The organism is Mycobacterium aquaticum (genome assembly GCF_002086485.1).
GTDB classification, from domain to species: Bacteria; Actinomycetota; Actinomycetes; order Mycobacteriales; family Mycobacteriaceae; genus Mycobacterium; species Mycobacterium aquaticum.
Genome location: NZ_MVHF01000035.1, coordinates 1 through 57671 on the forward strand (window position 1 = coordinate 1; position 57671 = coordinate 57671).

Sequence of the window (57671 nt, forward strand, 5' to 3'; positions counted from 1 at the left end):
CCTCCCCAGGCCCCGCCGCCCGGATACCCGGCGGCCCCGCCCCCGGCGGCGTCGACATCGCCCGACGCGCCGAAACCGCCGTCGTCGGCGGCATCGAAGATCAAGAACCTGCTGTCGGACCCGCTCTCGATCGTGCTGGTCGTGGTCATCGTGCTGGCCCTGGTCGCCGCCGGATTGCTGGGCGGCGAACTGTACGCCCGCAAGCGTGCCGACAGCGTCGTCGCCGGTGTCGTGGCATGTGTCGTGCAGGACGACGCCAAGGCATCGTTCGACCCGCTGCCGCCGTTCCTGTGGCAGCACGCCACCGGGCACTACACGAACATCAACATCGAGACGGCAGGCAATCAGATCCGCGAGGCCAAGGGCATGAAGGTGGTGCTCGGCATCAAGGATGTGCGCATCCACGACACCGCCGATTCCAGCGGCACGGTCGGATCATTGACGGCCGACATCACGTGGTCGCTGGACGGCCTGAGGCAGACGGCCGCCAACATGGTCCAGCTGCCGTTCATCGGCTCGGCCATCACCGATGTGTCGACGAATGCCTCCGCGGGCACCATCCAGCTCAAGAGCATGCTCGGCACCATCACCGCCAAGCCGGTGGTGGCCAACAAGGGCATCGCCCTGCAGATCACCGAGTTGAACGCGATCGGGCTGTCGTGGCCGCGCGAGATGATCCAGCCGATCCTGGACAGCTTCACCAGCCAGCTGACCGACAACTACCCGATGGGTATCCACGCCGACAGCGTGCAGGTCACCGACAACGGGGTGAAGGCGCAGTACTCGACGCAGAACGCATCGATGCCCAAGGCTTCCGAGGACCCGTGCTTCGCGAAGCTCTGAGCAGCTAGGTCAGGGCGTCGAGCACGGCGCGGGTGCCGGACAGGCCCAGCCTGGTGGCGCCGGCGTCGAGCATCGCGACGGCCTGCTGCGCGGTGCGGATACCGCCGCTGGCCTTGACCCCGAGGCGCCCGCCGACCGCGCCTGCCATCAGTTCGACCGCCCGCACCGAGGCCCCGCCGCTGGGGTGAAACCCGGTGGAGGTCTTGACGAAATCGGCTCCGGAGTCCTCGCTGACGCGGCACACGTCGAGCAGCAGCCCCTCGCCGGAGCATTCGAGCAACGCCGCGGACTCGACGATCACCTTCAGCGTCGCCGCAGGGATGGCGGAGCGGACGGCCGCGACGTCGGCGGCGACCGCGTCGAGCTCACCTGCCAGCGCCGCCCCGACGTCGATCACCATGTCGACCTCGGCGGCGCCCGCCTCGGCCGCCAGGGCCGCCTCGTCAGCCTTGACCACCGAGAGGTGTTTGCCCGACGGGAACCCGGCCACGGTGGCCACGGCCAGGCCGTGCGGGCAGGCGGCCCGGGCAACCGGCACGAAGGTCGGCGAGACGCACACCGCGAACACCCCCAGCTCGGCAGCGTCGGCCACCAGCGCCGCCACATCAGCTGCGGTGGCCTCGGGTTTGAGCAGGGTGTGATCGACTAGCGCGGCCACCTGGGCGCGGGTGTAGTCGGACATCAGAACGGTTCCTCCGTACCGCCGGGATTACACCGGGTCGCCACCATCTGGTCAGGCGAGACCTGCGGACGCCACGGCTCCAGGTTCCAGCTGGTCTTACCGGGCTCGACGAGCTCGGCGAACGTCCAGTGACACAGGAATTGTTCGCGCATACCGGGCAGGTCGGCGTCCGGCGACAGGGTCAGCACCTCGGCCCATGCCTCGTCGGCCTGCGCGGTGGTGCCGGGTTGCGCGGCCAGCCGGCGCGCGACGTCGGTGGGATAGACCCGAAGGCTCGACAGGTCACCCCATTTGGCCCATTCCACGTGGTCGACGTACGGGTGCGGCGGGCCGGGGTCAGGCTCGGCGCCGGCCACCGGCGCGATGGCCAGCAGCCCGGACAGGGCCAGGCCGGCCGCACCGAGTGCGGCCTTCGGTGAGCGCATCGACCTACCGGGACTTTCCTTGGATCTCAAGCAGTTTGGGGCGCACATCGACCAGGTACACGCCGGTGGCGCAGGCCGAGATGGCGGCCCCGAAGGCGTCGCGCATCAACAGTTCGAGGAGTAGTCCCACTCCGAGGATGGCCAGCCAGACGGGCTTGGTGAGCTTGCCCGTGGCTGTGTAGGCGTCGGGCCGCTGGATGGCCGCGTGCACGAAGGCGTAGACACCGACGACGAACACCGCGACGACGATGACAGCAACAATGACGCCCGCAAGGTTGGCAAGTATCACCTCACCACCCTATGCGGGCGTCATCGTCAGTGCGAACGACCCGGCCCCGAATCATGCGGTTGCCGCGTCGGAACCGAATTACTTCTGGGTGACCTTCTTGGCCGGGGTGGCGGTCTTCTTGGCGGCCGGGGTGGCCGGAGCAGCCTTCTTGGCGGCCGGGGTGGCCGGGGCAGCCTTCTTGGCCGGGGCGGCCTTCTTGGCGGGGGCGGCCTTCTCGGCCTTCTTCGGCAGTTCGACGCCGACGAGCTTGGCGGCACGCTCACCGACGGCGCGGGTCTGCGACGCCACGGTGCCCAGCGCTTCCTGGGTCAGCTCGGTGACCTGGTCGGTGTATCCCTCGACACGGCTGGCGGCCTCTTCGATGGCCGGCTGGTTGCGCAGGCGCTCCAGGGCGGCCTCGCCACGCTCGACGAGCTTGTTGTAGGTCGCGGTGGCCTGATCGGCGTAGCCTTCGGCAGCCTTGCGCAGTTCCTCGGAGGTGAACTTCTCGCGGAGCTCGCCGAACTGGCCCGGCAGGTCTTCCTGCAGCTTGTTCAGGCGGGCACGGCTCTCCTCGACCCGGGTGTTGGCGTCGGTGCGGGCCTCTTCGGCACGCTCACGCAGGCTCGCGATGATCTCGTTCACGGTGGCCAGGGCCAGATCGGCGGCGCCGACGGCGGCGAACAGGGGGGCCTTGAGATCCTCGACGTTGGGCTGGTTCTTCTCGGTCATGTCGAATTTCCTTTCAGATGCTTGCAGTTGATGACGGGGGTGTTTGCGGTGTTTCGGGAGGCGTTTCCGGCACTGATTCCTGCGATGCCGGAGCCGGCGCAGCCTCTGCCGTGTCTTCGCTGCCCTCGTTCTGCTGACAGAAAGACGTGTATATGTCGAGCAGCACCTGCTTCTGCCGCTCGGTGATCGCGGTGTCGCCGACGATTGCGTCGCGGACCCGGTTGCCCTCGGTGGGTTCGAGGATCCCGGCCCGCAGGTAGAGCACCTCGGCAGAAACCCGCAATGCCTTGGCGATCTCCTTGAGCACATCCGCTGAAGGTTTGCGCAGTCCCCGCTCGATCTGGCTGAGGTAGGGATTGCTGACGCCGGCCTTCTCGGCGAGTTGCCGCACGGACACCTGAGCCGCTTCACGCTGGCTGCGAATGAAGCTGCCGATGTCCGAAGCCGCGTTGCTCACCACGGCTGCAAGATTCTCGTCCTGCGACATGTTGAGCCTCGTTCCGTTGGGCTTGCGCTGACAAAACCCACGGTACGACCTAGTGCTAACAATTGCAAGCACCTGCTAGCGCAGGTCAGAACAGTAGTTGACCGATCGTGTAGATGATCAGGCCTGCCAGCGCACCTACCACGGTGCCATTGATCCGGATGAATTGCAGGTCACGGCCCACATGGAGCTCGATCCTGCGGCTCGCCTCGTCGGCATCCCAGCGCTCCACGGTCTCCGTGATGATCGCTGTGATCTCCGTCCCATACTCGGTGACCAGGTGTTTTGCGGCCCGCACGATCCAGTTGTCGACCTTGTCGCGCAGTTCGGCGTCGTCGCGCAGCGACTCCCCGATGCGCATCACCGAATCCGCGATCCGGGTCCGCAGCACCGACGACGGATCGTCGACCGACTCGCCGATGATGCGTTTGGCCGCACTCCACGCGGTCTCGGCGGCGCGCGCCACCTCGTCGCGGGCCATGATCTGCTCTTTGACGTTCTCGGCGCGCTGGATCGTGGCGTCGTCGTTCTGCAGATCGTCGGCGAACTCGAACATGAAGCGGGTGGCCGACCGGCGCAGCTCATGGTCGGGATTGCGGCGCACCTTGTCGGTGAAATCCATCAGCTCCCGATGGATCCGGTCGCCGACCAGGTGGTCGACCCACCTCGGCGACCAGGTCGGAGAGTCACGTTCGATCACCCGCTCGATGACTTCACCTGCGTTGAGCGACCACTGGAAGGCCCGGTCACACAGCAGCTGGATCAGCGCCTCTTGCCGGCCCTCGGCCAGCAGCGTGGCCAGCACCCGCCCGATCGGCGGGCCCCACTTGGGCTCGGCGATGCGCTTGACGATCATCCGGTCCAGCACGTGCTGCACGTCTTCGTCGCGCAGCAACTCCACCCCGACCCGCAGCACGGTCGCACTCTCCGAGGCAACCCGCTCGGCATGGGAGCGGTCGCTGAGCCATTTGCCGATCCGGCCTGCCACCTGCGCGTCGCGCACCTTGGTCTCGATGACCTGCGGCGACATGAAGTTCTCCCGCACAAACGTGCCGAGCCCTTCACCGAGCTGGTCCTTCTTGCGCTTGATGATCGCGGTGTGCGGGATCGGGATGCCCAGCGGATGCCGGAACAGGGCCGTGACGGCAAACCAGTCGGCCAGCGCGCCCACCATGCCCGCCTCGGCCGCCGCGCGCACATAGCCGACCCAGGGTGGCGCCGCGACGCCGTGCGACTCTGCCCAGGTGCACACCAGATAGACCGCGGTGGCGCCCAGCAGGAAACCGAGCGCGACAGCCTTCATCCGCCGCAAACCCCGGCGGCGCTCGGCATCGGCCGTCGGATCGGCACCGGCCAGTGTCTCGGCGAAACTCGCTCGCGGAGCAGGAAGCGCACGCAAACCTGCTTCGGATCTATGTGCCACGCCTCCATCATCCACAAAGGCATGCCCGAGGGCTCGGTCCCACGGGCCGCCGGGGGTTGTTTCGCCGTACTATCAAGTGGAACTAGGGAATGGGATTACCGCGACAGTGGCACAGCAGACTCCGCCGGCGACGGTGAAGACCGATGGGCGAAAGCGGCGCTGGCACCAACACAAGGTGGAGCGACGCAATGAGCTGGTAGACGGCACCCTCGAGGCCATCCGCCGGCTCGGCAGCAACGTCAGCATGGACGAGATCGCGGCGGAAATCGGTGTCTCGAAGACCGTGCTCTACCGCTATTTCGTCGACAAGAACGACCTGACCACCGCGGTGATGATGCGGTTCGCGCAGACCACGCTGATCCCCAACATGGCCGCGGCCCTGACGTCCAACCTCGACGGCTTCGACCTCACCCGCGAGATCATCAAGGTCTACGTCGAGACGGTGGCCGCCGAACCCGAGCCCTACCAGTTCGTCATGACGAGCAACTCGGCGAGCAAGAGCAAGGCGGTCGCCGATTCCGAGCAGATCATCGCGCGCATGCTCGCGGTGATGCTGCGCCGACGCATGGCCGACGTGGGGATGGACACCGGTGGCGCCGAGGCGTGGGCATTCCACACCGTCGGCGGCGTCCAGCTGGCCACCCACTCGTGGATGTCGAACCCGCGGATGACCTCCGACGAGCTCATCGATTACCTGACGATGCTGTCGTGGAACGCGCTGTGCGGCATCGTCGAGGTCGGCGGTTCGCTGGAGAAATTCAACTCGCAGCCGCATCCTTCCCCGGTATTGCCGCCGTAGCTGCTTGACTAGGCCGCGTGAGCACCAGCGACAAGACCGATGACGATCTGCCGGCGCAGTGGAGCCACGAGCCGCACCACCACCTGGAGTTCCGTGCCGGCGACAAGGTCGTCGACATCGACCCCGACGCCACACCGGGATTCACGGGTTCCAAGCGCGACGCCCCCGAGCTTCAGGCCGAACGCAACACCCGGTTCGCGGGCCTGCAGGAGATGCTGTACGCGGGCAGCCGGGCCGGCGACACCCGATCCCTGCTTCTGGTGTTGCAGGGCATGGACACCGCGGGCAAGGGTGGAATCGTCAAACATGTTGTGGGAGCCGGTAATCCGCAGGGCATCAGGTATGCCAGCTTCGGCAAGCCGACCGAGGAGGAGCTGGCGCACCACTATCTGTGGCGGATCCGTAAGGCGCTGCCGCCGGCCGGGCACATCGGCGTCTTCGACCGATCGCACTACGAAGACGTGCTGATCGTCCGCGTGCACAACCTGGTGCCTCCGGACGTCTGGGAAGCCCGCTACGACGAGATCAACGCGTTCGAGAAAGAGCTGGTCGACTCCGGCACCAAGATCGTCAAAGTCGCGATGTTCGTCTCACTCGACGAGCAGAAGCGGCGGCTGGCCGAACGCTTGGACCGCCCCGACAAATTCTGGAAGTACAACCCGGGCGACATCGACGAACGCCTGCTGTGGCCGCAGTACCAAGAGGCCTACCAGGCAATGCTGGATCGGACCTCGACCGACTACGCGCCATGGCACATCGTGCCCTGCAACCGCAAGTGGTACAGCCGCTTGGCCATCCTCGAGCTGCTCATCGAGGCTCTCAAGGAGTTCGACTTATCCTGGCCGCCAGCCGATTTCGATGTCGAAGCGGAGAAGCGCAGGCTCGCTTCGGCCTAGCCAAATGCGCCGACACTACGGTTTTTGGCGCGAAATCCGTGAAATCGCGCCAAAAACCGTAGTGTCGCCGAAGTGGAACCGGGTGTCCGCCCGCTGCGTCGAATATCGGTGTGGGGGACATCATCATGGCGACCGAGGCACTCGCCGTCGGGGCCGTCAGCAGGTATGCGCTTCAGACCAGGTACCGCAAGCTTCACCAAAACGTCTATGTACCTGTGGATTTCACGCTCGATGCGCCGTCAAGGGCCGTTGCCGCATGGTTGTGGTCTGGCCGCAGCGCAACCCTGGCCGGATATTCCGCGGCAGCAGTCCTCGGCAGCAAGTGGCTCCCCGACGACGCACCCGCCGAGCTTGCTCGCATCCGGCACCCGTCGCCACCGGGCATCCTGATCCACACCGGTGCAATCGCTGACGACGAGGTCGATGTCGTCGACGGCATGACCTGCACCAGCGTCGCCCGCACGTGCTACGACATCGGGCGCCGCCGACCACTCGACACCGCGATCATCCAGATCGATGCACTGCTCAACGTGACCAACGTGGGGGTGGTGCGCGTCAGGAGCGTCGCCGAGCGCTATCCGGGCGCCCGTGGCATCCGACGGTTGCGCAGCGCACTCGATCTGGCCGACCCCGGCGCCGAATCCCCGCAAGAAACCCGGCTGCGTCTATTGCTGGTCCGCGGCGGAGTCCCGCGTCCCGTCACTCAGATCCCCGTGGCAGACGAGCGGGGACGGGTGCGCCGGCGGATCGATATGGGCTGGCCGCAGTGGAAGGTCGGCGTCGAGTACGACGGAGAACAGCACTGGACGAACCCCGAGGACCATGAGAACGACATCGTCCGGTTGGAATTTCTGGCCTCCCGCCGCTGGACGATCGTCCGGGTGAGCGCCCGGCAACTCCGATACCGAGGACCCGAGATCATCGCCCGCACCTGGGCTGCGCTGTATCGCGCGGGGTACCCCCGCTAAACGCACCGAGGATACGGTTTATGGCGCGAAATCCGAGAAATCGCGCCAAGAACCGTAGCCTCGGCGAAGAAGAGAACTACTTGACGAGCGTGAACTGCCCGATGTTGGTGATGCCACGACGGAAGAAGTCGGCGCAACCGGTCAGGTACTTCATGTACCGGTCGTAGACCTCCTGGCCCTGCATGGCGATGGCCTCGTCCTTGGCTGCTTCCAGGTTCGCCGCCCACATGTCCAGCGTGCGCGCGTAGTGCGGCCGCAGCAGGTGGGTGCGCTCCAGCTTGAAGCCCGAGTCGTCGGCAAGCTTCTCGATGTCCTCGACCGCAGGCAGCTGCCCACCGGGGAAGATCTCCTCGCCGATGAACTTCATGAACTTCAGGTCGCTGATCGTGAGCTTGATGCCGTTCTCACGGAAGAACTGCTGGGTGTGCGCCAGGATCGTGTGCAGCAGCATCCGGCCGCCGTTCTCCGGCAGGATGCTGTAGGCGCGCTCGAAGAAGATCGGGTAACGCTCGGCCTTGAAGGCCTCGAACGCGCCGATCGAGACGATGCGGTCGACGGGCTCGTCGAACTCTTCCCAACCCTGCAGCCGGATGTCGACGGTGCGGTTGGTGTCGATCTTGGCCAGCCGCTCGCGGGCCCACTCCGACTGCGCCTTGCTCAACGTGATACCAATTACGTTGACGTCAAATTTGGTGACGGCGCGCTCCAGCGCACCGCCCCAGCCGCAGCCGATATCGAGGAGGGTCATGCCCGGCTTCAGATCGAGCTTGCCGAGTGCGAGGTCGAACTTGGCGTTCTGCGACTCATCGAGTGTCATGTCCTCGCGCTCGTAATAACCGCAGGTGTAACCCATGGTCGGCCCGAGCCAGAGGGCGAAGAACTCGTTGGAGATGTCGTAGATCGACTGCGACTCCTCGTAGTACGGAGCGAGATCGGAATCGGCTTGTGACATGCGACGGTAACCCTTTACGTTTCTCTGCTGACAAGTAACCGGCCCAGCCGGCGCGTGGCGCCGCGCGGACTCAAAACCGAGCCAGCAGGCCCTACTGAAGGTAGGGTAGCTAAGCGCGGCCTTGAGTGCCAGCGCGGGTCCGTTCAGTAGGAATAGAAACCTTTGCCGGACTTCTTGCCGAGCTGCCCGGCCTCGACCATCCGTAGCAACAGCGGCGGAGCGGCATACAGCGGCTCTTTGAACTCCTCAAACATCTTGTCCGCGATCAGCTTTAATGTGTCGAGGCCGACCAGGTCAGAGAGCCGCAGCGGTCCCATCGGATGCGACAGCCCGGCAACGACAGCCTTGTCGACGTCCTCGATCGTGGCGAACCCGCCCTCGACCATCCGGACCGCTGCGAGCAGGTACGGAACCAGCAACGCGTTGACCACGAAACCGGACCGGTCGGCGCACCGCACGACCTGCTTCCCGAGCACCGAACTCGCGAATTCCTCGGCTCGCGAAGCGGCATCGTCGCTGGTGGTGAGCGTGGGGACCAGCTCGACCAGGGGCAGCACCGGCACCGGGTTGAAGAAGTGCAAGCCCAGGACCCTTCCGGGATTCTGGGTAACCGCTGCGAGTTTCATGATCGGAATGCTCGACGTGTTCGACGCCAGCACGGCGTCAGGGTCGGTGATCACCCGGTCGAGCTCGGCGAAGATCTTGCCCTTGACGTTCTCATCCTCGATCACCGCCTCGATCACGAGTTGCCGGTCGGCGAGATCGGCCATGCTGGTGGTGAATTTGAGGTTTGCCAGAGCGTCGTCTTTCTCCCGCTCCGTCACCTTGCCCGCGCTGACGCCGCGCTCCAATGACTTGGTGATGCGGTTGCGTCCGGCGGTCACGAGGTCGTCATTGGTCTCGAAGACCAGGACATCGACGCCGGCTCGGGCCGATACCTCGGCGATGCCCGCGCCCATCTGCCCGGCGCCGATAACACCCACACGTTCTATTTGATTGCTCACTACTTCACTTTCGTCTCAGGATCCGGACACGCGACAGGCCCCGCCCAAGAATTCTGAGCGGGGCCTGCTGCTGTCAACTTTTAGCGGCCGAAGATCAGTGGCTCCAGCTTGTCGGTTCCACTTCGCAAGCTCAGTGGCTCCAGCTTGTCGGTTCCACTTCGCAAGCTCAGTGGCTCCAGCTTGTCGGTTCCACTTCGCAAGCTCAGTGGCTCCAGCTTGTCGGTTCCACTTCGCAAGCTCAGTGGCTCCAGCTTGTCGGTTCCACTTCGCAAGCTCAGTGGCTCCAGCTTGTCGGTTCCACTTCGCAAGCTCAGTGGAACTGACCCTCTTCGGTCGAGCCCGCGAGCGCGGTGGTCGAGCTGGTCGGGTCAACGGTGGTGGCGATCCGGTCGAAGTAACCGGCGCCGACCTCGCGCTGGTGCTTGGTGGCGGTGTAGCCACGCTCCTCGGCGGCGAACTCGCGCTCCTGCAGCTCGACGTAGGCGGTCATCTGGTTGCGGGCGTAGCCGTGGGCCAGATCGAACATCGAGTAGTTCAGGGCGTGGAAGCCGGCCAGGGTGATGAACTGGAACTTGAAGCCCATCGCGCCGAGCTCCTTCTGGAACTTCGCGATGGTCGCGTCGTCCAGATGCTTGCGCCAGTTGAACGACGGCGAGCAGTTGTAGGCCAGCATCTGGTCGGGGAATTCGCTCTTGACGCCCTCGGCGAACTTCTTGGCCAGCTCCAGGTCCGGGGTGCCGGTCTCCATCCAGATCAGGTCGGAGTACGGCGCGTAGGCCTTGGCGCGGGCGATGCAGGGCTCCAGGCCGTTCTTGACCCGGTAGAAGCCCTCGGCGGTGCGCTCACCGGTGATGAAGGGGCGGTCGCGCTCGTCGACGTCGCTGGTGATCAGGGTGGCGGCCTCGGCGTCGGTACGGGCGATGACGACGGTCGGCACGTCGGCGACGTCGGCGGCCAGGCGAGCCGAGGTCAGGGTACGGATGTGCTGCTGGGTGGGGATCAGCACCTTGCCACCGAGGTGGCCACACTTCTTCTCCGAGGCCAGCTGGTCTTCCCAGTGCGAACCGGCGACACCGGCGGCGATCATGGCCTTCTGCAGCTCGTAGACGTTGAGCGCACCGCCGAAGCCGGCCTCACCGTCGGCGACGATCGGGGCGAGCCAGTTCTCGACGGAGGTGTCGCCCTCGACCTTGGCGATCTCGTCGGCGCGCAGCAGCGCGTTGTTGATGCGGCGGACGACCTGCGGCACCGAGTTGGCCGGGTAGAGGCTCTGGTCGGGGTAGGTGTGGCCGGAGAGGTTGGCGTCACCGGCGACCTGCCAACCCGAGAGGTAGATGGCCTTGAGGCCGGCGCGCACCTGCTGCACGGCCATGTTGCCGGTCAGCGCGCCGAGCGCGTTGACGAAGTCCATGTTGTGGAGCTGGTCCCAGAGCACCTCGGCGCCACGGCGGGCCAGGGTGGCCTCCTCGACGACGTGGCCCTGCAGCGCGACGACGTCTTCGGGGGTGTAGGTGCGGGTGATGCCCTTCCAGCGGGGGTTGTGATCCCAGTCGTGCTGGATCTGTTCCGGTGACTTGGGGGTGCCCACGGTCGACATAGGACTGCTCCTTCGGATTTGAGACGCTGCGGCGCGGGCCGATCTTGTTAACGCTGCAGCAGCTTCACTGATGTGCTAATCCGACGATGGCACAGCCCATATCCGCAGGTCCACCTGTTTCAGTTGCCAATTTTCGCGAAATGGCAGCGTTAACTTGCAAAGTTTGCGAAGAAATATGATGGCTGTACCGGTTCAGAAGCTACCCAGCGGTAACCGATTTGCGCAGGTCAGTACGCCCGTACTGTTAAACCGCGGGTGATCAGAGGGAGAACAGTGCGGCGATGGCTTTGGCCTCGTCGCCGACCACATATGTGAGCGTTATAACAGTCCGATCGGACAGCTCCGGACCGAACTTGTCCGTCGACCCCGCCGGGTACACGTGCGAGAGGATCTCCAGCTTCTCGCCGAGAGCCACCGCCGCGTCGTGCTCGATGGCCACCCGCAGTGGTCCGGCGAGCAGCTCCGGGTGGGAGTACAGGTAGTCCTCGATGACGGTCCAGTAGACCGAGTTGTTCATGTGGTCGAAGAGGTCGATGTCCGACACCCGGACCGGGTACTCCTTGACCTCGATGGCGTCGTCGCGGCTACCCGGCTTCAGGTAGGGCTTCCAGCGCAGCCGGGACTCGTCGGTGGTCCGTCGCAGACCTTCGAGGAAGTCGTCGGAGATGCGGGCCGGCCCCTGGGTCTCGCGGTTGATGTTGATCCAGAACGCCTCGGATTCCATGAGGCCGCCCTTGCGGCCGTCGATACGCACCCGCATCTCACACCACCGGTTCGACGTCCCCGAACACCAGCGCCGCATCCGCAGCATGTCCTGGAACTCGATCGGACGGATCAGGTCGATCATGGTCCGCCGGACGATCCACAGCGGGTGGGTCTCCTCGAAGCCCATCTCCCGCAGCTGATCGGACCCGATGTCCTGGATGTGGCGGCACGCGGCATCGAACCGCAGCCGGCCCACGCGGTCGATGTCGCCGACCCGCAGCGGCCACTCCCTGTCGAAGACGTCGGGATGCGGATCCGGTACCGGCATCATGACTTTGCCCAGTACGGCCGTCGGCTTGTCTGCGGAACCCGTCATCTCGATCTCCCCAATCGCTCGTCCAGACCGATCATGCCAGGCAGCCCGAGGCAGTCCCAAGGACCGTTATGCCAAGAATGCGAAGCTGGGCTTCACAGCGTTGTTACGCTGGTTGACGTGGCAAAAACCTTCGTCGGCTCGCGGGTGCGGCAACTGCGCAGCGAACGCGGTTTCAGCCAGGCCGCGCTGGCGCAGATGCTCGACATCTCCCCCAGCTATCTCAACCAGATCGAGCACGACGTGCGGCCGCTGACGGTGGCGGTGTTGCTGCGCATCACCGAGGTGTTCGGCGTCGACGCCACGTTCTTCGCATCGCACGACGACACCCGCCTGGTCGCCGAACTGCGCGAGGTGACGTTGGACCGCGACCTCGGCATCGATGTGGATGTCGCCGAAGTCGCCGACATCGTCAACACCCACCCGACGCTGGCCCGGGCGATGGTCAACCTGCACCAGCGGTACCGGCTCACCACGACGCAACTGGCCGCCGTCACCGAGGGCCGATATTCCGACAGCAGCGGCACCGGCGCGATCACCATGCCCCACGAGGAAGTTCGCGACTTCTTCTACCAGCGGCAGAACTACCTGCACGAACTCGACACCGCCGCAGAAGACTTCACCATCCGGATGCGCATGCACCGCGCCGAGCTCTCGCGCGAGCTCTCCGAGCGGCTCACGATGGTGCACGGCGTGCGCATCATCAAGCGAATCGACCTCGGCGACAACGTGATGCACCGGTACGACCCGCAGACCAAGACCCTCGAGATCGGTGGGCATCTCTCGTCGGGGCAGTACGTGTTCAAGCTCGCCGCCGAGCTGGCCTATCTGGAGTTCGGTGACCTGATCGACGCGCAGGTCACCGAGGGCAAGTTCACCAGCGACGAGTCCCGAACCCTCGCCCGGCTGGGGCTGGCCAACTACTTCGCGGCCGCCACCGTGCTGCCCTACCGGCAGTTCCACGATGTCGCCGAGAACTTCCGCTATGACGTCGAGCGCCTCTCGGCGTTCTACTCGGTGAGTTACGAGACGGTGGCCCACCGTCTTTCGACGTTGCAACGTCCGTCGATGCGGGGCGTGCCACTGTCGTTCGTCCGCGTCGACCGGGCAGGAAACATGTCAAAGCGACAGTCCGCCACCGGTTTTCACTTCTCCTCGTCTGGCGGCACCTGCCCGTTGTGGAATGTCTACGAGACGTTCGGCAATCCGGGCAAGATCCTGGTGCAGGTCGCCCAGATGCCCGACGGACGCAACTACATGTGGGTCGCCCGCACCGTGGAGCGTCGCGCGTCGCGATATGGCCAGCCCGGCAAGACTTTCGCGATCGGTCTCGGCTGCGAATTGCGCCACGCCAACCGCCTGGTCTACTCCGACGGTCTGGATATTTCCGGCGAGGTCAGCACGCCCATCGGGTCCGGATGCCGGGTGTGCGAGCGCGACAACTGCCCGCAGCGGGCGTTTCCCGCACTCGGCCGGGCCCTGGATATCGACGAACACCGCTCCACGGTGTCGCCGTATCTGGTCAAGAAGTCCTGATTGCGCCGACACTACGGTTTCTGGCGCCAAATCGGCGAAATCACACCACAAACCGTAGTGTCGCGAGGTGTGCCAGACTCGGCTAGGTGAGCACAACTGAGCCCGCCCGCATCGCACCGGGAGGATTCCGGGAGCTGGGGCCGATCAACTGGGTCATCGCCAAAGCAGGAGCACGGGCCATCCGGGCACCGCGGTTCACTCTCTTCAACGTGCTGGGTCAGCACAAGCTGCTGTTTCTGGCGTGGCTGCCGTCGGCCGGCCTGCTGCTCGGACCGTTCGGCAAGCTCACCCGCAAGGACGCCGAACTGGTGATCCTGCGCGTCGCGCACCTTCGTGACTGTGAGTACGAACTGCAGCAGCACCGCAGGCTGGCGCGCAGCCGCGGAGTGGACCGCGAAACCCAGGCCCGCATCTTCGAGGGCCCCGACGCTGAGGGCCTCACCGACCGGCAGCGCGTCCTGATCACCGCTACCGACGAATTCGTCGTCACCCGCTCGATGTCCTCGGAGACCTGGGCGGCGCTCTCGGCGATCCTCACTCGCACCCAGCTCATCGAATTCTGCATGCTAGCAGGACAATACGATGCGCTCGCCGCCACGATGGCGACGCTGCGGATTCCGCTGGACTTCCCGGACTAGAGCGGTCCTACAGGTACGTCACCCCGAGCACGGCGATCGAGAACAGCACCGGCGAGACCGGCAGCAGCCACAGGAACGCCGCCCACTCGTAGGCTTTCTGCTGGTACTTGCGCCTGCCCAGCAGGCCGGCCGCCACGGCGATCAGAAACGACACCGCAGCGACCACCAAAACCCACTGGTTGACGTAGCCGCTGTCGGTGGCCAACGAAATGGCCGTCAGCCACAGGACATGGCCGACGACCAATCCGCCGATCCCGGCAATGATCTCGTTTCTCAAAAGTTGATCATGTGGCCGGTGAGGCCGTGGAAGCATTCCTGCAGTGCTTCGGACAGGGTCGGGTGGGTGTGCACGTTGCGGGCCAGTTCGTGGGCGGTGAGGTCCCACTTCTGGGCCAGGGTCAGCTCGGGCAGCAGTTCGGAGACGTCGGGGCCGATGAGGTGCCCGCCGAGCAGTTCCAGGTGCTTCTTGTCGGCGATGAGTTTGACGAACCCGGTCGGGTCGGCCAGGCCGTGGGCCTTGCCGTTGGCGGTGAACGGGAACTTCGCCACCACCACGTCGTAGCCCTCGTCCTTGGCCTGCTGTTCGGTCAACCCGAAGCTGGCCACCTGCGGCTGGCAGAACGTCGCACGCGGCATCATCCGGTAATCCCCCAGCGCCAGCGTCTCGGCCCCGGCGATGGTCTCGGCCGCCACCACACCCTGGGCCTCGGCCACATGCGCCAGCTGCAGCAGCGCCGTCACATCCCCGATCGCGTAGATGCCCGCCACGTTGGTGCGCATGTACTCGTCGATCGCGATGGCCTTGCGGTCGGTCAGCGCCACCCCGGCGGCCTCCAGACCGTAGCCCTCGACGTTGGGGGCGAACCCGATGGCCTGCAACACCTTGTCGGCCTTGAGTTCCTCGGTCTTACCGTCCTTGCTCACGGTGACCTTCACCACCGACCCGTCATCGGCGATGGCCTCGACCTTGGTGCCGGTGAGGATCTTCACCCCGAGCTTCTTGTACTGCTTCTCGATCTCCTTGGACACCTCGGCGTCCTCGTTGGGCAGCGCCCGCGGCAGGAACTCGACGATGGTGACATCCACACCGTAGTTCTTGAGCACGTAGGCGAACTCCATGCCGATCGCGCCCGCCCCGGCGATGATGATCGACCCGGGCAGCTCCCGGGAGAGGATCTGAGTCTCATAGGTCACCACGTTGTCCGACAGCGTGGTGCCCGGGACCAGGCGGGTCGATGACCCGGTGGCGATGATCGCGTTGTCGAACGTGACGTTCTCGGTGCCGCCGTCGTTGAGTTTGACCGAGATCGACTTGGGCCCGGTGAACGTGCCGTAGCCATGGATCTCGGTGATCTTGTTCTTCTTCATCAGGAAGTGCACGCCGGCCACCCGGCCCTCGGCGACCTTGCGGCTGCGGTCGAACGCCGCGCCGTAGTCGAAACTGACCTCACCGCTGATGCCGAAGGTCTTGGCCTCCTTGGCAAAGATATGGGCCAGCTCGGCGTTGCGCAGCAATGCCTTCGACGGGATACACCCGACGTTGAGGCACACTCCACCCCAATACTTGGGTTCGATGATGGCGGTGTTCAGCCCCAGTTGAGCGGCACGAATAGCCGCGACGTATCCACCGGGACCGGCTCCGAGAACGACGACGTCAAAGTGGGTCACGCCCCCACCCTAGTGGGCGGGGCAATATCCTCACCGCGCGATCCGGCTGATTCCTATCTCTGGGGCACCGGGCAGGCATCTGACGCCTCGGCGACGATGTGACTGCCCGTGTCCGCCGGACGCTTCCCCGCCGCGTACTCGGCGCCGGTCAGCGGCGGGCACGCAGCGAGTTCGTCGAGTTCGGCGTCGGTGAACGCCCGTCCGCGCGACAGGAAGCGCTTGCCCTCGGGTGCCTCCAAGCTGAATCCGCCGCCACGGCCGGGCACCACATCGATCACCAGCTGGGTGTGTTTCCACGCGTCGAACTGCGGCCCGGAGATCCACACCGGCACGCCGAAGATTCCCTTGCTCCTTGCGTCCGCGGCCTCGCCGACGTCGAGGATGCCCAGCAGGATGTCGCGGTCCCCGACGATGAAATCACCGTCGGGGTAGCACATCGGCGACGACCCGTCGCAGCATCCGCCGGACTGGTGAAACATCAACGCGCCGTGCCGCTCCTGCAGGGTCGTCAGCAGGTCGGCGGCGGCTTGGGTGATGAGGGCTCTGCTCGTCATGTCTAGAAGAATCCCTGGGCCTTGTTGCTGTAGGACACCAGCAGGTTCTTGGTCTGCTGGTAGTGGTCCAGCATCATCTTGTGGTTCTCACGGCCGATACCTGACTGCTTGTAGCCACCGAACGCCGCGTGCGCCGGATAGGCGTGATAGCAGTTGGTCCACACCCGGCCGGCCTTGATGTCGCGCCCGGCGCGATAGGCGGTGTTGCCGTCGCGCGACCACACGCCCGCGCCCAGCCCGTAGAGGGTGTTGTTGGCGATCGAGATGGCGTCGTCGTAGTCCTTGAACGACGTCACCGCGACGACGGGGCCGAAGATCTCCTCCTGGAAGATCCGCATGTTGTTGTTGCCCTCGAACACCGTCGGCTGGATGTAGAACCCACCGGACAGGTCACCACCGAGGTCGGCGCGTTCCCCGCCGGTGACCACCCGAGCTCCTTCGGACTTGCCGATCTCGATGTAGGACAGGATCTTCTCGAACTGGTCGTTGGAGGCCTGCGAGCCGATCATCGTCTCGGTGTCCAGCGGATCACCCTGGCGTACCGCCTTGGTGCGGATGGCGGCCAGCTCCAGGAACTCGTCGTAGATGTCGGCCTGGATCAGGCTGCGCGACGGGCAGGTACACACCTCACCCTGGTTCAAGGCGAACATCGTGAAGCCTTCCAGCGCCTTGTCCTGGAAGTCGTCGCCTGCGGCCATCACGTCGTTGAAGAAGATGTTCGGCGACTTGCCACCGAGTTCGAGGGTGACGGGAATGAGGTTCTGCGATGCGTACTGCATGATCAGCCTGCCGGTGGTGGTCTCACCGGTGAAGGCGATCTTGGCGATCCGGTTGGACGAGGCCAGCGGCTTGCCGGCTTCCGCGCCGAACCCGTTGACGATGTTCACCACGCCCGGCGGCAGCAGGTCGCCGATGAGCGAGAAGAGGTACAGCACCGACGCCGGGGTCTGTTCGGCCGGTTTGAGGACGACAGCGTTGCCCGCGGCCAAGGCGGGGGCCAGCTTCCAGGTGGCCATCAGGATCGGGAAGTTCCACGGGATGATCTGCCCGACGACGCCGAGCGGCTCGTGGAAGTGGTAGGCGACGGTGTCCTCGTCGATCTGACTCAGCGAGCCCTCCTGCGCCCGGATGGCGCCCGCGAAGTAGCGGAAGTGGTCCACCGCCAACGGAATATCGGCGTTGAGCGTCTCGCGGATCGGCTTGCCGTTGTCCCACGACTCGGCCAGCGCGATGGACTCGAGGTTGGCCTCGATGCGGTCGGCGATCTTGTTCAGGATGTTGGCCCGTTCTGCGGGGGCGGTCTTGCCCCACGCCGGAGCGGCCGCGTGGGCGGCGTCCAACGCCTTCTCGATGTCGGCCTCGGTGGACCGCGGGATCTCGCAGAACACCTGCCCGGTGACCGGGGTGGGGTTCTCGAAGTAGGCGCCACCGACCGGGGCAATCCACTCCCCACCGATGTAATTGCCGTAGCGAGATTCGAAGGACATCAGGGCGTCGGCGGCCCCCGGGCGCGAAAACACTGTCATGACGGACTCCTCGTGAGCGGTGTAACACAGCTCACATTACGCGCGCGGGCACAATGTTGAGGTGGCAGATGACCCGTACATGTGGCTCGAGGACATCACCGGCGACGACGCCCTGGACTGGGTTCGAAAGCACAACGACGCGACCGTGGCGGCACTGGGTGGCGAGCGGTTCGACGAGCTGCGCGATCAGGTCCTCGAGGTGCTCGACACCGATGCGCGCATTCCGTACGTGGGCCGCCGGGGTGAGTATCTCTACAACTTCTGGCGCGACGAGGCCAACCCGCGAGGGATCTGGCGCCGCACCACGCTGGAGAGCTACCGCACCGATGAGCCCGACTGGGAAATGATCATCGACCTCGATGAGCTCGCGCGCACCGAGGACGAGAACTGGGTGTGGGCCGGCCCCGAGGTCATCGAGCCCGAGCACACGCTGGCGTTGATCAGCCTGTCACGGGGTGGCGCGGACGCCACGGTGGTACGTGAATTCGACATGCGTACAAGGGAATTCGTCGCGGGTGGCTTCGAGCTTCCGGAAGCCAAGTCCTCGGTGACCTGGGAGGACGAGGACACCGTGCTGGTGTGCACCGACTTCGGCGAAGGGTCGATGACCGAATCCGGTTACCCGCGGATCGCCAAGCGCTGGCGCCGCGGCGAGCCGCTGGAGAACGCCGAGACGGTGTTCGAGGCCGAACCGACCGATATCCGGGTGATCGCGAGTGTGGACCGGACGCCCGGATTCGAGCACACTCGCGTCGGCCGCTACACCGACTTCTACAACAAGCTGCGCTACGAGGTCCGCGACGGGGAGCTGACCCTCATCGAGGTCCCTACCGATGCGACGACATCGACGCACCGCGAGTGGATGCTCATCTCACTGCGCAACGACTGGCAGGTCGGTGACGTCACGCACCCGGCGGGCAGCCTGCTGGCCACCAATTTCGAGGATTTCCTCTCCGGCACAGGCGAACTGGCCACAGTCTACGAGCCCGACGAGCACAGCTGCCTGTCCGAGGCCAGTTGGACCAGGGACAAACTGGTACTGGTCACGCGCCGCGACGTCGCCAGCCACATCGAGATCGTCACGCCCGGAACGTGGGACCGCGTCGACGCGCCCGGAATCCCGGTGGGCGACGAGACCGTCGTGGTGGAGACCGATCCGCTGGGCGACGAGATCTTCTACGATTCAAGCGGTTTCACCACACCGTCGCGACTCTTGCACGGAACCGCAGGTGGATCGCTTCAGAAACTCAAGTCCGCACCGGCGTTCTTCGACGCCGACGGCATGGATGTCGCACAGTATTTCGCGACCTCGGCCGATGGCACCGCGATCCCCTATTACGTGGTCGGCCAGCGGTCGACACCGAGCCCGACATACCTCTACGGCTACGGCGGCTTCCAGAACTCGTTGACGCCCGGCTATTCCGGCGGTATCGGCCGGGCCTGGCTGGCCCGGGGCGGCACTTTCGTCTCCGCCAACATCCGCGGCGGCGGCGAGTACGGACCGCGCTGGCACACCCAGGCGATGCGGGAGAACCGTCACCTCGTCTACGAGGACTTCGCTGCCGTGGCAGCCGATCTGGTACGGCGCGGCATCACCACGGTCGAACAGCTGGGCGCGGCGGGCGGCAGCAACGGCGGCCTGCTCATGGGTGTCATGCTGACGCAGTATCCGGAGCTCTTCGGCGCCCTGGTGTGCAGCGTGCCGTTGCTGGACATGAAGCGTTACCACCTGCTGCTGGCGGGGGCCTCCTGGGTGGCCGAATACGGCGACCCCGACGATCCGGCCGACTGGGAGTTCATCTCGAAATACTCGCCGTACCAGAATATTTCGGATGATCGTCGGTACCCGCCGATCCTCATCACCACCTCGACGCGCGATGACCGGGTGCATCCCGGGCATGCGCGCAAGATGACCGCGGCCCTTGAGGCCGCGGGGCATGACGTGACGTACTACGAGAACATCGAGGGTGGGCACGGCGGCGCCGCGGACAACAAGCAGGCCGCTTTCAAGGCGGCGCTGACCTACGAGTTCCTGTGGCGGAAGCTGGGCGGCACGAAAGGCTGACCCGGCACCCTTGGCGGGACGCACCCGGACCAGGTATCGTTCGGATGCGAACAATCCCCCGAGACAGGAGTCTGCGTGCCCGTCAGGCGTCCGATCATCGCGATCCCGGCCCGGTTCTCCGCATCGGCCTCGGCCCTGCGGTACGGCGCCGAGGTCATGTCCCGCAAGATCGTCGAATCGGTCTACGCCGCAGGCGGCGAACCCGTCGTCATCCACCCGTACGCACCTGGCGGCCAGATCGGTGATGCAGAGGTCGCCGAACGGCTGTGGTTCGCCGAAGGCGTGCTACTGCCGGGCGGGGGTGACATCGCCTCGCATCGGTACGGCGCGGCGGCGAACTCCTCGGCCTACGACGTCGACGACGAGCAGGATGCCTTCGATCTCGCGGTCGCCCGGGTGGCCCTGGAGCGCCGGCTTCCCCTACTGGCGATCTGTCGGGGCAACCAGATCGTCAACGTCGCGCTCGGCGGGGACCTGATCCAAGACATGGACGATGCCGGTGGCAACCACCGGCACGTGACCCATCCGGTCAAGGTCGCTCCTGGCACGTTGATCGCCGACCTCATCGGTACCGGGCCGACCATCTCGTGCTATCACCATCAATGCATAGGCCTGCTGGGCAACGGGTTACGAGCCACCGCGCGCGCCGCCGACGACGTCATCGAAGCCGTGGAGCTCGAGAATCACGACGGCTGGTACGTCGGCGTGCAATGGCATCCGGAGGACACCGCCGACACGGATCCGGCGCAGGCCGCGCTGTTTTCGGCACTGGTCTCGGCGGCCCGCGACCGGATGTCTGCCTGAGGCGTCAGGCGGTCTCGTTGCCGGCCTGGTCCGTTGCCTCGACGTGCGTGATCAGATCCCGCAGAGTGCGGGTAAAAGTCTGGATCTGACGGCCGGACAGGCTGGCGACCAATTCCGACTCCACACTGTTGAACTCCGGGTAGATCTTTCGCATGAGGTGGACGCCGGTTTCGGTGAGCCGCAGCCGCACCAGCCGCCGGTCGTTCTTGTCCCCTTCGCGCAGCATCAGGCCGCGGCCCTCCAGGGTCTTGACGACACCGGTGAGCGTGGCTTTCGAGATGTCTGCCGATTCGGCGACATGACGGGCTTCCATCCCGTCCCAGATCCACACCACCCACAGCACCACGAAGCCGGTCCACGTGATGTCATGCTTGCGCAACACCCGATTGGTCAGTTCCTGCCGGACGGCGTTTGCCGCCCGGAAGAGATTCGACAACGCGTGCGCCGCGGTGAAATCCAGCGACAGCGAACTGACGTGGTCGGTCATCGCCTTCTCGGTTTCGGCGAGGGTGTGGCGGTCCGGCATGAGCCAAACGTTACCTGGGATCCGGATACCTGGGAATTAGCCCCAACCTCTTGACATAGTCGTTCGTACCCGTACGATTCAATTCGTTCGTTCCCGAACGATACCACGAGAGGTCACGCAATGACGCCGACGGAACAGTCGATTGCCCCGGTAGATGTGACCTTGCAACGACGTTCGCTCGGCGTGCCCGATGTCGTCTTTTTCGTGGTGGCCGCTTCGGCGCCGCTGACCGTCGTGGCGGGCGGGGTCCCGACGAGCTTTGCCGTGACCAAAGTGCTGGGCATACCGCTGGTCTACGTTCTGGTGGCCGCCACGCTGCTGATCTTCGCCGTCGGCTACGCGGCCATGAGCCGCCACGTCGCCAACGCGGGCGCCTTCTACTCTTATGTCGCCAAAGGGCTCGGCCGAACCTGGGGCGTGGCAGCCGCGTTGATCGCCCTCGTCGCCTACAACGCGATGCAGGTGGGGATCTACGGCTTGTTCGGCTTCGCGGCCGCCGGCGCCCTGCACCAGTTCCTCGGCGTGTCCGTCGCGTGGTGGGTGCCCGTGCTCGTCACGGTGGTCGTGGTCGGGATCCTCGGCGTGCTGCAGGTCGATCTCAACGCCCGGGTGCTCGGTTTCTTCCTGATCGCAGAATCTGTGGTGGTACTGGTCTTCGACATCGCCGGGATCGCCAAGCCTGCTGAGGGCATCTCGTTTCACTCGTTGGTGCCCAGCTCGCTCACCGGTGGCGCCCTGGGCGCCGCGTTCTGTTTCGTGGTCGCATCGTTCGTCGGATTCGAATCCGCCGCGATCTACGGCGAGGAGTGCAAAGACCCCCGCCGCACAGTGGCCCGCTCGACCTATGTGGCTGTCACGCTGATCGGGGTGTTCTATGCATTCTCGGCGTGGGCCATGACCGTCGCGGTCGGGCCGAGTTCGGTGATCGACACGTCGGTCGAACTCGGGCCAGGACTGCTCTTCGAGTTTAGTGCGCGCAATGTCGGCGGCTGGTTCTCCGATGTCGCCACCGTACTGTTCGTCACGAGCCTGTTCGCCGCGCTGCTCTCCTTCCACAATGCGGTCGCGCGGTACTTCTTCTCACTCGGACGCGAGGGCGTACTGCCCCGCAGGCTCGCGATGGTCAACCCGCGTACCGGCGCGCCGGTGGCCGGCTCGATCGCCCAGACCACGCTCGCGGCCGTCCTGGTAGTGGTGTTCGCCATCGCCGGAAAAGACCCCGTGCTCGCCCTGTTCACCTGGCTCACCAACGTCGGCGCCCTCGGCGTCATCCTGCTGATGGCGCTGACCTCGGTTTCGGTGGTGGTCTATCTGCTGCGCCACCGCAGCGTGACGGAGTCGAACCTGGCGCACGAGCTGGCCGGCGTGGTCGCGTCGGTCGCGTTGTTCGCGATGTTCATCCTGGCCGTGGCGAATTTCGATGCACTGGTGGGCACCACGCCGGATGATGCACTCAACTGGGTGCTTCCCGGCATCGTTGTCGCCGCGGGTCTCATCGGAATCGGATACGGCGAGTGGCTGCGACGCCGTCAGCCCGCAGTACACGCGGCCATCGGCTCCGGCGGACCCGCCGAGGCCTGAATCCCAACAACACAAGGGAGAGCAACAGCGTGGGGCACTTCGACGAGAGCGGCCTGCACAAGGTCGCCGAACAGCTCACCGCCGACGGCATCGACGTCGTGCGGCTGGGCTACGCCGACCTGATCGGTACCGAACGCGGCCGCGACCTGCTGGTGAGCCGGTTCGGCAGGACGGTCGGCGACGGCGTCGCTTTCTGTCGTTCGGTGTACGGCACGTCGCCGCTCGGCGATGTCGTCGACATCGAGGGCGGATTGTCGGCAGGGCTGCCGGACATCGTCGCGTTTCCCGACCTGGCCACTGTGCAGCCGGTCCCGTGGGAGCCCGGGGTGGCGCACGTGATCGCCGATGTCTTCAATCCGGATGGATCACCGTCGGAGGAAAGCCCGCGCGCCGTGTTGCGCCGGGTCGTCGAGAAGTTCGCCGAATTGGGGATGCGGCCCATGATCGGCCCGGAGTTGGAGTTCTATGTGCTCGAACCCGACGCGACCGATCCCCGGGGCTGGCGTCGCTACGGCGAAGGCACGGGAAACGTCTACGTCGCAGGTCTCAAAGGGGACCCCGAGAACACACTGCTGGCCTCCCTGCGCCAGCTCGCCGCGTACGGCATCGATGTGGTGGCCGCCAACCACGAGTTCTCCAGCGGTCAGTTCGAGATCAACCTGTGGCACTCCGAGGCGCTCGACGCGGGCGACCGGGCCTTTCGCTTCAAATGCGGGGTCCAGGAGTTGGCCCGCCGGACAGGCAAGATGGCGACCTTCATGGCCAAGCCGTTCAACGACGAGGGCGGCTCCGGCTTCCACATCCACTTCTCCACGCTCGATGACAACGACAAGCCTCTCTTCGACGACCCGAACGGAGCCGACGGCCTCTCCGACATCGCTCGCTCGGCGATCGCCGGCGTGCTGGCCCATGCGCCGGCGCTTGCCGCGCTGCACAATCCGACCATCAACTCCTACAAGCGTTTCGGGCCAGACACCCTGGCACCGTGGCTGATCGACTGGGGTTTGGACAACCGCAGCGCAATGGTGCGGATCCCGCCCGAACGTGGTCGCGCCAGCCGCATGGAACTGCGGCTCGGTGACGCGTCGGCCAATCCGTATCTGGCGATCGCGAGCCTGCTGGCCGCGGCCTATCTCGGCATCCGCGACGGCCTCAAGCCGCCGCCGAAGCTGGAGGGCTACGGGTACGACACCACCAAGGCCGACTTGTTGCCCGCAGATCTCGCGACGTCGATCGATGCGTTGGAGAAAGACCACGAGATCGCCGAAATGCTCGGCCCCGCCTTTGTTTCCGCATTCGTAACCTACAAGCGCAACGAGCTCCAGCGGTTCGGGCAGTACATCACGGACTGGGAGTTCCGCGAGTACGCCTACCACTTGTGACCGTCACCCATCTAGTCAGAGGACAACGATGACAACCACAACCATCGTGCGCGAGTTCGAAGCCGATCTGGTCGTGACGGACTCCCACGTGGTGGCCGACGACGTGGTGGCCCTCACCTTGGCGACCCCCGACGGCTCGGCGCTGCCACCGTGGACCCCGGGCGCCCACGTCGACCTGGTGCTCGGCGACGACCTGGTGCGGCAGTATTCGCTGTGCAGCAGCCCCGGAGACCGGTCCGCGTGGCGGTTGGGCATCCTGCGCACCCCGGACAGCCGCGGCGGGTCCAAGGCCGTGCATTCCGATCTGCACAACGGCGCCACGGTGCGCGTTCGTGGTCCGCGCAACCACTTTCCGCTCGTCGCGGCCGGACGCTACCTGTTCATCGCCGGCGGCATCGGCATCACTCCGATGCTGCCGATGATCGCCGAAGCCGATGCGGCCGGGGCGGATTGGCACCTGCTCTACGGTGGGCGGACGCGGGCATCCATGGCATTCGTGGACGAGCTGGCGCCCTATGGCGACCGCATCACCCTGGTGCCTCAGGACGAATCCGGGATGCTCGACCTGGACGCCACGCTGCGAGAGCCACGCGAGGGCACGCTGGTGTATGCGTGTGGGCCGACCGGCCTGCTCGACGCTGTCGAACAGCGCTGTGCAACATGGCCTTCCGGCAGTCTTCATCTCGAACGGTTCACCGCCAAAGAGGCGGCGGTCCAGTCGGCGGGCAACACCGAATTCGAAGTCATGCTGCAACGCTCGGGATTGACGCTGACCGTTCCGTCCGACAAATCGGTCTTCGAGGTGTGCAAGGCCGCAGGTGTCAGCGTCGTCGGTTCGTGCCTGGAAGGTGTCTGCGGAACCTGCGAGACAGAAGTGGTCGACGGCGACGTGGACCACCGCGACTCGATCCTCAACGACGAGGAGCGAGAAGCGAACGAATACATGATGATCTGCGTGTCCCGCTGCCGTTCCGCCCGGCTCACGCTGGACCTGTGAGAGGAGTGGGGATGAAAGCTGCGACGAAACCGCTGCAACGGCTCGGAGTTACCGCAACGGGCTACCCGCGCAACGCGTGGTACGCCCTGGCCGCCTCGGATGAGGTCAAGGACGTCCCGTTCGGCACTCGCGCCCTGGAACGTCCGGTGGTGCTGTTCCGGGTGTCCGACGGATCGGTGGTAGCGCTGGCCGATCGTGATGCGCACCGACCGTATCCACTGAGCCTCGGCCGGGTGCACGGCGACACCATCGTGTCCGGCTATTCGGGCTTCGCCTACGACCGCGACGGACATTGCGTGCGGGTGCCGACACAGACCCAGATTCCCTATGGCGCACAAGTGCCCAGCTACCCGGTGCGCGAGCACGACGGGCTGGTGTGGGTATGGCTGGGCGAACCGTCACTGGCCGACCGCAGACCACCGGAACCCACACCGTGGCTGTCCGATCCGGCGTGGACGACGTTCGGCGGTCAATGGGAGACGGCGGCGCACATCGAGTTGCTGCTGGAGAACTTCGCCGACATCACCCACGTCGCGGTGGTCGATCCGGTCATCTCGCCACCGGCGTTGGCGGCCGCCGTGACCCCTGCGCTGGAGGTGCAACTCACCGAGACCACCGTGAGCTTCCGGCGGGACTGGCCGCCCGCCCCGATGCCGGCCTGGCAGGCCGAGGTCACCGGTGCCTCGCCGACGACTCCGTACCCGCAGCGCGAAGAAGGCGCTTTCCTGTCGCCTGGCCTGTGGGCCGACAGATGGGATTGCCACGTGCCCGAAAGTGACGGTGGCACACAGACTTTTCTGTTCACCCACGCGATCACGCCGGTAGACGCCGGTACCACGCGGCACATCTGGCGGGTCAGCCGCAACTTCGCTGCGGGCCAAGCAGCCACCGAAGCGATGCGGCCGATCTTCGAGGGCTACTACCGTCGCGTGCAAGAGATTCTGCAGACCGTGCAACACGTCATCGACACCGACGGGTACGGCGACGAGGTCAGCGTGGCGGCCGATGTCGCGGCACTGCAGGTCCGCAAGATCATGCGCAGACTGGTCGCCGACGAGGGACTCTGACGCCACGCCGATGGGGCACCACCAACCCGGGCATTCGGGTGTGGTGCCCTGTTGCGTGACAACACTTTTCACGCCACAGACAGTTCACCCCAGGCGCGGTGATGACCGCACCCGGGGTGAACCGGCACATCGACGACTCAGGGCGTGGTGACCTTGACCGGCAGCGTCTTGATTCCGTTGACGAAATTGCTGCGGACGCGGCGCACGTCGCCGGCCAACTCGATCGAGGCAAGCCGCGGGATCAGCTCCTCGAACATCAGCCGCACCTCCATCCGGGCCAGGTTGTTGCCCAGGCACAGGTGCGGGCTGCCCTTGCCGAAGGTGACGTGGTTGACGTCGGTGCGGGTGACGTCGAATTCGTAGGGATTCTCGAAGACCGCATCGTCGCGGTTGCCCGAGGCGAACCACATGACGACCTTGTCGCCCTCCTTGATCTCCTTGCCGCCGAGTTCGACGTCGCGCGTCGCGGTGCGCCGGAAGTGGTACACCGGCGATGCCCAGCGCAGGAACTCCTCGGTGGCCGACGGGATCAGCTCGGGCTGCTGCTGCAGCAGACGCAGCTGATCCTGGTGTTCGAGGAGCGCCAGCATGGTGTGGCTGATGGTGTGCCGGGTGGTTTCGTTACCGGCGACCACCAGCAGCAGGAAGTAGTTGTCGAAGTCGGTGGCCGACAAGGCATTACCGTCTTCTGGGATCTTGTTGACCAGCATGCTGACCAGATCGGTGCCCGACCCGCCGCGGCGCTCGGCGGCCAGCTTGCGCCCGTATTCGAACACCTCGATCGAGGCGGGCGAGCTGAACGGCAGGTGCTTGTACTTGGCGGTCTCGGGGTCCCCGAGCAAGTGGTCGCTGTAGTCCGGATCAGTGTTGCCGATGATCTCGTTGCCCCAGTCGATGAGCTGGCCGGTGTGCTCGTCGGGCACGTCGAGCAGCCGAGCGAGCACCTGGATCGGAAAGTCCGCGCTGACCTCCTTGACGAAGTCGAACTCCCCCTTGGCCAGTGCGGCGTCGACGGTGGACTTGGTCAGCCCGCGCAGGAATTCCTCGTAGTTGCGCATCAGGTTGCCCTGGCTGAACTCCCGCTGGATGAGCTTGCGCAGGGCCCGGTGTCGCAGGCCGTCGGTCTCCAGCATGGACCGCCGGATGTCCATCAGGTCGTCGTCCACCTCTTCGAGGTTGACGAACTTGGTGGACGTGAAGGTCTCGGCGTCCTTGTCGACGGCGCAGATGTCCTCATGTCGCGTGATCGCCCAAAACCCTTTGTTCGGAGCCGGTTCCGCGTTGAAATACACCGGCGCTTCGTCGCGGAGGGTGTCGAACATGCCCCACCCCTCATTGCGCGCGAAGCGATCAAGGTCGGCAAGGTCGACGTCAGCAAGCGGAACGTGCGAGGGCTTCTCCACGACGTTTCTCCTCCGTTCGAGATATTGTTCGTACCCGAACGATAACGGTCGAAAACCTCCACCGCAAGGGTAGCCATTCGGACCCGAACAAGTTATCGTACGGATGCGAACGATCTCTCGACGGGAGCCACATGAACGATCAAAAGGGGTTCTTCTTCCCCCGCACGGCCACCGGCCGGTCCTCCATCATTCCCTCACCGCCGTGGTACTACTCCGGAGACCTGCTGACCGTGGAGTACCGGACCGATCCGGCCCGGGTTGCCGAGCTGCTGCCCGCACCGCTGGAACTGGCACCGGAGGACCCCGGCGCCGTCGCACTGATCTGGGCCGACTGGCAGTCGTGCTCGGCGTCGCGCGAAGAGTTGCTCGACCCGGTGCGCGCCCAGTACAAGGAGGCCTTCGTCGTCGTGCGCTGCGCGTTCGAGGGCGTCACCTATTCGCGCTGCGTGTACATCTGGGTGGACAAGGACTTCGCCATCGCGCGCGGCATACATCAGGGCTATCCCAAGAAGTTCGGCTCGATGTGGCAGACCCGTCCGCATCCGTTCTCGCACGCCGCGCCTCAGGTGGCACCGGGCGGCATCTTCGGCGCGACGCTCGCCGCGGGCGACCGCCGGCTCGCACAGGCCGTGCTGACCCTGCGCGAACAGTGCGAGACCAACGGCTTCGTCAACGGCCACCCGATGGCGCACCACCGGATCTATCCCGGCATCGCCAAGGGCGCACCCGACAGCTATGCCGAGTTGATCGCTTCGGGCGCCAGCGAATTCGAAGGCGGACCGGCCTGGACGGGCGATGTCGAGGTGGAGATCTTCGACTCCCCCACCGAGGAACTGTCCCGGTTACGCGTCGACGAGATCATCGGCGGCTACTACCGGCAGATCGGCGTCGTCTGGGACGGCGGACGCAGCCTGGCCGAACTGACCCCGGCGGACACGGCGGCAACCCGATGAGCGTCGATTACGCAGACGTCGAGGACGTGCGCGTCGACACCCGGCACTGGATCGGCGGCAGGCGGGTGTCGTCCGACACCACGTTCACCGATATTTCCCCGATCGACGAGCAGCCCATCGCGCAGGTGCATGCCGGTGGCGAGGCAGAGGTCGACGCCGCCGTCGCCGCGGCCCGCGAGGCGTTCGCCGGCTGGGCGGCGCTACCGGTCAAGCAACGCGCCGAGATCCTGCGTGCCGTCGCCGACGGCATCGACGCCCGTCGCGACGAGCTCGCCCGCGTCGAAACCCGCGACAACGGCTCGCTGCTGCGCAGCCACCAGCGCGGGGTGATGCCGCGCGTCGCGATGAACTTCCGCTATTTCGCCGACCTTGCCGAGAGCATCGCCCACCCCATCGACGAAGTCCGCGGTCACCGGCAGCGCGTCAGCTTCGATCCGGCCGGTGTCGTCGCGATCATCACGCCGTGGAACGCCCCGCTCATGCTCGCCACCTGGCGGATCGGCCCCGCACTGGCCGCAGGGAACACCGTGGTGCTCAAGCCACCGGAGTGGGCGCCGCTGACCGCGTCGCTGTTGGCCGACATCGCACACGAGGCCGGGCTCCCCGCCGGGGTTTTCAACGTCGTGCAGGGCACCGGTGCGGGTGCCGGCGCGCCGCTGACCCGACACCCGGGCATCAGCCGCCTGTCGTTCACCGGATCGGTGCCGACCGCTGGGGTCATCGCAGAGGCAGCGGCGAAGAACATCGTGCCGCTGTCGTTCGAGCTGGGCGGCAAGTCACCGCTGCTGATCTTCGACGATGCGGACCTGGACCTGACCGTCGATCTCGCGGTCGAGCAGTTCGACAACGCCGGTCAGGTATGCCTCGGCGCCTTCCGGGTGCTGGTGCACGAGAGCCTGCACGACGAGTTCCTCGATCGTGTGCTGGCCAAGGCCAAGTCGGTTGTCCAGGGCGACCCGCGTGACCCGGCCACCGACGTCAGCGCCCTGGTCAGCCGTCCGCATTTCGAGCGGGTCTGCGGCTTCGTCGAGCGTGCGCTGGCCGACGGGGCCCGCGCGGTGCTCGGCGGCGGCCCCAACGAGGACCTCGGCGGGCTCTACTTCCGGCCCACCATCCTCGTCGATGCGCGGCCGGGCAGCGAGATCCTCACCGAAGAGGTGTTCGGCCCGGTCCTGACGATCCAGACCTTCGCGGACGAGGACGAAGGCATCGCGATGGCCAACAGCACCCGATTCGGCCTGGCCGCCACCTTGGTCACCGGGGATCCCGAACGCGCCGAACGAGTTTCGGCTCTGCTCAACGCGGGCACGGTCTGGGTCAACTGCTTCTTCGTCCGCGACCTCGGTGCCCCGTTCGGAGGCAACGGCAAGTCGGGCATCGGCCGTGAAGGCGGCCCATGGTCGTTCGACTTCTACTGCGATGTCAAGAACACGGTGTTCTCCCCGAACGGGTGGACCACGGGCAACGGAGGCAATTCCTGATGGGCGAAGTCGTCGGCGCCGGATTGATCGCGCACGTACCGACCATCGTGCTGCCCGAGAAGACCCGGCGCGAACTCAACAACGGTGAGGACACCACGCTGGTGTCGGGCCTGCACGAGTTGCGTCGCGACGTGTTCGATCAAGTCGACTACGACACCGTCGTCGTCCTGGATTCACACTGGGCCACCACAGTCGAATTCGTCGTCACCGCGCACGAGCGCCGCACCGGGCTGTTCACGTCGGAGGAACTGCCCCGCGGGATGAGCCGGCGGCCCTACGACATCGCCGGCGACCCGGCTCTCGCGCACCTCGTCGCCAGCAAGGGCGAAGACCACAGCACCTGGATCACCGCGATCGACGACGATTCGCTGCCGATCTTCTATGCCACCACCAACGTGTGGGAGTTTCTCGGTCAGGGTCTGCCGGACAAGCGCTGGATCAGCATCGGGGTCTGCCAGACCGCCGACACCGAGGACAATTTGCGGCTGGGCCGCGCGCTGGGCGACGCCATCGCCGAGTCCGACCGCAGGGTGCTGCTGATCGCCTCCGGCGCGCTGTCGCACACGTTCTGGCCGTTGCGCCAGCTGCGCGACCACGAGGCGTCCGGAGCCGAACACATCTTCACCAGCGATGCCGCCGCGGCCGACGCCGAACGGATGGCCTGGTTCGAAGCCGGCGACCACGCGCGGGTTCTCGACACCATGAACGAGTTCTACCGGTTCAAGCCCGAGGCCCGGTTCGGTCATTACCTGATGATGATCGGTGCCATCGGCGAGGGTGACTGCACCGCGACCGGTCGGCGCTACGGCGAATACGAGAACTCCGTCGGCACCGGTCAGGTGCACTACTGGTTCGACCGCCCCGCCGGCGGCTTCCCCCGGCCACGGCGCACGCCCACCGATCCCGACTACGTCCGCCAGAACGGCGGCCCCGAACTCACGGCAGCCGGCTGACCGGCCACGCACAAGGAGCTGACGAATGACGCTACGCGAATACCGCCGAATCCTCTTGGACGGCAACGTTGTTGACGTTGTCCGCGATGGCGACACCCTGGTGGCCGGTGACGGCCGTACCGTGGCTGTCGCCGACGCCAGGCACCTTGCGCCGGTCACCCCGAGCAAGATCATCTGCGTCCACCTCAACTACTCCTCCCGCGTGAAGGAGTTGCTGACCAAACTGCCGCCTGCCCCGACGTATTTCCACAAGCCGGTGTCCTCGCTCAACGCGCACGATTCGGCCGTGGTCCGTCCGCGCGGCTGCAAGTGGCTCAACTACGAGGGCGAGGTGGGTATCGTCATCGGCCGTACCGCCCGCAACATCTCCCCCGCCGAGGCGGGTGACTACATCCGCGGCTACACCGTCGCCAATGACTATGGCCTGCACGACTTCCGCGATACCGACTCCGGTTCCATGCTGCGCGTCAAGGGCGCCGACACGCTGTGCCCGCTGGGTCCCGGCGTCGTCGAGGGCTGGGATTTCCGCGACAAGCGGATCCGGACCATCGTCAACGGCGAAGTCCGCCAGGACGGCAACACCAACGAGATGGAGTGGGACATGCACTATCTCGTCGCCGACATCGCCCGCACCATCACGCTGCAGCCCGGGGATGTCCTGCTGTCGGGCACCCCGGCCATCTCCCGCACCGTCTACCCCGGCGATGTCGTGGAAGTCGAGGTCGAAGGTCTCGGCGTGCTGCGCAACCACATTGTCGAGGGCCCCAACGCCATTCGCAGCGATGTGGGCGCCCAGCCCACCGAGAGCGAAGAGGTGCTCTCCACCGCCCAGGGTGGCGACTGGGAGTTCCGCGGCATCCGCAAGCCCGACCTGTCGAACACCTTCTGAGCCCATGACGACCCCCAGGATGCTGCTGATCCTCAGCGAGAACTGGACTCTCACCGACGGCCGAAACCTCGGCGATCTCGTGCGGTGGGCACAGATCGCCGAGGATGCCGGGTTCGACTCGGTGATGATCTCCGAGCACATCGTGCTCGGGCCCGACGCCAGCGACAAGGGCGTGATGGCCAATCCGCGCGCATATGCGTTGCCGGGCAACCAGGATCCGTTCACGCCGTGGCCCAACTCACTCATGCTGTTGTCCGCGATGGCCTCGGTGACCAGCCGGATCCGACTGGTCGCCGCGGCCGTGCTGGCGCCGTTGCGGCATCCGCTTCTGCTGGCCCGTGAACTCGGCACCCTTGACCTGTTGTCCGAGGGGCGGCTGGTGGTGCAGCCCAGCGTCAGTTGGAGCCGCGACGAGTACGTCGCGATGGGGGTGCCCTTTGCCGAGCGCGGCCGCATCCTCGACGAGCAACTGGCGGTGATGGATCTGGTGTTCCGCACCTCACCTGCCAGTTATCACGGCCACTACTTCTCTTTCGACGATATCTACCTGGAGCCCAAGGCTTTTCGTAACGACGGACCGCGCATGTGGTTCGGCGGCCAGACTGCGCACGGGAAGGTGGTCGAGCGCCTGGTGCGCTACGGCCACGGCTTCCATCCGCTCGGCGCGCCGAGCCCTGCTGACGTGCAGGCGATCAGGACGGCGATGGCCTCGGCCGGTCGCGACCTGTCCGACCTGGAGATGGTCGGCGGGGTGCGGGTCGAGTTTCCCGACGACCACTCGTGTGCCGATATCGGCAAAGCCATGGATTCCGTTCCGGGGCAGCTGGAGCGGGGATTCACGACCATCTGCGTGAAGCCGTCGATGTTCATCGACGACGCCCGTGAACTGCCTGCGTTCTGCGCCGACGTGATGCGCCGCGCCGACTCGATGGCGGCGCACTAGATGCCGCGGCTGCTGCAGATCGCGCACGATCACATCTCGCCTGCAGGCGCGGTCGCCGACCGTTTTGCCGTGCGCGGGTACGACATCGACGAGCGGGTCGTGGTCCCGGCCGAGCAGCACCACGAACCCGGTGTCGAATTCGACTTTCCGAACCCCGCCGGCTATGACGCGGTGCTGGTGCTCGGTGCGCCGTGGTCCACGTACGCCGCCGAGGTGGCCGGCTGGGTGCAGCCCGAGCTGGAATTGCTCCGCGAAGCCGACCGGATCGCGGTACCGGTGCTCGGGATCTGCTTCGGCGGTCAGCTGCTCGCCACCGCGCACGGCGGCCTGGTGCACAAGTCGCCGTTCCCGGAAATCGGTTGGCGGCCCGTGCACTCCGACGATCCCGTATTCGCCGGACCATGGTTCCAGTGGCATTACGACCGCTGGATGACGCCGCCGGACGCCATCGAGGTGGCCCGCAACGGCTCTGCCCCACAGGCATTCACGCTGCGCCGCAACCTCGCGCTCCAGTTCCACCCCGAGGTCGACAGCACGGTGCTCAAGGGCTGGCTGGCCTTCGGCGGGGACCGCGAGGCGGTGGCGGCGGGCCTCGATCCCGACGTCCTGCTCGCCCAGACCGAAGCTGCCGAAGCCGAAGCCGCCGTGCGCGCGCGCCGACTGGTGGACACCTTCCTCGACCGTGTCGCGATCGCCGAACCGTGGGGACCGCGGTGAGAAGCGACCGCGTCGTCCTCGTCACCGGCGGCGGCTCCGGAATCGGTGCGGCAGTGGCCGGTCAGCTCGCGGCGGCGGGCCACCGCGCGGCGATCTGTGGGCGTCGCGCCGAGCCGCTGGCGCGGGTGGCCGAACGGACCGGTGCCCTTCCGATCGTCGCTGACGTCAGCGGCGCGACCGGCGTGAGCGCTGTCGTCGAACAGACCCTCGCGGCGTTCGGGCGCCTCGACGGGCTCGTACTCAACCACGGGATCATCCGGGTGGGCCGGGTCGACGAATTGTCGGTCGAGGACTGGCAAGACACTCTGCAGGTCAATCTGACCGGACCGTTTCTGCTTGTCCGCGAGGCACTTCCGCACCTGTTGGCCGCGCGCGGTGCGGTGGTCGCGGTGTCCTCGGTCGCCGCGCTGCGGGCCAGCGAGGCGATGGCGGCGTACTCCGCGAGCAAGGCCGGGTTGATCCTGCTGACGCAATCGCTGGCCGTCGATCACGGTCCCGACGGGTTGCGCGCCAATGTCGTGTGCCCGGGTTGGACCGCCACCGAGATGGCCGACATGGAAATGGCGGAATTGGGGGAAACCAGGGGGATCTCGACCGCCGAGGCGTACCGGCTCGCGACGGCGATGGTGCCGCAGCGCCGCGCGGCCTCGGCCGACGAAGTGGCCGGCGCGGTGTGCTGGCTGCTGTCGGATGCCGCGTCGTACGTCAACGGCGCGGTGCTACCGGTCGACGGCGGCTCGTGCGTCGTCGATCCCGGAACGTTGGCACTCGATACCCGCGTGTCGATCGGGCTGTAGACAAACCTTTTCGAGAGGACCGCCGTGAGCGAGATCAATACCCAGTTACGCCGCAACGCCCTCGGCGTCGCTGGCATCGTCTTCCTGGTCCTGGCCGCCGTCGCGCCGCTGACCGGCATCGTCGTGGTGGCGTCGCTGGTGATCGCCCTCGGCAACGGCGGCGGGGCTCCTGCGTCGTTCTTCATCGTCGCAACTGTGTTGCTGCTCTTCGCCGTCGGCTATGCGCAGATGTCCAAGCAGCTGGTCAACGCAGGCGGGTTCTACGCCTTCGTCGTCAAGGGTCTCGGCCGCACCGGCGGCCTCATCGCGGGCTTCATCGCTACCCTCGGCTACAACTTCTTCGTGGTCGGCACCATCGGCACCAGTGGCTTCTTCATGCAGTTGGTGATCTCCGATCTGACCGGGTTCAACCTGCACTGGTACGTCTGGGGATTGGCATCGATCGTCGTGTCGTTCATCATGGCGCGGCGCGGAGTCGATTTCAGCTCAAGGGTGCTCGGCGTCTCGCTGGTCCTCGAGACGACGATCCTGGTGGTCTTCGACATCTCGGTGCTGGTGCAGACCGGCTACGACGCTTCGGCATTCAGCCCCAGCACCGTGTTCTCCGGTTCTTTGCCCATCGGTCTGCTCTTGGCGGCCACCGGCTATCTCGGTTTCGAGGCGACAGCGCTGTTCAGCGAAGAGGCGCGCAATCCGCTGCGCACCATCCCGCGCGCCACCTATATCGCGATCACAAGCATCGGCGTGATCCTCGGTGTCACCACGTGGGCGGTGGTCAGTGCGACGGGCCTCGCGCAGGCACAAGAGTCCGCCGTCGCCCACCTGCCCACGGGCGACCTCATCTTCAGCCTGGCGCAGAAGTATCTTGGCGGTGCCCTTACCGATGTCATGATGGTGCTCCTGTTGGTCAGCCTGTTCGCCGCGATGCTCGCCTTCCACAATTCGGCGACTCGCTATCTGTATGCGCTGGGCCGCGCGAAAGTGTTGCCGACGGTTCTGGCGCGCACCCGATCCGGTGGTGCGCCACAGGTGGCCGGCATCGTGCAAGCTACGTTCGCGGCGGTGGTTTCCGGCCTGTTCGCGCTGGCAGGCCTCGATCCGATCACCTCGCTGGTGCCCAGCATGCTCGGATTCGGCACCCTGAGCGTCATAGTGCTGCAGGCGCTGGCGGCGTTGTCGATCGTCGTCTACTTCCGCCGCACACATGATCGCCGGACGTGGAGCACGTTCGTCGCACCGGGCATCGGATTCCTTGGCCTGCTGGCGATTTCGATCTTGGCGGTCGCGAACTTCGACATCGTCGCTGGGTCCGACGCGCTGGTGATCCGGCTCATGCCTCTGCTGCTGATCCTCGCGATCTTCGGCGGGGTGGGCTACGGGGCGTATCTGAAGACCTCGAAGCCCGCGGTGTATGCCGGCCTGGCGACCGACCTGGAGAAGTTCAACGTGCATGAAATCGGCGTTCCCCATGTGTGATTGCGCGCCCAAGGCAATGAATCGCCGGACGGTGTTGAAGTCGTCGGCACTCGCTTCGCTGTTGATCCCGATCACGGCTGCATGCGGTCACGACGATCGCCCCGACAGCGCGGGCCCGGCACCGGTCGCCGAGATCACCAAGGCCGATCCGCCGAAAGGCACGCGTCTGACGCTGCTGGGTACCGGCGGTGGACCCCCGGCGGACTACGTGCGCACCGGGATATCCTCGGCGCTGACCGTCGGAGGACACACCTACGTGATCGACGCCGGCCGCAGCTCCGTCACCCAATACCTGCGTGCAGGCCTGGAATTCAAGTCCCTCGACAGCATCTTCATCACGCACCTACATGCGGACCACATTGCGGACTACTACAACTACTTCCTGCTCGGCGGGAGCGTCACCAACGACTCCGGTGACAACCTCGCCGGGCCGGTGCACGTGTACGGACCCGGACCAGCAGGTGCGTTACCGCCGCCGGCCAAGGCAGGCGCGCCCACCGTCGACCCGGACGCTCCCACACCGGGCATCACCGAGCTCACGCAACGCCTCACCCAGGGCTACGCCTACAGCCACAACATCTTCATCCGCGAGACCGACATTCGTGACGTCAACACCCTCGCCGACGTGCACGACATCGCGATTCCACCGGTCGGGGCGAACGCGCTGGGCACCACTGCGCCGCCGATGCAGCCCTTCCCCGTCATGGAGGACGACCGGGTCAAGGTGACCGCCATCCTCGTCCCGCACGGACCGGTGTTCCCGTCGTTCGCATTCCGCTTCGACACCGCCGATGGCTCAGTCGTCTTTTCCGGCGACACCGGCCCATCCGACAACGTCGTCACTCTCGCCCGGGGCGCCGACATCCTCGTCCACGAGGTGATCAACCTTCCCTTCTACGAGAAAACCGGGGTTCCACCCGCCCTTCTCGAGCATTTCGCCAAGGCACATACGCCCGACACCCAAGTCGGCGCCATCGCAGCGCGGGCGGGAGTCAGGACACTGGTGCTCAGTCACCTCGTTCCGTCCAACCCGGAATGGGTCTCCGACGAGGAGTACGCGAAGGTCGCTCGAACCGGGTTCGACGGAACGGTGATCGTCGGTACGGATCTGATGAAGATCGACATGAAACACGGTGTGGCACCGTCACTCGTCGCCACCTGATCGGCCCATACCGAGGACCGAGCACCGACAGCGCATGACGCATATGCTCACGCCGGTGGAGACGCTGCGCCGCTACCTCGTCATACAAGGGATGATGTTCGTCTTCGGCATCGTCGGACCGATCTTCCTCGTCATCTTCTTCGCCGTGCAGCCGGACCCGACGGTGAAATGGATGTACTGGGCCGGGCTGTTCGTCACCACCGCGGACATCCTGATCGCGCTGGCCATCACCGAGTCGACCCTGAACGAGGATCAGGCGCCCGCCGACGTCCGCATCGCCGTGGGCCTGCAGAACTTCCGCAGGCGCCACGACGACTCTTGACTTGAGCGCCGAAGCTGACTCGACTGCTGGGATGGCCCACGAGTTCGAAACCCTCCTGTACCGGACAGCTGCACCCGTCGCGACCATCACGCTGAACCGGCCCGAGCACCTCAACACCATCGTCCCGCCCATGCCCGACGAGATCGAGAAGGCCATCGGGCTGGCCGAGCGCGATCCGGACATCAAGGTGATCGTGCTGCGCGGCGCGGGCCGGGCGTTCTCCGGTGGCTACGACTTCGGTGGCGGTTTCCAGCACTGGGGCGAGGCGATGAACACCGACGGCCGGTGGGATCCCGGTAAGGATTTCGCGATGGTCAGCAGCCGCGAGACCGGGCCGACCCAGAAATTCATGGCCATCTGGCGGGCGTCCAAGCCGGTGATCGCGCAGGTGCACGGCTGGTGTGTGGGCGGGGCCAGTGATTACGCCTTGTGCGCCGACATCGTGATCGCCAGCGACGACGCCGTCATCGGCACACCCTACGCGCGCATGTGGGGCGCCTACCTGACCGGAATGTGGCTCTACCGGCTGAGCCTGGCGAAGGCGAAGTGGCATTCGCTCACCGGTGAGCCGTTGACGGGCAAGGAAGCCGCCGCTGTGGAGCTGATCAACGAATCGGTGCCGTTCGAGCTGCTGGAGGCCAGGGTGGCCGAAGTGGCCGCGAAGCTGGCCCGGATCCCCTTGTCGCAGTTGCAAGCTCAGAAACTCATCGTCAACCAGGCCTACGAGAACATGGGATTGGCTTCCACCCAGACCCTGGGCGGCATCCTGGACGGGTTGATGCGGAACACTCCCGACGCGCTGCGGTTCATCGACACCGCAGCACAGCAGGGGGTGCGCAGCGCGATCGAGCACCGCGACGGGCCCTGGGGCGATTACAGCCAGGCCCCGCCCGATCGCCGCCCCGACCCGTCGCACATCATCGAGCCGTAACTTTCGAAGGGATATCGGGTGCACGTACAGGACTTCTTCGAACAGGCCACGACCGCGTTCGAAGTGCTCGGCGTCTCGTCGATGGTGCTGGGATTCCTGTTCGCGTTCGTCCTGGCCATCCGAGCGTGGCGGCGCAGCGGCGACGGCAGCCGTGCATTCAAGACGCTGCGAGATTCCCTGGGCGGGGCGATCCTGCTCGGGCTGGAACTGCTCGTCGCGGCGGACATCGTCAAAACCGTCACCGCAACGCCGTCACTCACCGATGCCGCGGTGCTCGGCATGATCGTGCTCATCCGTACCGTGCTGAGCATCTCGATCGAGATCGAGGTCGACGGCGTCGCGCCCTGGCGCAAGGCATTGACCACCGGACCGCAGGTGTTGGCCCGCACGGCCCGCGAATCCGGGCGCGTCGACCCCACCGGCTGAGGCAGGCGGCCTACCGGTCACTCGGGCGGCGACGCAGCCCGCCCAGCATCGCCACGATCACCCCGAACACCACCAGGCCACCACCCACGGCCAAGGTCAGGTTGAGCCATTGGTGCAGGCTCGCGATGGCATGGTTGACCATCGCGTCGGCGGCCTGCCGGATGTCACCGCTGGTGTGGTTGAGCGCGTTGTTGAGGTAGCGCCGGGCCGCCTCCAGCCCGGCCCACCCGGCCGCACCGACCAGAAGCGCTGAGACACCAAGCGCGGCAAGCGCTTTACCGCGCGCACGGGCAACGGCCAAGGTCAGCAGGGCGAAAACTCCGGCCAGGATCGTCGCCCCCACGCTGACCCACGGCCCCCACACCGCCAGCGGCCGCAGCTTGCCCGGCTGCAGCGCTTCGGGAGCCGACGCCGCGATCGGCACCGTGAGCGTCTGCGGCACCTTGACGTTGAACTGCGACAGGGTCTCCTGGAACGACGAATCCGCCAGCATCGGAGCCAGGTCGACGACCCAGGAGCCGTTCTCGTCGCGCGTCAGCTGGTTGGTGAACATCCACCTATGGGCGATCTCGTTGGCCTTCGCGAACTGGCCGGGGAACATCGGGCCCGCGGTGTAGGCGTTGGCCACGCCACGGATCAGGGCCGCGTTCACCTCGGCGCCGTTCTTGGCCGCCAACGTACGCACCTGCGTGGTGAGCTCACCGGCCACCGCCTGCTGCAGCTGCGGATCCTTCGCCGCAGCCGCCGCGAACGCCGAGTAGCCCGCCTGATCGACGATGTTCTTCTGGGCCCACGCCGTGGGCACCGCTACGGCGAGCAACACCGTCGTCAGTACCCACAGCAGCAGCGCCATCACGAACCGCACGCCGTCCTCCTCAACTCGGGGACGGCCCAGAAGCGGATCTGGGTCAATCCGAAAGCGCGCGCCCCACGATCAGCGGATCGGCCTGGCCGACCACCTCACGATCCTTGTTGTCGTAGTCGAACTTACCGAGCACATGGCGCATCGCGTTGATGCGGGCACGCTTCTTGTCGTTGCTCTTGACCACGGTCCACGGCGCGATCTCGGTGTCCGTCCAGGCGAACATGTCCTCTTTGGCCGCGGTGTAGTCGTCCCACTTGTCCAGCGACGCGAGGTCGGTAGGCGAGAGCTTCCACTGCCGCACGGGGTCCACCTGACGGATGGTGAACCGGGTGCGCTGTTCGTTCTGGGTGACCGAGAACCACAACTTGGTCAGGCTGATGCCATCGTTGACCAGCATCTGTTCGAACAACGGGGCCTGACGGATGAACTCGGCATGCTGCTTGGGGGTGCAATACCCCATCACGCGCTCGACCCCGGCCCGGTTGTACCAGGAGCGGTCGAACAGCACGATCTCACCGGCCGCGGGCAGGTGATTGACGTAGCGCTGGAAGTACCACTGGGTACGTTCCTTCTCGGTGGGCTTCTCCAATGCGACGACCCGGGCGCCGCGCGGGTTGAGGTGCTCCATGAACCGTTTGATGGTGCCGCCCTTGCCTGCGGCGTCACGGCCCTCGAACACTATGACGTGCCGCAAGCCGTTGCCCTGGCTCCACTTCTGCAGCTTGAGCAACTCGATCTGCAGCAGCCGCTTCTGCTCCTCATACTCGCTGCGCTTCATCCGCTCGTCGTACGGGTAGCCCTCGCGCCACGTGTCGACCACCTCGCCGCTCGGCATGAGCAGCAGCTCGGGGTCGTCGTCATCGTCATCGCGGACGGAGTAGCCGGTGGGATCCAGGGTGGTCACCCGCCGAAAATAGCCAGCTCGTTGTACCGGTGGGTGACACCGGAGTGAACGCCAGGTGGCGCCCCGTCCTGCCTATTTGGCCACTCGCCGCGGCCGGGCCAGCGCCAGCCTGGTCATCAGCTTGTTCATCCGGGCCAACGCCTTGTGCGAGTTGTTGTAGTAGTTGCCGCCTGCCCCCACGCTCGTGCGCGGCGCCACCACGGTTTCCTGTTTGCAGAACTTGCGCACACCGTCCACCCCGCCGAACCGCGCGCCGATGCCCGAGGTCTTCCAGCCGCCCATCGGGGCCGTGGTGCACATCAGGTTCGAGATCACGTCGTTGATGTTGACTGCGCCGCAATCCAATTGCAGGGCAACCGCTTTCGCTCGGTCGATATCCTTGGAGAACACCGAGGCACTCAACCCGTACTGGCTGTCGTTGGCCAGCCGGACGGCCTCCTCGACGGAACTCACCTTCATGATCGGCAGGGTCGGGCCGAAGGTCTCCTCGGTCATGCACGACATCGTGTGATCGACGTCGACCAGCACCGTGGGCGGGTAGAAGCTGCCCTCGCCCTCCGGTCGTTTGCCGCCGGTGAGCGCCTTGGCGCCTGCGGCGACAGCCTGGGTGACGTGCCGGTCGGTGATGGCGACCTGGCTGTCGTCGATCTGGGAGCCGAAGTCGTAGCCCTCGCCGGAGCCCATCTTGAGGTTCTCCACCGCGCGCACCACGGCCGCGACGAACTGGTCGTAGACCGGCTCGAGAACGTAGACGCGTTCCACGGAGACGCAGGTCTGCCCGGCGTTGAACATCGCGCCCCACACCGCGGCGTTGGCCGCAAGCTCGACGTCGGCGTCCTCCAGCACGATCATCGGGTCCTTGCCGCCGAGCTCGAGGCTCACCGGGGTGAGCCGCCGGGCGGCGCGTTCCATCACCTTGGCGCCGGTCGCACTGGAACCCGTGAACTGGATGTAGTCGGAGTTGTCGATGACGGCCTCGGACACCTCACGGGCTCCCTGGGCCAGCGCCAACACCTCGGGAGCACCCGAATCCAGCCAGCCGCGAAGGAGCACCTCGGCGGTCAGCGGGGTGCGCTCCGACGGCTTGAGCAGCACCGCACAACCGGCGGCCAGCGCTCCGATGGCGTCCATCATGGCGTTGGCGACGGGGTAGTTCCACGGCGCGATGATTCCCACGACCGGGCGGGGCCGGTAGTACACGGCGATCTTCTTCACCGACAGGAACGGCAACGGCGCCGGGCGGGTATCGGGCGCCATGGCCTTCTCCACCGTCTTGATGTAGTACGCCAGGATCATGATCAGCAGCGGCACCTCTTGAGCCGCGTCGACCGCCGACTTGCCCGTCTCGGCGATCAGCAGCTTCTCGATCTCGTCGCGGTGGTCGCCCAGCCACACGGCGTAGCGGGCCAGCACCTTGGCACGTCCCTTCGCGCCCCGGGCCTCCCACTCGCGCTGTGCCTCACGCAGGCCTGCCGCGATCCGCGGCACATCGGCCGCATCAGTCCAGCGCACCTGGCCGGCGACGGCGCCGGTCGCGGGGCTGTGGATGGTGCCGGATCCCGTGAACGGAGCCGGCCGATCAACATCTGGCGTCGCTGTCATGGGGCCATGTTAACCACCGTGTGTGACGCAGGTCGCACCGGGGTTGACACCTGTCAAGTGAGGCGGGCCGCCGATGCGGCCTGGACCTCACGTCGGGCGACGAGGGCGACCACGCACACCACCGACGTCGCCAGCAGCGCTGCGCCGATGGTGTCGGTGAAGTAGTGATAGGTGATGGCCTGGCCGAACATGGCCAGCAGCCCGAGGGTGATCGCGACGATCAACGACCACACGGCGATGCCAGCCGCGACCACCAGCAGGCCGAGCACCACGACCGCGAAGGTGGTGTGGCCGCTGGGATAGCACAGCGCGCCGCCTTTCTCCCTGCCGAAGATGCGTTTACAGACCTGCACGGCAAGCGTGGCCAGCGGCGTGCTCAGCAGCATCGCGACCGCCAACCACCACTGTCGTCGGCGCAGCGTCACGACGATCACGGCGACCAGGACCAGCGTCACCGCGGGTGGGTAGGTGAACACCAGGAACGCGGTGCGCGATGGCCCCATATCGGAACCGAGCTGCTGGAACCACGTGTCGGCAGCGGTCGGCCCCTGACCGACGGCCCAGCCCAGCAGCAACATGGCTACCAGTCCGATCGGCGGCCACCACCGCGTGATCAACCGATCATGCCGCGTAGATACGCGGCCTGCCCCAGATGCTGTGCGCAGTCATCGACGATGCTGACCAGCCGCACGCTCGCGGTCACCGGCGGATTCCACCGCGTGTCGACGATGCGGCTCAGCTCCTCGGGCGTGACGGTGGCGATGTACTCGAGTGTCACCTTGTGCACGGCCCGGTAGTAGCCGGCCAGCAGGTCTGCCGAGGCACGCACCTTGGCCACATCAGCGGCACTGTGGCCGTAGCCCATGTCGTCGCGCGGCAAGTCGAGACCGAAACGGTCCACCCAGCCGTCGCGGAACCACACCTGCTCGAACCCCGCGATGTCGCACAGCTGCAGATCCTGGCCGCGCGCAGTGTGCCAGATGAGCCACGCGATGCTGTTCGCCTGCGGCGTGGGGCGATAGGTGGCGGCTTCGTCGCTGAGCCCGTCGGTGAGATCGTCGACGTGTTCGATCAGCCGGGAGAAGGCATCGCGCAGCAGTTCGCGGACAGCGTCGGATTCGTCGGAGGTCATGAGAGCGACGCTACCCGCAGGTCCCGACCTGTCCGCGACGTCGAGCGCCGTTACTATCACGCCCATGGGCGGTCAACCGGATCCGTGGCAGCAGCCTCCGCCGATCCACAACGCCCCGACGTTCTATCCGCCGTTCCCGGGCTATCCGCCACCGCCGGGCCCGGGGCGGAAATCCCCGGCACTGTTGGTCGCCGCCATCGCCATTCCCGCGGTGCTGGCCCTGGTGTTGTTGGGCGCCACCGGTTTTGCCGTCAGCCAGTTCGTCCGCAGCGCGCCCGCCGCGTCCACCGCACAGCCGCAGTGGCAACCGTATGTCGACGCCGCGCGTGACTTCGCCGTGACGGTGTCGTCGGTGAGCGCGGCGAGCATCGATGCCGATATCCAGCGGGTGCTCGACGGATCGACCGGGGCGTTCCACGACGACTTCCAGAAGCAGGCCGACGCATTCAAGCAGGTGGTGGTGACGAACGGCTCGACGTCTCACGGCACCGTCAGCGCTTCGGGCCTCGAATCATTCACACCGGGACAAGCGGTCGTGCTGGTCAGCGTCTCCACCGACACCAGCACCACCGCCTCCGGGACGCAGAACCGAGCACAGCGGCTGGTGCTGACCGTCGTCGAAACCGCCGGCTCCTACAAGGTCTCGAAAGTGGAGTTCGTGCCATGACCGCGCGACGGGTCGCCTGGGGACTGCTGGTCGCACTGCTCTGCTTGGGCATCGCGGTGGCAACGGGCCTGGGCGGCTGGCAGCTGATCGTCAAGACCAGGCCGGTGCCCGATCCGGTGGCCGACCGAGCCGCGGCACGGCAGCAGGTGATCGACGTGGTCCGCACGAACCTGCAGACGGTCATGAGCTACACGCCGGACATCAGCGAAGCCGACCTCGGCCCCCGCACCGCGCTGCTGACCGGCAAGTTCCTGACCGAGTACGACAAGACCATGCGCAACTCGGTCATCCCTCAGGCCCACCAAACCCGCATCACCTCGACGGCCACTGTGGTGCGGGCCGGTGTCGACAGCCTGTCCGAAGACACCGCCCGCGTGTTGGCCTTCGTCAACACCACCGCCACGAAGGGCGATCAGTCCCCGTCGCAGTCACAGAACGCCGTGATGATCGGGCTGACCAATGTCCACGGCTCCTGGCTGATGGAATCGTTCGAGCCCAAGGGCACCTCCTAGCCCGCGGCCCCGTGGAAGACCGCCTCGACGTTGTTGCCGTCGGGATCACGCACGAATGCCCCGAAGTAACCCGGGTGGTACTCCGGCCACAGCCGCGGCTCATGCAGCGATTCGGCGCCCAAACCCACTGCGGCGTCGTAGAACGCCTTGACCGCGTCGACGTCAGCCGCCGCGAACGCCACGTGGATTTCCCGGTTGGGGCCAGCCGCATCTCCAACACTGGCGTCGGCGATCCAGAAGTCCGGCTTACCGTCCCGGCCGTAGCCGATCGCAACGTCGAAGTCGAGCTGGCGGCCGTACCCGAGCACGCCGAGCACGGTGTCGTAGAACTCCTTGGACTTGGCCCAGTCGGTGCAGTTGATTCCGAAGTGGTCGATCACGAGGTCGATCTTGGCATGGGCCGCCGACACATTCCCCTACGGCGCGGATCGTCGTACGTTGTTTAGGTGGGCTATTTCTCTGACGCCGCGACATTCGATCTGTGCATCCGCGGCGGCCTGATCGTCGACGGGTCGGGCGGCGAACCCTATGTGGGGGACGTCGCGGTGCGCGACGGCGTGATCGTCGCGGTCGGATCGGTAGACGGTTCCGGTGCACGCGATATCGACGCCACGGGCCTGGTGGTCACACCGGGATTCGTCGACCTGCACACCCATTACGACGGGCAGGCCATCTGGAGTGACCGGCTCACGCCGTCCTCGGCGCATGGTGTGACCACTGCGGTCATGGGCAACTGCGGTGTGGGGTTCGCGCCGTGCCGGCCGGAGGATCACGACGTGCTGGTCGACGTGATGGCCGGGGTCGAGGACATTCCCGGCGTGGTGATGGTCGACGGGTTGCCGTGGACGTGGGAAACATTCCCAGAGTTTCTCGACACTCTCGACGCCGGCCGACGCGACATTGATGTCGCCGCCCTGCTGCCCCACTCGCCGCTGCGCGTGTACGTGATGGGCCAACGCGGGGTGGATCGGGAACCGGCCACGCCGGAGGATCTGGCGCAGATGCGCAAACTCGCCGCCGAGGCCGTCGGGGTCGGCGCGCTGGGCTTCGCGTCGTCGCGTCTGACGATCCACAAAACCGAAAGCGGCCAACCGATTCCGAGTTACGACGCGGGCCACGACGAGATCGAGGCGATCGCCCGGGGCGTCGACGACGCCGGTGGCGGCCTGATCCAGTTCGTGCCCGATCTCGTCGCGGGTGACTACGAACCCGCACTGCAGACCGTGTTCGACGTCGCCTCCGAGGTCGGCCTCCCGGTGACCTTCACGCTGGCGATCGGCAATGCCGGTCCGGCGTTCTTCGAAGACGCCTTACGCATGGTGGAGAAGGCGAATCAAAACGCGGCGGCGGCCGAGCCAGTCGTTACGGCGCAGATCTTTCCCCGCCCCATCGGCCTGGTGCTCGGGCTGGAGCTTTCGGGCAACCCGTTCGTGATGTACCCGTCGTACCGGCAGATCGCCGGCCTGCCGCTGCCCGAGCGGGTCGCCGAGATGCGTAAACCCGAAGTGCGACAGCGCATTCTGGCCGACCGGCCAAGCAGCGACGGGCACCCGCTGATGTTCGCCGCGCAGGCCTGGGATTACATGTATCCGTTGGGCGACCCACCGAATTACGAACCGTCACAGGCGGATTCGATCGGAGCGCGGGCCCGCGCCCGCGGTGTCGACCCGCTGGAAGAGGCCTACGACCGCCTGCTCGACGATGACGGCCACGCCATGCTCTTGGTGACATTGGCCAACTTCCGCGACGGTTCACTGGACACCGTTGCCGAGTTGATCCGCCGCGAAGACGTGGTGCTGGGCCTCGGCGACGGCGGCGCCCACTACGGGATGATCTGTGACGCAAGCTTCCCGACCTACCTGCTGACGCACTGGGTGCGCGACCGCGCCACGGGGCGGCTGTCGATGGCCGAGGCGATCCGTCAGCTCACGTCGGTTCCCGCACGCGTCGCACACCTGCTGGACCGCGGGCGAATTGCCGTGGGCTACAAGGCCGATCTCAATGTGCTCAATCCTGGCGCGCTGCGGCTGCACAAGCCCGTAGTGGCCAAAGACCTTCCGGCAGGCGGCCGCCGGCTGGACCAGAGTGCCGACGGGTATGTCGCCACCGTAGTGTCCGGACAGATCATCGCCGAGCACGGCGTACCCACCGACGCCCGGCCGGGCAAGCTGGTGCGCGGCAGGCAACCCATCCCTGAGGTCGCGTCATGAGCGTGAAGGTGGATCTGGACCAGCTGGCCGATGCGCTGGCGGACTTCGCCTTCGCCTACCTGATCACCGTCGGCGACGACTTCCGCGCACACACCGTGGCCGTCGATCCGGTGCTGACCGACGGCGTCATCGGCGTCGGTACCGCCGGTCGGCACACCCGCACCAATCTCGCCGCGCACCCTGCTGTCACCGTGATCTGGCCGCCCCGCGAACCGGGCGGTTACTCGCTGATCGTGGACGGGACAGGCGAACTGGCGGGCGACGAGGTGCGGGTCATCCCCAGCCGGGCGGTGCTGCACCGCAAAGCAGAACCCGAGTCGCAGGCGGCCACCAGTGGCTGCCTGCACGACTGCGTGCCGATCGAAGAACCCTAAGCGTTTCCGTTCGCAAAGACCGCGGAACCTTCCCTGGGCAAGTTTGCCCAATCGGATCACACCCAGCAACTTCACCGCTACTGTCTGATCACCAACGCGTCACGAGTTAGCCTCGGACGCGACGGACGTTTGCGGGGAGGGTCCGGATGTCTGGTCGTCATGCGGGTAACAAGCGGTCGACTCGTCGTTCAGTCGCAGGTACCGCGGCACTCGCCGCCAGTTGTGTTCTGATCACGCCGGTCGCGGTGAACAGCGCGACCATCGCCGCCACCCTGACCAACTACGTGATCGGCGTCGGCGGCAACAATGATCCGACGAGCGGCAATATCAACCACAAGCTCGACGGCCAGTACAGCGACGCGCACGGCGTGCAGTATCTGGCCGCGATCTGGCCGGTCAGCGGACTGACCGCACCGACGTTCGCGCAGTCGGTGAACGACGGAAACAGCAAGCTCGGCCAGGCGATTTCGAGCGCGAACTCACCCAACACTGCCGACGATCACATCGTCGTCGTCGGCTACTCCCTCGGTGCGGTCGTCACCAACAAGCAGCGCAAGCAGCTCGAGACCGATCCGACCGCGCCGAAGAACATCGAGTTCGTCCTGATCGCCAACGCCAACAAGCCCAACGGCGGCATCTTCGCCCGATTCCCGTGGCTCTATGTGCCTTTCGCCGATATCCAGTCCACCGGCGCGATGGGGCCCGACCAGTTCACGACCACCGACATCACCCGGGAGTACGACACCTACGGGGACTTCCCGGCGTACTTCAACCCGTTGTCGCTCGCCAACGCCGCTGCCGCCGTCGTCTATGTGCACCCCGACGCGAATTACGACAACATCGACATGAGCCAGTACTCCGACGCCAATGCCGTCAGCCATGAAACCGCCGGCGACACAACGACTTACCACTACGCGGACGGCACCACCAAGACCGTCGTCAATCAGCCGGGCAAGGCCACCACCACCTACTACGTGGTGCACACCGATCATCTGCCCCTGCTGATGCCTGCGCGCCAGGTCGCCGACGCACTGGGCCTGCCGCAGGGCGGCATCGATGCCGTCGAGCCGGTGCTGCGCGTGCTCGTCGACATGGGTTACGACCGCACCACCAACCCCGCCACGCCCACACAGTTCAGCCTGTTCACGCCGCCGCAGAAGTTCGTCGAGGCCGCGGCAGCCATGCCGGGGGCCGTCCAGCAGGGCGTCAACAACTTCCAGAACCCGCCGCCACCGGTGCACAGCGGGATCGCGACCGAACCCACCCCGGACCTGACGTCCGCCACCGAATCGTCGACGCAATCGAAGACGACGCAGTCCACGGATCCGGTTGACACCCCGACCAGTACCAAGCTGCCGGAGAAACCGATCACGCTGAACCTGCCGAAGTTGCCGTCGCTCCCCGATCTGCCGAAGCAGACCACCACCCCGAAGGTGCCGAAACTTGCGACGGCACAACCCGATACCAAGAAGCTGAAACTGCCATCGCTGCGGGATGCCGCCAAATCGCTGACCAACCTCGTCAAGCCCAAGACCACCAAGCCCGACGACAAACCGAAGACCGAGCAACCCACGAAGGACAAGGACGCAGCGTAACGCAGCCTCCTGGCGCTCAGTGGCCAGTTGTGTACGCGAAACCGCTGAAATCCGTGCACAACTGGCCACTCGCGACATGAAAAAGCCCGGCCCCGCGAACGGGACCGGGCCTTCTCAGGCGACTTCTTAGAAGTCCATACCGCCCATGCCACCGGTCGGGTCGCCCGCAGGTGCAGCGGCCTTCTCCGGCTTGTCGGCGACGACGGCCTCGGTGGTGAGGAACAGAGCCGCGATGGACGCCGCGTTCTGCAGCGCCGAGCGGGTGACCTTCACCGGGTCGGCAACGCCAGCGGCCAGCAGGTCCTCGTACTCACCGGTGGCGGCGTTGAGGCCGGTGCCGGCGGGCGAGTTGGTGACCTTCTCCGCGACGACGCCCGGCTCCAGGCCACCGTTGAAGGCGATCTGCTTGAGCGGGGCCGACAGGGCGACGCGCACGATGTTGGCGCCAGTGGCCTCGTCACCGGTGAGCTTGAGCTCCTCCAGCGCCGGAGCCGACTGCAGCAGGGCCACGCCACCACCGGCGACGATGCCCTCTTCGACGGCAGCCTTCGCGTTGCGGACGGCGTCCTCGATGCGGTGCTTGCGCTCCTTGAGCTCCACCTCGGTGGCGGCGCCGGCCTTGATGACTGCAACACCGCCGGCCAGCTTGGCCAGGCGCTCCTGCAGCTTCTCGCGGTCGTAGTCGGAGTCGCTGTTCTCGATCTCGGCACGGATCTGAGCCACGCGACCGGCGATGGCATCGCTGTCGCCAGCGCCCTCGACGATGGTGGTCTCGTCCTTGGTCACGACGACCTTGCGGGCCTGGCCCAGCAGCGCGACATCGGCGGTCTCCAGCGAGAGGCCGACCTCTTCGCTGATGACCTGGCCACCGGTGAGGATGGCGATGTCCTGCAGCATGGCCTTGCGGCGGTCACCGAAGCCCGGGGCCTTGACGGCGACGGACTTGAAGGTGCCACGGATCTTGTTCACGACCAGGGTCGACAGGGCTTCACCCTCGACGTCCTCGGCGATGATCAGCAGCGGCTTGCCGGACTGGATGACCTTCTCCAGCAGCGGCAGCAGGTCCTTGACGGTCGAGACCTTGGAGCTGACCAGCAGGATGTAGGGATCCTCCAGGACGGCTTCCTGACGCTCGGCGTCGGTCACGAAGTAGCCCGAGATGTAGCCCTTGTCGAAGCGCATGCCCTCGGTGAGCTCCAGCTGCAGGCCGAAGGTGTTGCTCTCCTCGACGGTGATGACACCCTCGTTGCCGACCTTGTCCATGGCCTCGGCGATCAGGTCACCGATGGACTGGTCACCGGCGGAGATACCGGCGGTGGCAGCGATCTGCTCCTTGGTCTCCACCTCCTTGGCGCTCTTGAGCAGCGTCTCGGTGACCTTCTCGACGGCCTTCTCGATGCCGCGCTTCAGGCCGAGCGGGTTGGCGCCGGCAGCGACGTTGCGCAGACCTTCGCGAACCAGGGCCTGGGCCAGGACGGTGGCGGTGGTGGTGCCGTCGCCCGCGACGTCGTCGGTCTTCTTGGCGACCTCTTTGACCAGCTCAGCGCCGATCTTCTCGTACGGGTCCTCCAGCTCGATCTCCTTGGCGATGGAAACCCCATCGTTGGTGATCGTGGGGGCGCCCCACTTCTTCTCCAGGACAACGTTGCGACCCTTGGGGCCCAGCGTGACCTTTACCGCGTCGGCGAGGCTGTTCAGGCCCCGCTCGAGGCCGCGACGGGCCTCTTCGTCATACGCAATTGTCTTAGCCATTGCGAAGTGATTCCTCCGGTTAGGGGATCGCACGTTCTGTAGTCGGGTTCAGTGCCCGCGACGGACGACTGGGGTGTGCTCCCGCAGGTGCGGCCCCGGTCTCACCGTCCCGACCTAGCACTCACTGATCGAGAGTGCCAACTGCATTCTTAGCACTCGCCATGGGTGAGTGCAAGAGCGTTCGCGTTCAGCGGACCGGCTGCGGGGTGTGCGGGCGTCAATGCCCCCGCGAGAGCACGAAGAGCTCCACGTGATCCCCGTTGCGCGTCAGCAGGATGGTCTCGGCGTCGGGCGGGGTCCCGGAGTAGTTGTCGGTCAGGACATCCTCGCCGTCCAGCGACCGGGTGCTGACCACCAGCTCGGTGCCGGCGTCGCAGTGAAACCCGTCGAGTTCCGCGAAGTCGTGATGCACGATCTCGTCGGCGCAGGTCGCGTTTCGCAGTGCCGGGAAATCAGGGTTGGCTTGAGCGAGAGCATTTTTCGCGTCTTCGAAGCGTCCGGGTGGCGCGTAGCGGCCCGTGTATCCGTCGGCTCCCGAGAAGACGCGCATAGCCGTCATGGCCTCGAAGATGAATCCGTCGGGGATGCCGATCCGACGGTCTTGCATGGCCTTGGCCGCCGCGTTGGCGTCGAGCTCATGCGGGCCGACGTTGTCGTCGTCGGTAAAGAACACGAAGAAGCCGACGAAGCCGACCACGAGCGCCACGCCGACACAGCTCAGCACCACGGCGGCCGAGATCAGTGCGACCAGCCACCAGTTGGTCTTGCGCCTCACCCGTGAAGGCTAACCGGATTGGTACTGCTGAACCTGTGCCGCGTAGTCGTCGAGCAGGCGCAGGGTCTCGTCTTTGCCCACCGAGGGCAGGAACAGGCCGAGCTGTCCGAAACCGAGATCCTCGGCGGCGCGCCAGTAGTCGGGCTTGATCGGCGTACCGAACATCGCCAGCGGCACGTCATGGCCCGCACCGTCGCGCATCTGCCCGATCCGGTTGGCCAGCGCTTCGCGCGGCAGCGCGTTGGAGATCCAGCCGGCGCCGTGGCGGATCACGCGCTTGACGGTGGCGTCGGAGTTTCCGCCGACGTAGATCGGCGGGTGTGGCTTCTGGACCGGCTTGGGACGGCAGTACGACAGGTCGAAGTTGACGTACTTGCCGTGATACTCGGCGGGCTCGTCGGTCCACAGCGCCTTGATGGCCTCGATGCTCTCGTCGAGGCGGGCACCGCGGGTCTTCGGATCGGTGCCGTGGTCGCGCATCTCCTCGAGATTCCAGCCTGCGCCGACGCCGAAGACGAAGCGACCGTCGGAGATGAGGTCGATGCTCGCGGCTTCCTTGGCGGTGTGGATGGGATCGCGCTGGATGAGCAGGGCGACTCCGGTGAAGAGTTGGATCGTGGAGGTCACCGCCGCCGCGGCAGCGAGCGTGACGAACGGGTCGAGCGTGTTGTAGTAGTACGACGGCAGGTCGCCGCCGTTGGGATAGGCCGATTCCCGGCTCGCCGGGATGTGACTGTGCTCGGCGACGATGAGCGACGCGAAGCCCCGCTCTTCGATCGCGCGCGCCAGAGATACCGAGTCGATGCTGTCGTCGTCGACGAACGTCGCGATGCCGAACCTCATGGGCCCGACGCTACTCCGGACGCGCTCGCAACCCGTCGAAGACGACGTCGGTGACCCGCTCGGCCACATCGGCGTTGTAGCTCTGCATGGCCTGGCAACCGACGAGCAGCGCCTTGACTTCGGGAACGGTGACATCGCCGCGGACGGCCCCGGCGCGCTGGGCCGCGGCGAGCAGCTCACCCAGGGCGCCGAGGAACTCGCCCTCGGCTTCGGGCGCCACACCGTTGACATCGATACCCAGGCCGGCCAACGCGTCGACCAGGCCCTTGTCGGTCGCACCCCACTGCAGCACCATCGCGCGCAAGAACAGGAACAGCGCCTCCGCGGGGTCCGCATCGGCCAGCAGGGTGTGAGCCTTCTCGACGATGAGACGGATCCGTTCGGCGACCACCGCACGGAACAGGTCCTCCTTGGCCGGGAAGTGCCGGTAGACGGTCCCCGCACCGACCCCGGCCCGGCGAGCGATCTCGTCGATCGGCACCGACAGGCCCTCGGCTGCGAACGTCTCATACGCGACATCCAGCACGCGGGCACGGTTGCGGGCAGCATCCGCGCGCATCGTGAATCACCTCACCACTTACCTGCGTTGACAAAACGGGGCGCGCGTTCCGTATAGTTGAACGCAACCGGAGCACTCACTCCGTTTTACCCGACAAGGAGTCTCTCATGTCCCACTGGACCACCGCCAACATTCCCGACCAAACGGGCCGCACGGCCATCGTGACCGGCGCAAACACGGGCCTCGGGCTGGAAACCGCCAAGGCTCTCGCAGCCAAGGGCGCACACGTCGTGCTGGCCGTCCGCAATCTCGAAAAGGGCAAAGCCGCCGCGCGGGAGATCGAGCAGGCCACGCCAGGCGCCGGCGTCGCGCTACAGCAACTGGACTTGACCTCGCTGGAATCGATCCGCGCAGCCGCCGACGCGCTCAAGTCCAACCACTCGAGCATCGATCTGCTGATCAACAACGCCGGCGTCATGTTCACCCCGAAATCGACCACCCAGGACGGCTTCGAACTGCAGTTCGGCACCAACCACCTCGGGCATTTCGCGCTGACGGGCCTACTCCTGGACCGCCTGCTCGCCGTGCCGGGATCGCGCGTGGTGACGGTCAGCAGCATCGGGCACCGCTTCGCCCGCGGCATCCGGTTCGACGATCTGCAGTGGGACCTCGGCTACAGCCGCGTCGGCGCCTACGGCCAGGCCAAGCTGGCCAACCTGATGTTCACCTACGAATTGCAGCGCAGGCTCACCGGCACTCGCACGATCGCCGCCGCCGCACACCCCGGGGGATCGCGCACCGAGCTCACCCGCAACCTGCCGCCGCTGGTCGGCGCCGTGACCAAGCTGGCCGAACCGCTGTTCCAGAGCGCAGCGATGGGCGCCCTGCCGACGCTGCGCGCCGCCACGGATCCGGGTGTGCTGGGCGGGCAGTACTTCGGGCCGGACGGTTTGGGTGAGCAGCGGGGTTACCCGAAGGTCGTCGCCTCAAGCACGGCATCGCACGACACCGCCGCGCAGCGCCGGCTGTGGGCGGTGTCCGAGGAGCTGACCGGCGTGAGCTACCCGAGCCTGCAGGACGTCCCTACGGCGTGACGAACTGCCAGCCGGCGGCCTGCATCTGCGGGATCGCGTCGGCGATGCCTGCGTGGGTGCCCGAATTCGGGTGGTTCATGTGCGCGACCACGATGGACCCGGGCGCCGCCGACATCACGTTGGAACGCACCGCCGCCGCCGACGCCTTTGCGCCGCTGTCGCCGTTGACCGAGAAGCCGAGCGGTTGCTCGCCGAGTTGCTGGACGATGTCGACGGCCACGTCGTCGTAATATGCGGTGCCCGGCCGGAACCAGACAGGCGGCCTGCCGGTCAGCGCAGTGAGCCGCTCATGGTTGCGCCACACCTCGTCGACGACCTCGTCGACCGACCGTGTGCCCGCGACGCCGTAGGCGGACCGCCCGGTGACCGACAGCGGAAGATGGCGGGTGCCGTGATTGCCGATCTGGAACAACGGATTGCCCGCCAGTTGCGCGGCGCGGTCGGGGTTGCGGTCGATCCAGCGTGAGTTGAGCATCAGCACCGCGGGCACACCGTAGTTCTGCAGAGTGTTGAGCAACGCGTCGTCACAGGCTCCGTCGCAGGCGTCGAAGGTGAGTGCGATCTGTCGGCCGCTGGGGGCGAATGACGTCTGCACGCCCGGCAGCGCGGTACCCCACCGAGTCGGTGCCCGGCCGCGATTGGTGGCCGCGACGCTGCCCGGGTCTGGTGCCACCGGGTTGGCGAGGGCGCGCGGCACGCCAGCTGCTGCGGCCAATGAACCGACAGCTGTGGCGGCCAGAAAAGCCCGCCGGGTGATCACAACGCGGATGTTAGGCGCGCAGATTGAACCCCAAGTGTCCGCAAACTGTGGATTGGCTGCGGGGCGTCGAGCCTGCGCGCGGCTACTCTCGAAGGCGTGTCACTTGTCGTGCCGCCTTATCCCCCGGCCCGCTACACCAAGGACGAACCGGAGGTCAGCGCCTGGATCCGGCGCGCCGACGAACCGCCCGACTACGACTCCTTCGGCCTGGTCAAGTACCACTATCTGGCCAATCAGCAACAGACCAACGGCGATTACGGGCTGTACCGCGTGGACATCAGCCCCAACGGTGGCGGCCCCGGCCCGCATTTCCACCGCGCCATGTCCGAGTCCTTCTTCGTTCTGTCGGGCACCGTGCGGCTCTACGACGGCACCGAGTGGATGGACGGCAACACCGGCGATTTCCTCTATGTGCCACCGGGCGGGATCCACGGTTTCCGCAACGAGTCCGATGCGCCGACGTCGTTGCTGATGCTGTTTGCTCCCGGCGCGCCGCGCGAGGTGTACTTCGAGGGGTTCGCCCAGCTGGCGGACATGAGCGACGACGAACGCACCGAGTGGTTCATCAAGAACGACAACTTCTTCATCTGACGGCACATCCTGCGGATATGCGCTGACGTAAGGCACTGGCCTAGACTGCTTTCCGACTGAGAGGAGTCCTCGGGTGCGGGCTGATGCAGCGCCCAGCACCCAGGCATTGCGGGGCTGGCAGCGCAAGGCGCTGGTGAAGTACTTGACCGCCAAGCCACGGGATTACCTGGCGGTCGCCACCCCCGGCGCGGGTAAGACCACGTTTGCGCTGCGGATCGCGGCTGAGCTGCTGAACGACCGCACGGTCGACGCGGTCACCGTGGTGGTGCCCACCGAGCACCTCAAGATCCAGTGGGCGCAGTCGGCGGCGCGCAACGGCATCGCCCTGGACCCGAAGTTCAGCAACTCCAACTCGCAGACCTCGGCCGAGTACCACGGCGTCGTCGTCACCTACGCCCAGGTGGCCAGCCACCCCACCCGGCATCGCGTGCGCACCGAGAACCGGAAGACGCTGGTGATCTTCGACGAGATCCACCACGGCGGTGATGCGAAGAGCTGGGGCGACGCGATGCGTGAGGCCTTCGACGACGCGACGCGGCGCCTGGCTCTCACCGGTACCCCGTTCCGCAGCGACGACAGCCCGATCCCCTTCGTCAAGTACGAAGCGGACAGCGCCGGTTTCCAGCAATCCGTGGCCGACCATGTGTACGGCTACTCCGACGCGTTGGCCGACGGCGTGGTGCGGCCCGTGGTGTTCCTGGCGTACTCGGGTGAGGCCCGGTGGCGCGACAGTGCCGGCGAAGAGCACGCCGCACGTCTGGGTGAGCCGTTGACGGCCGAACAGACCGCGCGGGCCTGGCGCACAGCGTTGAACCCGGCCGGCGAGTGGATGCCCGCGGTGATCGCCGCGGCCGACAAGCGGTTGCAGCAGAAGCGTCAGCACGTGCCCGACGCCGGCGGCATGATCATCGCCACCAACCAGACCACCGCCCGCGCCTACGCCGATCTGCTGACCAAGATCACCGGTGAGGCACCCACCGTGGTGCTCTCCGACGATCCGGCCGCCTCGGATCGGATCAGCCAGTTCTCGGAAGGCACCAGCCGCTGGCTGGTCGCGGTGCGCATGGTGTCCGAAGGTGTCGACGTGCCACGGCTTTCCGTCGGTGTGTACGCCACGAGCGCGTCGACGCCGCTGTTCTTCGCGCAGGCCATCGGCCGGTTCGTGCGTTCCCGCCGGCCCGGTGAGACCGCCAGCATCTTCTTGCCGTCGGTGCCCAATCTGCTGATGCTCGCCAGCGAGATGGAAGCGCAGCGCAATCACGTGCTGGGCAAGCCGCACCGCGAATCCGACGGGCTCGACGACGAGGCCCTCGTGGCCGCGGAGAAGCGCAAGGACGAGAAGAGTGAGCTGGAGAACGGCTTCGAGTCCCTCGGCGCGGACGCTGAACTGGACCAGGTCATCTTCGACGGCTCGTCGTTCGGCACCGCGACCCCGGCGGGCAGTGACGAGGAGGCCGACTATCTCGGCATCCCGGGCCTACTCGACGCCGAGCAGATGCGAGACCTGTTGCGCCGCAGGCAAGATGAACAGCTCAACAAGCGCACGGCGGAGGCTGCGGTAGCGGGCGGCCCGCCGCCGTCGCGCACCACCCACGGCCAGATCAGGGAATTACGCCGTGAACTCAACGCTTTGGTGACCATCGCCCATCACCGGACCGGCAAGCCACACGGCTGGATCCACAACGAGTTGCGTCGCATCTGCGGCGGCCCGCCGGTGGCTGCGGCCACCACCGATCAGCTCAAGGCCCGTATCGAAGCGGTGCGCGACCTGAAGGCCTGACTGCAGCCGCGAACTCGACACAAATGCAGTGAATCCGCTCGGGCAACGACATTTTCGTCAAACTGGGCGCTGAGCGGATCAGAGGCCCAGCAGCTCCGGCAGATCGGCCACCGAGTCGATGACGTGATTGGGCTGCATCGCGAATTCGTCTGCGGCCCAACGGTCCAACGTGGCCTGCCGGAATTTCCCGGTGCGCACCAGCACGCCGGTCATGCCGACCACCTGGGCGGCCAGCACGTCGTTGTTGAGATCGTCGCCGACCATGTACATCTCGTCGGGATTCACCCCGAGGTGGTTGGCCGCGGCCAGGAAACCCTCGGGCGCGGGCTTTCCGACGGCGGTGGCCTTGCGACCCGAGGCTGCCTCCATGCCGAGGAGATACATGCCGGTGTCCACCCGCAGCCCGTCGGTCGTGGTCCACGCGGTGCTGCGATGCATGGCGACCACGGGGACGCCCTGGACCATCCAGTCGTAGACCCAGCTGAGCGTCAGATGGCTGAACTCCGGCCCGGCGCCGCCGAGCAACACCACGTCGGGCGTCTCGGGGGCCCGCGGCCCGGCGAAATCGGTGGAGTACACCAGGTCGATGCCACGCATGTCGTCGCCGATCTGCCCGCTGTTGACCAGGAAACATCGGGCGTCGGGATACTTGTTGCGCACGTAGTCCGCCGTCAGCGCCGCGGCGGTGATCACCTCGTCGGGCGTGACGTCCATGCCTGCGGCGGTCAGCAACTCGGCGATCTGCGCGCGGGTGCGGGTGGTGGTGCT

60 protein-coding genes (1 of these 60 running past the window's edge) are annotated in these 57671 nt (G+C 66.2%); 32 read left to right on the forward strand and 28 right to left on the reverse strand.

The features are described 5' to 3' along the window. A partial coding sequence (locus BST13_RS26895; RefSeq protein WP_083167629.1) for an LmeA family phospholipid-binding protein occupies window positions 1-843 on the forward strand: 843 nt, incomplete at its 5' end. Between the two features lie 4 nt (window positions 844-847). On the opposite strand, the gene deoC is transcribed toward BST13_RS26895, so the two are convergent. From deoC to BST13_RS26925, 6 genes are all read right to left on the reverse strand, one after another. Beyond that, window positions 848-1525 carry a deoxyribose-phosphate aldolase gene (deoC, locus tag BST13_RS26900; protein WP_083167459.1) on the reverse strand — a complete coding sequence of 226 codons (678 nt, stop codon included), beginning with the start codon at window positions 1523-1525 and terminating at the stop codon, window positions 848-850. Further along, window positions 1525-1950: a DUF2599 domain-containing protein gene (locus BST13_RS26905; protein ID WP_083167461.1), complete on the reverse strand. Its 426-nt coding sequence runs from the start codon at window positions 1948-1950 to the stop codon at window positions 1525-1527. Before BST13_RS26905 ends, deoC begins: the two co-directional genes overlap by 1 nt. A 4-nt stretch (window positions 1951-1954) precedes the next feature. After that, window positions 1955-2239 (reverse strand): DUF2516 family protein, encoded by a 285-nt coding sequence (locus tag BST13_RS26910; RefSeq protein WP_083167464.1) that lies wholly within the window; start codon window positions 2237-2239, stop codon window positions 1955-1957. A gap of 78 nt (window positions 2240-2317) precedes the next feature. Beyond that, window positions 2318-2950 (reverse strand): heparin-binding hemagglutinin, encoded by a 633-nt coding sequence (locus BST13_RS26915; RefSeq protein ID WP_083167466.1) that lies wholly within the window; start codon window positions 2948-2950, stop codon window positions 2318-2320. 13 nt (window positions 2951-2963) lie between these two features. After that, on the reverse strand, window positions 2964-3437 hold the full coding sequence (locus BST13_RS26920; RefSeq protein WP_083167469.1) for a helix-turn-helix domain-containing protein: 474 nt from the start codon (window positions 3435-3437) through the stop codon (window positions 2964-2966). Between the two features lie 85 nt (window positions 3438-3522). Continuing rightward, window positions 3523-4872 carry a DUF445 domain-containing protein gene (locus BST13_RS26925; RefSeq protein WP_211296192.1) on the reverse strand — a complete coding sequence of 450 codons (1350 nt, stop codon included), beginning with the start codon at window positions 4870-4872 and terminating at the stop codon, window positions 3523-3525. Between the two features lie 91 nt (window positions 4873-4963). Here BST13_RS26925 and BST13_RS26930 point away from each other — a divergent pair, with 91 nt between their 5' ends. The 3 genes from BST13_RS26930 (at window position 4964) to BST13_RS26940 (ending at window position 7520) form a co-directional block, all read left to right on the forward strand. Further along, entirely contained in the window at window positions 4964-5656 is a 693-nt protein-coding gene (locus BST13_RS26930) for a TetR/AcrR family transcriptional regulator (RefSeq protein ID WP_064945276.1), read from the forward strand. A 17-nt stretch (window positions 5657-5673) separates the two neighbouring features. Further along, window positions 5674-6552 (forward strand): polyphosphate kinase 2 family protein, encoded by an 879-nt coding sequence (locus tag BST13_RS26935; RefSeq protein WP_083167474.1) that lies wholly within the window; start codon window positions 5674-5676, stop codon window positions 6550-6552. A gap of 110 nt (window positions 6553-6662) precedes the next feature. After that, window positions 6663-7520, forward strand: a complete 858-nt coding sequence (locus BST13_RS26940; protein WP_083167477.1) for an endonuclease domain-containing protein — start codon at window positions 6663-6665, stop codon at window positions 7518-7520. A 76-nt stretch (window positions 7521-7596) separates the two neighbouring features. Here BST13_RS26940 and BST13_RS26945 read toward each other — a convergent pair whose 3' ends face one another. The 4 genes from BST13_RS26945 to BST13_RS26965 all read right to left on the reverse strand — a co-directional run bounded on the left by BST13_RS26945 (window position 7597) and on the right by BST13_RS26965 (window position 12154). Further along, a complete protein-coding gene (locus BST13_RS26945; RefSeq protein WP_083167479.1) occupies window positions 7597-8472 on the reverse strand; it encodes a cyclopropane mycolic acid synthase family methyltransferase in 876 nt (291 codons plus the stop codon). A 143-nt stretch (window positions 8473-8615) separates the two neighbouring features. Next, complete coding sequence (locus BST13_RS26950; protein ID WP_083167482.1) at window positions 8616-9476, reverse strand: 3-hydroxybutyryl-CoA dehydrogenase; 861 nt, start codon at window positions 9474-9476, stop codon at window positions 8616-8618. 310 nt (window positions 9477-9786) lie between these two features. Then, window positions 9787-11073, reverse strand: a complete 1287-nt coding sequence (gene aceA, locus BST13_RS26960; RefSeq protein WP_064945281.1) for an isocitrate lyase — start codon at window positions 11071-11073, stop codon at window positions 9787-9789. A 259-nt stretch (window positions 11074-11332) separates the two neighbouring features. After that, window positions 11333-12154 (reverse strand): acyl-[acyl-carrier-protein] thioesterase, encoded by an 822-nt coding sequence (locus BST13_RS26965; RefSeq protein WP_083167488.1) that lies wholly within the window; start codon window positions 12152-12154, stop codon window positions 11333-11335. 117 nt (window positions 12155-12271) lie between these two features. Here BST13_RS26965 and ramB point away from each other — a divergent pair, with 117 nt between their 5' ends. After that, complete coding sequence (gene ramB, locus BST13_RS26970) at window positions 12272-13687, forward strand: acetate metabolism transcriptional regulator RamB (RefSeq protein ID WP_083167491.1); 1416 nt, start codon at window positions 12272-12274, stop codon at window positions 13685-13687. Window positions 13688-13773: 86 nt separating this feature from the next. Next, window positions 13774-14325, forward strand: coding sequence for a carboxymuconolactone decarboxylase family protein (locus BST13_RS26975; protein WP_083167493.1), 552 nt, complete (start codon window positions 13774-13776; stop codon window positions 14323-14325). Between the two features lie 7 nt (window positions 14326-14332). Here the strand turns inward: BST13_RS26975 and BST13_RS26980 are convergent, their stop codons facing one another. The 4 genes from BST13_RS26980 to adh are packed head-to-tail and all read right to left on the reverse strand — an operon-like array spanning window position 14333 to window position 18073. Continuing rightward, entirely contained in the window at window positions 14333-14602 is a 270-nt protein-coding gene (locus BST13_RS26980) for a hypothetical protein (protein ID WP_083167496.1), read from the reverse strand. Then, window positions 14599-15993 (reverse strand): dihydrolipoyl dehydrogenase, encoded by a 1395-nt coding sequence (lpdA, locus tag BST13_RS26985; protein WP_083167498.1) that lies wholly within the window; start codon window positions 15991-15993, stop codon window positions 14599-14601. Before lpdA ends, BST13_RS26980 begins: the two co-directional genes overlap by 4 nt. A gap of 53 nt (window positions 15994-16046) precedes the next feature. Beyond that, window positions 16047-16547, reverse strand: a complete 501-nt coding sequence (locus BST13_RS26990; RefSeq protein ID WP_083167501.1) for a DUF779 domain-containing protein — start codon at window positions 16545-16547, stop codon at window positions 16047-16049. 2 nt (window positions 16548-16549) lie between these two features. Then, window positions 16550-18073, reverse strand: coding sequence for an aldehyde dehydrogenase (gene adh, locus BST13_RS26995; RefSeq protein ID WP_083167503.1), 1524 nt, complete (start codon window positions 18071-18073; stop codon window positions 16550-16552). Window positions 18074-18134: 61 nt separating this feature from the next. Between adh and BST13_RS27000 the strand changes: the two genes are divergently transcribed. Both BST13_RS27000 and BST13_RS27005 read left to right on the forward strand, forming a co-directional pair. After that, window positions 18135-20138, forward strand: coding sequence for a prolyl oligopeptidase family serine peptidase (locus tag BST13_RS27000; RefSeq protein ID WP_083167505.1), 2004 nt, complete (start codon window positions 18135-18137; stop codon window positions 20136-20138). Between the two features lie 75 nt (window positions 20139-20213). Next, window positions 20214-20942 carry a gamma-glutamyl-gamma-aminobutyrate hydrolase family protein gene (locus tag BST13_RS27005; protein WP_083167508.1) on the forward strand — a complete coding sequence of 243 codons (729 nt, stop codon included), beginning with the start codon at window positions 20214-20216 and terminating at the stop codon, window positions 20940-20942. A gap of 4 nt (window positions 20943-20946) precedes the next feature. Here BST13_RS27005 and BST13_RS27010 read toward each other — a convergent pair whose 3' ends face one another. Then, complete coding sequence (locus BST13_RS27010; protein WP_083167510.1) at window positions 20947-21468, reverse strand: MarR family winged helix-turn-helix transcriptional regulator; 522 nt, start codon at window positions 21466-21468, stop codon at window positions 20947-20949. 120 nt (window positions 21469-21588) lie between these two features. Here BST13_RS27010 and BST13_RS27015 point away from each other — a divergent pair, with 120 nt between their 5' ends. From BST13_RS27015 to BST13_RS27030, 4 genes are read left to right on the forward strand one after another with little or no spacing between them, the layout of a single operon-like run. After that, window positions 21589-23049 (forward strand): APC family permease, encoded by a 1461-nt coding sequence (locus tag BST13_RS27015; RefSeq protein ID WP_083167513.1) that lies wholly within the window; start codon window positions 21589-21591, stop codon window positions 23047-23049. A gap of 29 nt (window positions 23050-23078) precedes the next feature. Further along, window positions 23079-24431, forward strand: coding sequence for a glutamine synthetase family protein (locus BST13_RS27020; RefSeq protein ID WP_083167631.1), 1353 nt, complete (start codon window positions 23079-23081; stop codon window positions 24429-24431). 28 nt (window positions 24432-24459) lie between these two features. Beyond that, window positions 24460-25428 carry a PDR/VanB family oxidoreductase gene (locus BST13_RS27025; RefSeq protein ID WP_083167515.1) on the forward strand — a complete coding sequence of 323 codons (969 nt, stop codon included), beginning with the start codon at window positions 24460-24462 and terminating at the stop codon, window positions 25426-25428. 11 nt (window positions 25429-25439) lie between these two features. Beyond that, entirely contained in the window at window positions 25440-26495 is a 1056-nt protein-coding gene (locus BST13_RS27030) for a Rieske 2Fe-2S domain-containing protein (protein WP_083167518.1), read from the forward strand. A 137-nt stretch (window positions 26496-26632) separates the two neighbouring features. Here BST13_RS27030 and BST13_RS27035 read toward each other — a convergent pair whose 3' ends face one another. Continuing rightward, window positions 26633-27898, reverse strand: a complete 1266-nt coding sequence (locus BST13_RS27035; protein WP_211296193.1) for a cytochrome P450 — start codon at window positions 27896-27898, stop codon at window positions 26633-26635. A 131-nt stretch (window positions 27899-28029) separates the two neighbouring features. Between BST13_RS27035 and BST13_RS27040 the strand changes: the two genes are divergently transcribed. From BST13_RS27040 to BST13_RS27095, 12 genes are read left to right on the forward strand one after another with little or no spacing between them, the layout of a single operon-like run. Beyond that, window positions 28030-28851, forward strand: a complete 822-nt coding sequence (locus tag BST13_RS27040) for an acetoacetate decarboxylase family protein (RefSeq protein ID WP_083167520.1) — start codon at window positions 28030-28032, stop codon at window positions 28849-28851. Further along, complete coding sequence (locus tag BST13_RS27045; RefSeq protein WP_083167523.1) at window positions 28848-30332, forward strand: aldehyde dehydrogenase; 1485 nt, start codon at window positions 28848-28850, stop codon at window positions 30330-30332. The genes BST13_RS27040 and BST13_RS27045 overlap by 4 nt, the downstream gene beginning before the upstream one ends. Further along, window positions 30332-31285: a DODA-type extradiol aromatic ring-opening family dioxygenase gene (locus BST13_RS27050; protein ID WP_083167526.1), complete on the forward strand. Its 954-nt coding sequence runs from the start codon at window positions 30332-30334 to the stop codon at window positions 31283-31285. Before BST13_RS27045 ends, BST13_RS27050 begins: the two co-directional genes overlap by 1 nt. Before the next feature lie 25 nt (window positions 31286-31310). Further along, entirely contained in the window at window positions 31311-32174 is an 864-nt protein-coding gene (locus BST13_RS27055; protein ID WP_083167528.1) for a fumarylacetoacetate hydrolase family protein, read from the forward strand. A 4-nt stretch (window positions 32175-32178) separates the two neighbouring features. After that, a complete protein-coding gene (locus BST13_RS27060) occupies window positions 32179-33117 on the forward strand; it encodes a TIGR03619 family F420-dependent LLM class oxidoreductase (protein WP_211296194.1) in 939 nt (312 codons plus the stop codon). Further along, entirely contained in the window at window positions 33118-33834 is a 717-nt protein-coding gene (locus BST13_RS27065; protein ID WP_083167533.1) for a type 1 glutamine amidotransferase, read from the forward strand. It abuts the gene before it with no gap. Continuing rightward, window positions 33831-34631, forward strand: coding sequence for an SDR family NAD(P)-dependent oxidoreductase (locus BST13_RS27070; protein ID WP_083167635.1), 801 nt, complete (start codon window positions 33831-33833; stop codon window positions 34629-34631). Before BST13_RS27065 ends, BST13_RS27070 begins: the two co-directional genes overlap by 4 nt. A 24-nt stretch (window positions 34632-34655) precedes the next feature. Continuing rightward, window positions 34656-36107, forward strand: coding sequence for an APC family permease (locus BST13_RS27075; protein WP_083167536.1), 1452 nt, complete (start codon window positions 34656-34658; stop codon window positions 36105-36107). A gap of 16 nt (window positions 36108-36123) precedes the next feature. Next, complete coding sequence (locus tag BST13_RS27080) at window positions 36124-37269, forward strand: MBL fold metallo-hydrolase (RefSeq protein WP_083167538.1); 1146 nt, start codon at window positions 36124-36126, stop codon at window positions 37267-37269. Window positions 37270-37303: 34 nt separating this feature from the next. Beyond that, window positions 37304-37591, forward strand: a complete 288-nt coding sequence (locus BST13_RS27085) for a hypothetical protein (RefSeq protein ID WP_425437058.1) — start codon at window positions 37304-37306, stop codon at window positions 37589-37591. Window positions 37592-37622: 31 nt separating this feature from the next. After that, on the forward strand, window positions 37623-38522 hold the full coding sequence (locus tag BST13_RS27090; RefSeq protein ID WP_083167541.1) for a crotonase/enoyl-CoA hydratase family protein: 900 nt from the start codon (window positions 37623-37625) through the stop codon (window positions 38520-38522). An 18-nt stretch (window positions 38523-38540) separates the two neighbouring features. Next, a complete protein-coding gene (locus tag BST13_RS27095; RefSeq protein WP_083167543.1) occupies window positions 38541-38948 on the forward strand; it encodes a DUF1622 domain-containing protein in 408 nt (135 codons plus the stop codon). Window positions 38949-38958: 10 nt separating this feature from the next. Here the strand turns inward: BST13_RS27095 and BST13_RS27100 are convergent, their stop codons facing one another. The 5 genes from BST13_RS27100 to BST13_RS27120 form a co-directional block, all read right to left on the reverse strand. Continuing rightward, window positions 38959-39813 (reverse strand): hypothetical protein, encoded by an 855-nt coding sequence (locus tag BST13_RS27100; protein WP_083167546.1) that lies wholly within the window; start codon window positions 39811-39813, stop codon window positions 38959-38961. A 43-nt stretch (window positions 39814-39856) separates the two neighbouring features. Next, window positions 39857-40717 (reverse strand): polyphosphate kinase 2, encoded by an 861-nt coding sequence (gene ppk2, locus BST13_RS27105; RefSeq protein ID WP_083167548.1) that lies wholly within the window; start codon window positions 40715-40717, stop codon window positions 39857-39859. Between the two features lie 72 nt (window positions 40718-40789). Continuing rightward, entirely contained in the window at window positions 40790-42319 is a 1530-nt protein-coding gene (locus BST13_RS27110) for an aldehyde dehydrogenase family protein (protein WP_083167551.1), read from the reverse strand. 53 nt (window positions 42320-42372) lie between these two features. Then, window positions 42373-42936, reverse strand: a complete 564-nt coding sequence (locus BST13_RS27115) for a phosphatase PAP2 family protein (protein WP_083167553.1) — start codon at window positions 42934-42936, stop codon at window positions 42373-42375. Next, complete coding sequence (locus BST13_RS27120) at window positions 42933-43451, reverse strand: mycothiol transferase (protein ID WP_083167556.1); 519 nt, start codon at window positions 43449-43451, stop codon at window positions 42933-42935. Before BST13_RS27120 ends, BST13_RS27115 begins: the two co-directional genes overlap by 4 nt. 64 nt (window positions 43452-43515) lie before the next feature. Between BST13_RS27120 and BST13_RS27125 the strand changes: the two genes are divergently transcribed. Further along, window positions 43516-44118 (forward strand): hypothetical protein, encoded by a 603-nt coding sequence (locus tag BST13_RS27125; protein ID WP_083167558.1) that lies wholly within the window; start codon window positions 43516-43518, stop codon window positions 44116-44118. Beyond that, on the forward strand, window positions 44115-44630 hold the full coding sequence (locus BST13_RS27130; protein ID WP_083167561.1) for a hypothetical protein: 516 nt from the start codon (window positions 44115-44117) through the stop codon (window positions 44628-44630). The genes BST13_RS27125 and BST13_RS27130 overlap by 4 nt, the downstream gene beginning before the upstream one ends. Here the strand turns inward: BST13_RS27130 and BST13_RS27135 are convergent. Further along, the gene (locus tag BST13_RS27135; protein ID WP_083167640.1) at window positions 44627-45010 is read right to left on the reverse strand and encodes a VOC family protein; all 384 of its coding nucleotides are present in this window, start codon (window positions 45008-45010) and stop codon (window positions 44627-44629) included. The genes BST13_RS27130 and BST13_RS27135 overlap by 4 nt on opposite strands. 66 nt (window positions 45011-45076) lie before the next feature. Between BST13_RS27135 and BST13_RS27140 the strand changes: the two genes are divergently transcribed. The 3 genes from BST13_RS27140 to BST13_RS27150 all read left to right on the forward strand — a co-directional run bounded on the left by BST13_RS27140 (window position 45077) and on the right by BST13_RS27150 (window position 48809). Next, on the forward strand, window positions 45077-46840 hold the full coding sequence (locus tag BST13_RS27140) for an N-acyl-D-amino-acid deacylase family protein (protein WP_083167564.1): 1764 nt from the start codon (window positions 45077-45079) through the stop codon (window positions 46838-46840). Next, on the forward strand, window positions 46837-47214 hold the full coding sequence (locus BST13_RS27145; RefSeq protein ID WP_083167566.1) for a hypothetical protein: 378 nt from the start codon (window positions 46837-46839) through the stop codon (window positions 47212-47214). Before BST13_RS27140 ends, BST13_RS27145 begins: the two co-directional genes overlap by 4 nt. Before the next feature lie 146 nt (window positions 47215-47360). Further along, window positions 47361-48809, forward strand: a complete 1449-nt coding sequence (locus BST13_RS27150; protein ID WP_083167569.1) for a PE-PPE domain-containing protein — start codon at window positions 47361-47363, stop codon at window positions 48807-48809. A gap of 126 nt (window positions 48810-48935) precedes the next feature. Here the strand turns inward: BST13_RS27150 and groL are convergent, their stop codons facing one another. The 4 genes from groL to BST13_RS27170 all read right to left on the reverse strand — a co-directional run bounded on the left by groL (window position 48936) and on the right by BST13_RS27170 (window position 52738). After that, window positions 48936-50561, reverse strand: a complete 1626-nt coding sequence (gene groL, locus BST13_RS27155; protein ID WP_083167571.1) for a chaperonin GroEL — start codon at window positions 50559-50561, stop codon at window positions 48936-48938. A gap of 217 nt (window positions 50562-50778) precedes the next feature. After that, window positions 50779-51336 carry a hypothetical protein gene (locus tag BST13_RS27160; RefSeq protein WP_083167574.1) on the reverse strand — a complete coding sequence of 186 codons (558 nt, stop codon included), beginning with the start codon at window positions 51334-51336 and terminating at the stop codon, window positions 50779-50781. 9 nt (window positions 51337-51345) lie between these two features. Further along, window positions 51346-52179, reverse strand: coding sequence for an LLM class F420-dependent oxidoreductase (locus BST13_RS27165; protein ID WP_083167577.1), 834 nt, complete (start codon window positions 52177-52179; stop codon window positions 51346-51348). A gap of 10 nt (window positions 52180-52189) precedes the next feature. Further along, entirely contained in the window at window positions 52190-52738 is a 549-nt protein-coding gene (locus BST13_RS27170) for a TetR/AcrR family transcriptional regulator (protein WP_083167579.1), read from the reverse strand. A gap of 107 nt (window positions 52739-52845) precedes the next feature. On the opposite strand from BST13_RS27170, the gene BST13_RS27175 reads away from it, so the two are divergent. After that, window positions 52846-53772: an SDR family NAD(P)-dependent oxidoreductase gene (locus BST13_RS27175; RefSeq protein WP_083167582.1), complete on the forward strand. Its 927-nt coding sequence runs from the start codon at window positions 52846-52848 to the stop codon at window positions 53770-53772. On the opposite strand, the gene BST13_RS27180 is transcribed toward BST13_RS27175, so the two are convergent. Further along, window positions 53762-54532, reverse strand: a complete 771-nt coding sequence (locus BST13_RS27180; protein ID WP_083167584.1) for a polysaccharide deacetylase family protein — start codon at window positions 54530-54532, stop codon at window positions 53762-53764. The genes BST13_RS27175 and BST13_RS27180 overlap by 11 nt on opposite strands. Before the next feature lie 96 nt (window positions 54533-54628). On the opposite strand from BST13_RS27180, the gene BST13_RS27185 reads away from it, so the two are divergent. Beyond that, window positions 54629-55123 (forward strand): cupin domain-containing protein, encoded by a 495-nt coding sequence (locus BST13_RS27185; RefSeq protein WP_083167587.1) that lies wholly within the window; start codon window positions 54629-54631, stop codon window positions 55121-55123. Window positions 55124-55196: 73 nt separating this feature from the next. After that, window positions 55197-56903, forward strand: coding sequence for a DEAD/DEAH box helicase (locus BST13_RS27190; protein WP_083167589.1), 1707 nt, complete (start codon window positions 55197-55199; stop codon window positions 56901-56903). A gap of 78 nt (window positions 56904-56981) precedes the next feature. Here BST13_RS27190 and BST13_RS27195 read toward each other — a convergent pair whose 3' ends face one another. Then, window positions 56982-57671 carry the 3' portion of an HAD-IIA family hydrolase gene (locus BST13_RS27195; protein WP_083167592.1) on the reverse strand. The gene runs 126 nt beyond the window's last position, so the window shows 690 of its 816 coding nt (coding positions 127-816); its start codon lies beyond the right edge, outside the window — the gene reads right to left on this strand; its stop codon occupies window positions 56982-56984.

Bases quoted from the DNA above. Each gene is read 5' to 3' on its own strand.
- BST13_RS26905 (WP_083167461.1), bottom strand. From the start codon at position 1,950: ATGCGCTCACCGAAGGCCGCACTCGGTGCGGCCGGCCTGGCCCTGTCC.
- adh (WP_083167503.1), bottom strand. From the start codon at position 18,073: ATGACAGTGTTTTCGCGCCCGGGGGCCGCCGACGCCCTGATGTCCTTC.
- groL (WP_083167571.1), bottom strand. From the start codon at position 50,561: ATGGCTAAGACAATTGCGTATGACGAAGAGGCCCGTCGCGGCCTCGAG.
- BST13_RS27050 (WP_083167526.1), top strand. From the start codon at position 30,332: ATGGGCGAAGTCGTCGGCGCCGGATTGATCGCGCACGTACCGACCATC.
- BST13_RS27170 (WP_083167579.1), bottom strand. From the start codon at position 52,738: ATGCGCGCGGATGCTGCCCGCAACCGTGCCCGCGTGCTGGATGTCGCG.
- BST13_RS27025 (WP_083167515.1), top strand. From the start codon at position 24,460: ATGACAACCACAACCATCGTGCGCGAGTTCGAAGCCGATCTGGTCGTG.
- BST13_RS27125 (WP_083167558.1), top strand. From the start codon at position 43,516: ATGGGCGGTCAACCGGATCCGTGGCAGCAGCCTCCGCCGATCCACAAC.
- BST13_RS27145 (WP_083167566.1), top strand. From the start codon at position 46,837: ATGAGCGTGAAGGTGGATCTGGACCAGCTGGCCGATGCGCTGGCGGAC.
- BST13_RS27150 (WP_083167569.1), top strand. From the start codon at position 47,361: ATGTCTGGTCGTCATGCGGGTAACAAGCGGTCGACTCGTCGTTCAGTC.
- BST13_RS26990 (WP_083167501.1), bottom strand. From the start codon at position 16,547: ATGACGAGCAGAGCCCTCATCACCCAAGCCGCCGCCGACCTGCTGACG.
- BST13_RS27010 (WP_083167510.1), bottom strand. From the start codon at position 21,468: ATGCCGGACCGCCACACCCTCGCCGAAACCGAGAAGGCGATGACCGAC.
- BST13_RS27045 (WP_083167523.1), top strand. From the start codon at position 28,848: ATGAGCGTCGATTACGCAGACGTCGAGGACGTGCGCGTCGACACCCGG.
- BST13_RS27015 (WP_083167513.1), top strand. From the start codon at position 21,589: ATGACGCCGACGGAACAGTCGATTGCCCCGGTAGATGTGACCTTGCAA.
- BST13_RS26920 (WP_083167469.1), bottom strand. From the start codon at position 3,437: ATGTCGCAGGACGAGAATCTTGCAGCCGTGGTGAGCAACGCGGCTTCG.
- BST13_RS27060 (WP_211296194.1), top strand. From the start codon at position 32,179: ATGACGACCCCCAGGATGCTGCTGATCCTCAGCGAGAACTGGACTCTC.
- BST13_RS27175 (WP_083167582.1), top strand. From the start codon at position 52,846: ATGTCCCACTGGACCACCGCCAACATTCCCGACCAAACGGGCCGCACG.
- BST13_RS27120 (WP_083167556.1), bottom strand. From the start codon at position 43,451: ATGACCTCCGACGAATCCGACGCTGTCCGCGAACTGCTGCGCGATGCC.
- BST13_RS27085 (WP_425437058.1), top strand. From the start codon at position 37,304: ATGACGCATATGCTCACGCCGGTGGAGACGCTGCGCCGCTACCTCGTC.
- BST13_RS27130 (WP_083167561.1), top strand. From the start codon at position 44,115: ATGACCGCGCGACGGGTCGCCTGGGGACTGCTGGTCGCACTGCTCTGC.
- BST13_RS27030 (WP_083167518.1), top strand. From the start codon at position 25,440: ATGAAAGCTGCGACGAAACCGCTGCAACGGCTCGGAGTTACCGCAACG.
- BST13_RS27055 (WP_083167528.1), top strand. From the start codon at position 31,311: ATGACGCTACGCGAATACCGCCGAATCCTCTTGGACGGCAACGTTGTT.
- BST13_RS27090 (WP_083167541.1), top strand. From the start codon at position 37,623: ATGGCCCACGAGTTCGAAACCCTCCTGTACCGGACAGCTGCACCCGTC.
- BST13_RS27080 (WP_083167538.1), top strand. From the start codon at position 36,124: ATGAATCGCCGGACGGTGTTGAAGTCGTCGGCACTCGCTTCGCTGTTG.
- BST13_RS26915 (WP_083167466.1), bottom strand. From the start codon at position 2,950: ATGACCGAGAAGAACCAGCCCAACGTCGAGGATCTCAAGGCCCCCCTG.
- aceA (WP_064945281.1), bottom strand. From the start codon at position 11,073: ATGTCGACCGTGGGCACCCCCAAGTCACCGGAACAGATCCAGCACGAC.
- BST13_RS27110 (WP_083167551.1), bottom strand. From the start codon at position 42,319: ATGACAGCGACGCCAGATGTTGATCGGCCGGCTCCGTTCACGGGATCC.
- BST13_RS27165 (WP_083167577.1), bottom strand. From the start codon at position 52,179: ATGAGGTTCGGCATCGCGACGTTCGTCGACGACGACAGCATCGACTCG.
- BST13_RS26965 (WP_083167488.1), bottom strand. From the start codon at position 12,154: ATGACGGGTTCCGCAGACAAGCCGACGGCCGTACTGGGCAAAGTCATG.
- BST13_RS27040 (WP_083167520.1), top strand. From the start codon at position 28,030: ATGAACGATCAAAAGGGGTTCTTCTTCCCCCGCACGGCCACCGGCCGG.
- BST13_RS26945 (WP_083167479.1), bottom strand. From the start codon at position 8,472: ATGTCACAAGCCGATTCCGATCTCGCTCCGTACTACGAGGAGTCGCAG.
- BST13_RS27065 (WP_083167533.1), top strand. From the start codon at position 33,118: ATGCCGCGGCTGCTGCAGATCGCGCACGATCACATCTCGCCTGCAGGC.
- deoC (WP_083167459.1), bottom strand. From the start codon at position 1,525: ATGTCCGACTACACCCGCGCCCAGGTGGCCGCGCTAGTCGATCACACC.